53 protein-coding genes, 1 other RNA gene and 1 riboswitch (1 of these 55 running past the window's edge) are annotated in these 57,671 nt (G+C 59.7%); of the genes, 11 read left to right on the forward strand and 43 right to left on the reverse strand.

What is annotated here, in order from left to right; translation table 11 throughout:
* Nucleotides 1-91 precede the first annotated feature (91 nt).
* The gene (locus DW151_RS07190) at nt 92-1,396 is read right to left on the reverse strand and encodes an MFS transporter (protein WP_118328456.1); all 1,305 of its coding nucleotides are present in this window, start codon (nt 1,394-1,396) and stop codon (nt 92-94) included.
* Nucleotides 1,397-1,538: 142 nt separating this feature from the next.
* The gene (locus DW151_RS07195) at nt 1,539-2,822 is read right to left on the reverse strand and encodes an O-acetylhomoserine aminocarboxypropyltransferase/cysteine synthase family protein (protein WP_117629414.1); all 1,284 of its coding nucleotides are present in this window, start codon (nt 2,820-2,822) and stop codon (nt 1,539-1,541) included.
* Between the two features lie 233 nt (nt 2,823-3,055).
* Here DW151_RS07195 and DW151_RS07200 point away from each other — a divergent pair, with 233 nt between their 5' ends.
* Nucleotides 3,056-3,502 carry a C-GCAxxG-C-C family protein gene (locus DW151_RS07200; protein ID WP_117635734.1) on the forward strand — a complete coding sequence of 149 codons (447 nt, stop codon included), beginning with the start codon at nt 3,056-3,058 and terminating at the stop codon, nt 3,500-3,502.
* Between the two features lie 67 nt (nt 3,503-3,569).
* On the opposite strand, the gene DW151_RS07205 is transcribed toward DW151_RS07200, so the two are convergent.
* The 3 genes from DW151_RS07205 to rpsA form a co-directional block, all read right to left on the reverse strand.
* Nucleotides 3,570-4,208 carry a YigZ family protein gene (locus tag DW151_RS07205; protein ID WP_199579916.1) on the reverse strand — a complete coding sequence of 213 codons (639 nt, stop codon included), beginning with the start codon at nt 4,206-4,208 and terminating at the stop codon, nt 3,570-3,572.
* A gap of 213 nt (nt 4,209-4,421) precedes the next feature.
* Nucleotides 4,422-4,783: RNase P RNA component class A (gene rnpB / locus DW151_RS07210), an RNA gene on the reverse strand.
* A gap of 340 nt (nt 4,784-5,123) precedes the next feature.
* Complete coding sequence (gene rpsA / locus DW151_RS07215) at nt 5,124-6,290, reverse strand: 30S ribosomal protein S1 (protein ID WP_022095232.1); 1,167 nt, start codon at nt 6,288-6,290, stop codon at nt 5,124-5,126.
* A 315-nt stretch (nt 6,291-6,605) separates the two neighbouring features.
* Between rpsA and DW151_RS07220 the strand changes: the two genes are divergently transcribed.
* Nucleotides 6,606-7,364 carry an HAD family hydrolase gene (locus DW151_RS07220; RefSeq protein ID WP_118335148.1) on the forward strand — a complete coding sequence of 253 codons (759 nt, stop codon included), beginning with the start codon at nt 6,606-6,608 and terminating at the stop codon, nt 7,362-7,364.
* 189 nt (nt 7,365-7,553) lie between these two features.
* Here the strand turns inward: DW151_RS07220 and DW151_RS07225 are convergent, their stop codons facing one another.
* Nucleotides 7,554-8,873 (reverse strand): serine dehydratase subunit alpha family protein, encoded by a 1,320-nt coding sequence (locus DW151_RS07225; RefSeq protein WP_118335150.1) that lies wholly within the window; start codon nt 8,871-8,873, stop codon nt 7,554-7,556.
* 271 nt (nt 8,874-9,144) lie between these two features.
* Here DW151_RS07225 and rpiB point away from each other — a divergent pair, with 271 nt between their 5' ends.
* Complete coding sequence (rpiB, locus tag DW151_RS07230; protein WP_035138007.1) at nt 9,145-9,612, forward strand: ribose 5-phosphate isomerase B; 468 nt, start codon at nt 9,145-9,147, stop codon at nt 9,610-9,612.
* Nucleotides 9,613-9,792: 180 nt separating this feature from the next.
* Here the strand turns inward: rpiB and ndk are convergent, their stop codons facing one another.
* From ndk to DW151_RS07245, 4 genes are all read right to left on the reverse strand, one after another.
* On the reverse strand, nt 9,793-10,197 hold the full coding sequence (gene ndk, locus DW151_RS07235; protein WP_055251725.1) for a nucleoside-diphosphate kinase: 405 nt from the start codon (nt 10,195-10,197) through the stop codon (nt 9,793-9,795).
* A 377-nt stretch (nt 10,198-10,574) separates the two neighbouring features.
* A complete protein-coding gene (argH, locus tag DW151_RS07240; RefSeq protein ID WP_118335152.1) occupies nt 10,575-12,005 on the reverse strand; it encodes an argininosuccinate lyase in 1,431 nt (476 codons plus the stop codon).
* Between the two features lie 118 nt (nt 12,006-12,123).
* A complete protein-coding gene (locus DW151_RS10590) occupies nt 12,124-12,294 on the reverse strand; it encodes a hypothetical protein (RefSeq protein WP_156058436.1) in 171 nt (56 codons plus the stop codon).
* Between the two features lie 233 nt (nt 12,295-12,527).
* Nucleotides 12,528-13,754: an argininosuccinate synthase gene (locus tag DW151_RS07245; protein WP_055251721.1), complete on the reverse strand. Its 1,227-nt coding sequence runs from the start codon at nt 13,752-13,754 to the stop codon at nt 12,528-12,530.
* A 554-nt stretch (nt 13,755-14,308) separates the two neighbouring features.
* Here DW151_RS07245 and DW151_RS07250 point away from each other — a divergent pair.
* Nucleotides 14,309-15,136 (forward strand): Cof-type HAD-IIB family hydrolase, encoded by an 828-nt coding sequence (locus tag DW151_RS07250; RefSeq protein WP_118335154.1) that lies wholly within the window; start codon nt 14,309-14,311, stop codon nt 15,134-15,136.
* Between the two features lie 269 nt (nt 15,137-15,405).
* Here the strand turns inward: DW151_RS07250 and polA are convergent, their stop codons facing one another.
* On the reverse strand, nt 15,406-18,150 hold the full coding sequence (gene polA / locus DW151_RS07255; RefSeq protein ID WP_118335156.1) for a DNA polymerase I: 2,745 nt from the start codon (nt 18,148-18,150) through the stop codon (nt 15,406-15,408).
* A 166-nt stretch (nt 18,151-18,316) separates the two neighbouring features.
* On the opposite strand from polA, the gene DW151_RS07260 reads away from it, so the two are divergent.
* The gene (locus tag DW151_RS07260) at nt 18,317-19,714 is read left to right on the forward strand and encodes an aminopeptidase (RefSeq protein ID WP_118335158.1); all 1,398 of its coding nucleotides are present in this window, start codon (nt 18,317-18,319) and stop codon (nt 19,712-19,714) included.
* A gap of 103 nt (nt 19,715-19,817) precedes the next feature.
* The gene (locus DW151_RS07265) at nt 19,818-20,627 is read left to right on the forward strand and encodes a YaaA family protein (RefSeq protein WP_117647252.1); all 810 of its coding nucleotides are present in this window, start codon (nt 19,818-19,820) and stop codon (nt 20,625-20,627) included.
* 40 nt (nt 20,628-20,667) lie between these two features.
* On the opposite strand, the gene DW151_RS07270 is transcribed toward DW151_RS07265, so the two are convergent.
* A complete protein-coding gene (locus DW151_RS07270) occupies nt 20,668-21,183 on the reverse strand; it encodes a hypothetical protein (RefSeq protein ID WP_118335160.1) in 516 nt (171 codons plus the stop codon).
* Nucleotides 21,184-21,246: 63 nt separating this feature from the next.
* A riboswitch (TPP riboswitch) is annotated at nt 21,247-21,362 on the forward strand.
* Between DW151_RS07270 and thiC the strand changes: the two genes are divergently transcribed.
* Both thiC and thiD read left to right on the forward strand, forming a co-directional pair.
* The gene (gene thiC / locus DW151_RS07275) at nt 21,355-22,689 is read left to right on the forward strand and encodes a phosphomethylpyrimidine synthase ThiC (protein ID WP_118335162.1); all 1,335 of its coding nucleotides are present in this window, start codon (nt 21,355-21,357) and stop codon (nt 22,687-22,689) included. (Overlaps the previous riboswitch by 8 nt.)
* A gap of 178 nt (nt 22,690-22,867) precedes the next feature.
* Nucleotides 22,868-23,698, forward strand: a complete 831-nt coding sequence (gene thiD, locus DW151_RS07280; RefSeq protein ID WP_118335164.1) for a bifunctional hydroxymethylpyrimidine kinase/phosphomethylpyrimidine kinase — start codon at nt 22,868-22,870, stop codon at nt 23,696-23,698.
* Nucleotides 23,699-23,950: 252 nt separating this feature from the next.
* Here thiD and DW151_RS07285 read toward each other — a convergent pair whose 3' ends face one another.
* The 4 genes from DW151_RS07285 to DW151_RS07300 all read right to left on the reverse strand — a co-directional run bounded on the left by DW151_RS07285 (nt 23,951) and on the right by DW151_RS07300 (nt 27,084).
* Nucleotides 23,951-24,610 (reverse strand): SGNH/GDSL hydrolase family protein, encoded by a 660-nt coding sequence (locus tag DW151_RS07285; protein WP_118335166.1) that lies wholly within the window; start codon nt 24,608-24,610, stop codon nt 23,951-23,953.
* 78 nt (nt 24,611-24,688) lie between these two features.
* Nucleotides 24,689-25,828: a TIGR02452 family protein gene (locus tag DW151_RS07290; RefSeq protein ID WP_118335168.1), complete on the reverse strand. Its 1,140-nt coding sequence runs from the start codon at nt 25,826-25,828 to the stop codon at nt 24,689-24,691.
* 141 nt (nt 25,829-25,969) lie between these two features.
* Nucleotides 25,970-26,665 carry a Bax inhibitor-1 family protein gene (locus DW151_RS07295; protein ID WP_118335170.1) on the reverse strand — a complete coding sequence of 232 codons (696 nt, stop codon included), beginning with the start codon at nt 26,663-26,665 and terminating at the stop codon, nt 25,970-25,972.
* 80 nt (nt 26,666-26,745) lie between these two features.
* Complete coding sequence (locus DW151_RS07300) at nt 26,746-27,084, reverse strand: hypothetical protein (RefSeq protein WP_118335172.1); 339 nt, start codon at nt 27,082-27,084, stop codon at nt 26,746-26,748.
* A gap of 250 nt (nt 27,085-27,334) precedes the next feature.
* Between DW151_RS07300 and DW151_RS07305 the strand changes: the two genes are divergently transcribed.
* The 3 genes from DW151_RS07305 (at nt 27,335) to DW151_RS07315 (ending at nt 29,889) form a co-directional block, all read left to right on the forward strand.
* Entirely contained in the window at nt 27,335-28,384 is a 1,050-nt protein-coding gene (locus tag DW151_RS07305) for an inorganic phosphate transporter (RefSeq protein ID WP_055251696.1), read from the forward strand.
* 67 nt (nt 28,385-28,451) lie between these two features.
* The gene (locus DW151_RS07310; RefSeq protein ID WP_055251695.1) at nt 28,452-29,075 is read left to right on the forward strand and encodes a DUF47 domain-containing protein; all 624 of its coding nucleotides are present in this window, start codon (nt 28,452-28,454) and stop codon (nt 29,073-29,075) included.
* Nucleotides 29,076-29,358: 283 nt separating this feature from the next.
* On the forward strand, nt 29,359-29,889 hold the full coding sequence (locus DW151_RS07315; protein ID WP_089571592.1) for a nitroreductase family protein: 531 nt from the start codon (nt 29,359-29,361) through the stop codon (nt 29,887-29,889).
* 165 nt (nt 29,890-30,054) lie between these two features.
* Here DW151_RS07315 and DW151_RS07320 read toward each other — a convergent pair whose 3' ends face one another.
* The 27 genes from DW151_RS07320 to DW151_RS07450 form a co-directional block, all read right to left on the reverse strand.
* The gene (locus DW151_RS07320; RefSeq protein ID WP_006234242.1) at nt 30,055-30,729 is read right to left on the reverse strand and encodes a DivIVA domain-containing protein; all 675 of its coding nucleotides are present in this window, start codon (nt 30,727-30,729) and stop codon (nt 30,055-30,057) included.
* Between the two features lie 60 nt (nt 30,730-30,789).
* Nucleotides 30,790-31,077 carry a YggT family protein gene (locus DW151_RS07325; protein WP_040358293.1) on the reverse strand — a complete coding sequence of 96 codons (288 nt, stop codon included), beginning with the start codon at nt 31,075-31,077 and terminating at the stop codon, nt 30,790-30,792.
* A 15-nt stretch (nt 31,078-31,092) separates the two neighbouring features.
* The gene (locus DW151_RS07330) at nt 31,093-31,815 is read right to left on the reverse strand and encodes a cell division protein SepF (RefSeq protein WP_089571591.1); all 723 of its coding nucleotides are present in this window, start codon (nt 31,813-31,815) and stop codon (nt 31,093-31,095) included.
* 60 nt (nt 31,816-31,875) lie between these two features.
* Nucleotides 31,876-32,613, reverse strand: a complete 738-nt coding sequence (locus tag DW151_RS07335) for a YggS family pyridoxal phosphate-dependent enzyme (RefSeq protein WP_117584221.1) — start codon at nt 32,611-32,613, stop codon at nt 31,876-31,878.
* 119 nt (nt 32,614-32,732) lie between these two features.
* Nucleotides 32,733-33,590, reverse strand: a complete 858-nt coding sequence (locus DW151_RS07340; RefSeq protein ID WP_118335173.1) for a PhoU domain-containing protein — start codon at nt 33,588-33,590, stop codon at nt 32,733-32,735.
* Nucleotides 33,591-33,682: 92 nt separating this feature from the next.
* Nucleotides 33,683-34,486: a phosphate ABC transporter ATP-binding protein PstB gene (gene pstB, locus DW151_RS07345; protein ID WP_089571588.1), complete on the reverse strand. Its 804-nt coding sequence runs from the start codon at nt 34,484-34,486 to the stop codon at nt 33,683-33,685.
* 12 nt (nt 34,487-34,498) lie between these two features.
* Nucleotides 34,499-35,404: a phosphate ABC transporter permease PstA gene (gene pstA, locus DW151_RS07350; RefSeq protein WP_118335175.1), complete on the reverse strand. Its 906-nt coding sequence runs from the start codon at nt 35,402-35,404 to the stop codon at nt 34,499-34,501.
* Between the two features lie 3 nt (nt 35,405-35,407).
* Nucleotides 35,408-36,334 (reverse strand): phosphate ABC transporter permease subunit PstC, encoded by a 927-nt coding sequence (pstC, locus tag DW151_RS07355; RefSeq protein WP_117564650.1) that lies wholly within the window; start codon nt 36,332-36,334, stop codon nt 35,408-35,410.
* Between the two features lies 1 nt (nt 36,335).
* Nucleotides 36,336-37,172: a phosphate ABC transporter substrate-binding protein gene (locus DW151_RS07360; protein WP_117564651.1), complete on the reverse strand. Its 837-nt coding sequence runs from the start codon at nt 37,170-37,172 to the stop codon at nt 36,336-36,338.
* Entirely contained in the window at nt 37,169-37,969 is an 801-nt protein-coding gene (locus DW151_RS07365; RefSeq protein ID WP_089571585.1) for a polyphenol oxidase family protein, read from the reverse strand. The genes DW151_RS07360 and DW151_RS07365 overlap by 4 nt, the downstream gene beginning before the upstream one ends.
* Before the next feature lie 210 nt (nt 37,970-38,179).
* Complete coding sequence (gene ftsZ, locus DW151_RS07370; RefSeq protein WP_055251674.1) at nt 38,180-39,334, reverse strand: cell division protein FtsZ; 1,155 nt, start codon at nt 39,332-39,334, stop codon at nt 38,180-38,182.
* 199 nt (nt 39,335-39,533) lie between these two features.
* Nucleotides 39,534-40,322: a cell division protein FtsQ/DivIB gene (locus DW151_RS07375; protein ID WP_231501570.1), complete on the reverse strand. Its 789-nt coding sequence runs from the start codon at nt 40,320-40,322 to the stop codon at nt 39,534-39,536.
* A 424-nt stretch (nt 40,323-40,746) separates the two neighbouring features.
* Nucleotides 40,747-41,658 (reverse strand): UDP-N-acetylmuramate dehydrogenase, encoded by a 912-nt coding sequence (gene murB, locus DW151_RS07380; RefSeq protein ID WP_117757004.1) that lies wholly within the window; start codon nt 41,656-41,658, stop codon nt 40,747-40,749.
* Nucleotides 41,659-41,663: 5 nt separating this feature from the next.
* On the reverse strand, nt 41,664-43,082 hold the full coding sequence (gene murC / locus DW151_RS07385) for a UDP-N-acetylmuramate--L-alanine ligase (RefSeq protein WP_117798217.1): 1,419 nt from the start codon (nt 43,080-43,082) through the stop codon (nt 41,664-41,666).
* Nucleotides 43,083-43,179: 97 nt separating this feature from the next.
* Complete coding sequence (murG, locus tag DW151_RS07390; RefSeq protein ID WP_118335177.1) at nt 43,180-44,295, reverse strand: undecaprenyldiphospho-muramoylpentapeptide beta-N-acetylglucosaminyltransferase; 1,116 nt, start codon at nt 44,293-44,295, stop codon at nt 43,180-43,182.
* Entirely contained in the window at nt 44,285-45,778 is a 1,494-nt protein-coding gene (gene ftsW, locus DW151_RS07395) for a putative lipid II flippase FtsW (protein ID WP_117640325.1), read from the reverse strand. The genes murG and ftsW overlap by 11 nt, the downstream gene beginning before the upstream one ends.
* Before the next feature lie 36 nt (nt 45,779-45,814).
* Nucleotides 45,815-47,221, reverse strand: a complete 1,407-nt coding sequence (murD, locus tag DW151_RS07400; protein ID WP_118335179.1) for a UDP-N-acetylmuramoyl-L-alanine--D-glutamate ligase — start codon at nt 47,219-47,221, stop codon at nt 45,815-45,817.
* Nucleotides 47,222-47,230: 9 nt separating this feature from the next.
* On the reverse strand, nt 47,231-48,250 hold the full coding sequence (gene mraY / locus DW151_RS07405; protein WP_089571579.1) for a phospho-N-acetylmuramoyl-pentapeptide-transferase: 1,020 nt from the start codon (nt 48,248-48,250) through the stop codon (nt 47,231-47,233).
* Between the two features lie 3 nt (nt 48,251-48,253).
* Entirely contained in the window at nt 48,254-49,678 is a 1,425-nt protein-coding gene (gene murF, locus DW151_RS07410) for a UDP-N-acetylmuramoyl-tripeptide--D-alanyl-D-alanine ligase (RefSeq protein ID WP_117757000.1), read from the reverse strand.
* Between the two features lie 127 nt (nt 49,679-49,805).
* A complete protein-coding gene (locus tag DW151_RS07415) occupies nt 49,806-51,506 on the reverse strand; it encodes a peptidoglycan D,D-transpeptidase FtsI family protein (RefSeq protein WP_370448024.1) in 1,701 nt (566 codons plus the stop codon).
* A 182-nt stretch (nt 51,507-51,688) separates the two neighbouring features.
* The gene (locus tag DW151_RS07420; RefSeq protein ID WP_022094483.1) at nt 51,689-52,159 is read right to left on the reverse strand and encodes a hypothetical protein; all 471 of its coding nucleotides are present in this window, start codon (nt 52,157-52,159) and stop codon (nt 51,689-51,691) included.
* A gap of 90 nt (nt 52,160-52,249) precedes the next feature.
* Complete coding sequence (gene rsmH, locus DW151_RS07425; protein ID WP_006234266.1) at nt 52,250-53,215, reverse strand: 16S rRNA (cytosine(1402)-N(4))-methyltransferase RsmH; 966 nt, start codon at nt 53,213-53,215, stop codon at nt 52,250-52,252.
* Between the two features lie 20 nt (nt 53,216-53,235).
* A complete protein-coding gene (locus DW151_RS07430; RefSeq protein WP_006234269.1) occupies nt 53,236-53,670 on the reverse strand; it encodes a division/cell wall cluster transcriptional repressor MraZ in 435 nt (144 codons plus the stop codon).
* A gap of 462 nt (nt 53,671-54,132) precedes the next feature.
* The gene (gene xerD / locus DW151_RS07435; protein ID WP_199579918.1) at nt 54,133-55,074 is read right to left on the reverse strand and encodes a site-specific tyrosine recombinase XerD; all 942 of its coding nucleotides are present in this window, start codon (nt 55,072-55,074) and stop codon (nt 54,133-54,135) included.
* A 2-nt stretch (nt 55,075-55,076) separates the two neighbouring features.
* Nucleotides 55,077-56,738 (reverse strand): CTP synthase, encoded by a 1,662-nt coding sequence (locus DW151_RS07440; protein WP_006234274.1) that lies wholly within the window; start codon nt 56,736-56,738, stop codon nt 55,077-55,079.
* Nucleotides 56,739-56,916: 178 nt separating this feature from the next.
* Nucleotides 56,917-57,255, reverse strand: a complete 339-nt coding sequence (locus DW151_RS07445; protein ID WP_117655154.1) for a hypothetical protein — start codon at nt 57,253-57,255, stop codon at nt 56,917-56,919.
* Nucleotides 57,256-57,511: 256 nt separating this feature from the next.
* Nucleotides 57,512-57,671, reverse strand: the 3' portion of a protein-coding gene (locus DW151_RS07450; RefSeq protein ID WP_117564670.1) for a DUF1846 domain-containing protein. The gene runs 1,322 nt beyond the window's last position; 160 of the gene's 1,482 nt are visible here — the last part of the coding sequence; its start codon lies beyond the right edge, outside the window; its stop codon occupies nt 57,512-57,514.

The following is a 57,671-nucleotide window of genomic DNA, read 5'->3' on the forward strand; positions in this document are numbered from 1 at the left end:
CCAAACCGGACCTGATGGTCCAACTTTTTGTCCGCAGTCCCACCAGTCTTTTTGGGACGGCGCGAATCGTGGCAGACAGCCTCCCAACACGCTAATGGCGGGCGCACATCTTCACCAAACGCACCATGGCGAGCGCAAAGCCCACAGCGGCCACAGCCATGAGCACGTAGAACACCGAGCGAAAGCCGAATAAGAACACATCCGGACGGCCTGCAACGAAACTGGTCACGGCCTCGCCCATCGCCACACTCATCTGCCCATACAGGATATTCGACGCCACCGTAATACCGAGTGCCATGCCGGCGTAGCGCGCCAAACTGCCCAAGCTGCCAGCAAAACCGAGCGCTTCGCGCGGAGCCGAGCCCATGTACAGGGAGTTATTGGGGCTCTGGAAAATCGACGTGCCGCACGACATAAACGCGACGCAGCACACGATCACGGGGATGGAAGAGTGCTCGTCGAGCGTACTTACCGCAAAGAGACCGCACACGTACACACCCAGGCCGACCGCCGTGGGACCCTCGCAGCCAACACGGTCCGAAACCGTACCCGAAAGCGGCCCGATAAAGGCATTTACCATCGGCAGCGCCAAAAAGAGCAGTCCGGAAATATCGGAGCTAAAGCCATGAGCATCCTGGAAATAGAACGGCAGCACAAACTCAGATGCACCGATGCCGATAAACACAATAAGCATGCATGCCAAGTTAATCGTAAAAGCCGAACTCGCAAAGCAGCGACGCGCGGCCTCCGCCAGCGACATGGGGCGCTCACCGGCCTCCGGCTTAACATGCGGCAGCGTGTAAAGCCCCACGATAAACGAGATGACGCCAATGGGCAGGTTGATGAGGAAGATGCTCTCCCAGGGAAAGCTTGCCACCAGCATGCCGCCCAGCACGGGGCCACACATCATGCCGAGGGCCACGAAAGTCGCGAGGATACCCATGGCACGACCGCGCTCGCGCGCCGGAAACGACTCGGTGATGATACCCATGTTGTTAGCCATGGCCGCCGCGCAACCGACTCCCTGAACAATACGTGCCAGGATAAGAACCTCGAGCGAGGCCGAAAGGCCGCACAGCAGCGAGCCGACCGTAAAGACGATGACGCCCAGTTGGAATACGCCCACCTTGCCGCGCACGTCGCCCAGACGGCCAAACGGCAGCATAGCCACGCATGTCGCAAGCAGATACACCGAGCTCACCAGCTGGATGCGGTCGAGGCCCACGCCCAGCTCCTTTTGCATCACCGGCAGTGCCACGGTCACGACGGTCGAATCCAGACACGCCATAAACGTCATGATGAGCACGGTAAACAGAATCGCCCATTTGTTCTTGCCATGGGTGTCGCCCTCTAGGGCAATGTGCTCGCGGCGCAGCTGCTCTGCGGTTTTCTCCATATCCATCCTTTCGAGTGGCCCAACACAAAAACGGGGCCCCAATCGCCTGCAAACAGCCGCGATTGGGGTCCCGCCTACGGAATCGGAACGTAAAGGTCGCCGAAGCCCTCTGTCGGCATCGGCGACTTATGCGAACGCTAGCCTAGCACTGCTCGAGAGCCTGCTCAAGGTCGGCAATCAGGTCGGCCGTGTCCTCGAGGCCGCACGACAGGCGCACCATGTCGGCGGAGATGCCACAGGCGATGAGCTCCTCATCGTTCATCTGGCGATGCGTGGCGTTAGCGGGATGCAGGCAGCAGGTGCGAGCATCGGCCACATGCGTGGCGATCTGGGCGAGTTTAAGGCTCTTCATAAAGGTCTCGGCCGCCGCGCGACCACCGTTAAAGCCAAAGCTCACGACGCCGCAGGTACCGTTGGGCATGTACTTCTGAGCCAGGTCATAGTACTTATCGCCCTCCAGGCCCGGATAGCTCACAAAGCGCACCTTGGGATGGCTCTGCAGGAACTTAGCAACGGCCAGGCCGTTCTCACAATGACGCGGCATACGCACATGCAGGCTCTCGAGCGAGCTATTCAGGAAAAACGCCGCCTGCGGGTTCTGCATGGGGCCGAGGTCGCGCATAAGCTGCGCGGTGGCCTTGGTAATGAAGGCACCCTCGCGACCGAACTTCTCGGCATAGGTCACGCCGTGGTAGCTCTCGTCGGGTGTGGTGAGACCCGGGAACTTGTCTGCATGGGCCATCCAGTCAAACTGGCCGTGGTCAACGATCACGCCGCCCAAGTAGGCAGCATGTCCATCCATGTACTTGGTGGTGGAGTGCGTAACGATGTCGGCGCCCCACTCAAAGGGACGGCACATCACGGGCGTCGGGAAGGTGTTGTCGACCATCAGCGGCACGCCGTGGTCATGTGCGGCCTTGGCAAAGCGCTCAATATCGAGAACGGCAAGGGCGGGGTTGGCGATCGTCTCGCCAAAGACGAGCTTGGTATTGGGCTCAAACGCTGCCTCGAGCTCCTCATCGGTGCAGTCGGGGGCGACGAACGTGCAGGTCACGCCCATGCGGCCCATGGTGTGGGCGAGCAGGTTATACGTACCGCCGTAAATGGCAGAGCTCGCGACCACATGATCGCCGGCACCGGCCACGTTAAAGATCGCGAGGAAGTTCGCAGCCATGCCCGAGCTCGTGAGCATCGCGGCGGTGCCTCCCTCCATCTCGCAGATCTTGGCGGCAACGAGATCGCACGTGGGGTTCTGCAAACGGCTGTAGAAGTAGCCCGACTCCTCTAGGTCAAACAGCTTGCCCATGTGCTCGGACGTGTCGTACTTCCACGTGGTGGACTGGTAGATGGGCACCTGGCGCGGCTCCGCATCGCCCGGATGATAGCCGCCCTGAACGCACGTGGTACCGATAGTCTGCTCGCACATATCCAACTCCCTTACTTGGGTTTTGTTTTATTCGGTTCACAATACCGCTACCCCGCACCCCTCTCAACCCATCCCGCCGATAGGTTATGGGACAAATTAATCAGGTTTATTTGTCCCAAATCTTAAGAAAGTGTTCGATGGCGAAAAACAATGAGATATGCACTGCGGTCTCGATAAGCGAATGCGCCAGCAAGGGTACCATAGGCGGGTACACCGCAATCAAGGAGACACCGATGAAGCAGATTGATACCACTCAGCTCAACACTGCCACCTGCCAGGCTCAGGCTGCCGAATACCACGCCCGCGGCTTTAACTGCGCGCAGGCCGTCGCCTGCACGCTCGCGCCCGCCGTCGGGCTCGACCCCCAGGTCGCCTTTACCCTCACCGAGGGCTTTGGCGCCGGCATGGGCGGCATGACCGAAACTTGCGGTGCCATCTCGGGCGCCGTGGCCATCATGGGCTTTGTAATGAGCGATGGCATGGAAAACCCCAAGACCAAGGGCCAGACCTACAAACTGTCGCGCGAGATTGCCAAGCGCTTTGGCGAGAAGAACACGACGACCGTCTGCGGCACGCTCAAGGGCATCGGATCGGACAAGGGTCCGCTCCGCAGCTGCCCCGGTTGCATCGACGATGCCGTCGAAATCGCCTGTGATGTACTAAAGCAGCTCGCCGAGTAAACGGCAGCGACATAAAACGACGGTCGGTGTGCTTGGGATCCGTCCAAAAGCACGCCGACCGTCGCCGTTAGAACTCGGCAAATTCGGGAGTGCTGACCTCAATCTCCTCGCGCCCCGCCATAAGCTCGCGCATCTTGGCACAAAACGGCTCCTGCTCCCCCGCCTTAAACACCAAGTGAAGTGTCACGGCATCCGCGTAATCGGTATCCGAAACCTTGGCACCCGAATCCTGCGCCAAACGAAGCACCTGCTCATACTGTGGATAGGCCACATGCACGTCAACCGGCACGACACTCGTCATCTCAACGATCTGCCCAGCCTCCTGAGCCGCGGCCACCGCCGCCTGTGTCGCCGCCGTATAGGCTCGTACCAGACCACCGGGCCCCAACAACGTGCCGCCAAAATAACGCGTCACAACACAGCATACGTTTTTAAGTCCCGCACCACGCAGCACCTCGAGCGTCGGCATACCACTCGTGCGGCTCGGCTCACCATCATCGCTCTGGCGCTCGCGTCCATCGACCAAAATCCACGCGGGAACATTGTGTCGAGCGTCGTAATGACGCTTGCGAACCATCTCGATAAAGGCATTCGCCTCATCCTCGGACTCAATATGGACCAGCTGGGCAATAAACCGACTCTTGCGGTCCACAAACTCACCCGAAACCTCAATATTCGATTGCAGAGTAAAATAGCTGTCCAACAAAGCCCCTCAACAAAATAAAGCGCAGCAACAAACAGCCTCAATAATACGATAACCCTAGTAAAAAGAATGACAACGCCGATGATTCCGTCAACGAAAGCGAGAACCCGTCAGCGCGAGCAAGGTGCCTTGAAAGCCGAGGGCATTGACCTTATGGTCATGCCCGAAGGCTTGAAAGGCAGATTGCCGCGCTGACGGGTTCGCAGCGTCAACAAAGTGCCGAGTGGGCCGATAAGCCGGGTTCTGTCGTGAACGGTCATTTATCTTGTCTGCACGTTACCGTGCAGCTCCACGCACGCTACCCGAACGCGGACCGGGCCGGCCCATAGCGTTCCTATTCGCGCTTGCTCCGGATGGGGCTTGCCAAGCCGCCATGTTGCCACGACGCTGGTGGTCTCTTACACCACCGTTTCAGCTTTTCCCTTTACGCCTTGCGGCGCAGGTGGGAGTCTTCTTTTCTGCGGCGCTTTCCGTCGGATCACTCCGCCCGGCCGTTAGCCGGCATCCCGCCCTCTGGAGCCCGGACTTTCCTCACGCGTACTGCAAGCAGCACATCGCGCGACCGTCTGGCCCACTCAGCAGTGCAAGAGTGTAGCACACCGTTACCGCAGGCAATGGCACAACGCAAACGCTCGACACGATAAACCAAGAACCGCCATGCGCTACAATGGTCCTGTCGATGGGCAACGTCGTCAGTCGAGACGCGACCGCGCTCCGCACCCCTCCGTCTACTCGGTGTGTTCCCGCCTCCTCCCCGAGGCGGGATGTCGGCTTTTTTTCATGCACCGACAATCCAATAGCCTGTGGACAGCCCGGCAGCATTGCGCGCGGACGACATCGCGCACCTCAGCAGCAAATGCAAAAAGGGACCCGTCCATTACGGACGGATCCCTTAAAACAAGTGATCGTCAAACCGATTTACTCGGCGTCGGTCTCCTCGTCCTTCTTCTCGGAAGGCAGCGGGGTAACCTCGATCTCGACGCCCAGAGTCTCAGCAGCAGACTTCATGGACAAGGAGATGCGACGACGGTCGAGGTCGATCTCCATGACCTTGACCTGAACCTTGTCGCCCACGTGGGTAACCTGAGAAGGCTGGTCGACGTGCTTGTTGGCCATCTCGGAGATGTGCACCAGGCCCTCGATGCCCTCGCCCAGGTCGACGAAAGCGCCGAACGGGACAAGCTTGGTCACAGTGCCCTCGACGATAGCGCCGACGGGGTACTTCTTGACCAGTGCGCGCCACGGATCCTCGGTGGTCTGCTTGAGACCCAGGGAGATGCGCTCGCGGTTGAGATCGACGTCGAGAACCTCGACCTCGACCTCCTGGCCGACCTTGACAACCTCGGAAGGATGGTTGACGTGGTTCCAGGAGAGCTCGGAGATGTGGATGAGGCCGTCGATACCGCCGAGGTCGACGAAGGCGCCGAAGTCGACGATGGAGGAAACGGTGCCCTGGAGACGCATGCCAGACTTGAGCTTGGACAGGATCTCGGAGCGCTCGGCCTTACGGGACTCCTCGAGCACGACGCGACGGGAGAGGACGACGTTGTTGCGGTTGCGGTCCATCTCGATGACGCGGGCCTCGATGCGGGTGCCCATGTAAGAGGTGAGGTCCTTGACGCGACGAAGGTCGACGAGGGAAGCGGGCAGGAAGCCACGCAGGCCGATGTCGAGGATCAGGCCGCCCTTGACAACCTCGATAACCTCGCCCTCGACGTTCTCGCCGGAGTTGAACTTCTCCTCGATGCGGTTCCAAGCACGCTCGTACTCGGCACGCTTCTTGGACAGGACCAGACGACCGTCCTTGTCCTCCTTCTGGAGAACCAGAGCCTCGATGGGATCACCGAGTGCAACGATGTCTGCAGGATTAGCGTCCTTGCGGATGGACAGCTCGCGGACCGGGATAACGCCCTCGGACTTGAATCCGATGTCAACGAGCACCTCGTCATGCTCGATCTTAACGACAGTGCCGTTAACGAGATCGCCCTCATCAAAGTCGGTAATCGTACCGTCGATGAGGTTGTTCATCTCCTCCTCGTTGACATCGTCAAGAGAGAAAATGGACGAGTTCTGAATCTCACTCAAAGGTGGACCCCTTTCGAACTACGGGGCCCCGATTGCTAGGACCTACAGAAGGGTGCGACAAGCACACAACGTTTAGGAACACTCGGGAGCCGACAGATACTAATGTGACGCTTATGCAATCACGTTCGTATAGGTTACGGGGAAATGAGTTCGATTTCAAGCGTGAACTGCGATTTTTTACTCGTGTGGAGACTTTTTCGTAATCTTATGAACACACGTCTCCGCAACTTGACGATAACCAGCCAGGCATTCGGCTTTGGGGTAAAGTATCCGGAGCCAACGATTCTAGATCGATTTTTCGAGAAAGGTGCCCGCGTGCTCAAAGCAGTCGTTTTCGATATGGACGAGACGCTTCTCAGCATCAACCTCAACGCGTTCATCCTTCGCTATTTTAAGGATGTCTCTTCGATGCTCGCGGATATCGGCCGCCGCAGCCGCGGTGGCACGATGGCACGTCTCGGCACGATCCTGGTCGACCTCAACGCCAATCGCCGCAGCGGCACGGACAACCGCACCAATCTTGAGTTTTACCAAGAAGAGGTCGAGCGCCGATGCGGTATCCGTCTCTCCGATCCCATCATCTACGAGGCGTTTACCTACTATGACCGCGAAGTTCTTCCGTACAAGAACGACGATGTCATTAACGCCCACGCCATGCCGGGCGCGCACGCCGCGCTCCAGGCCGTACAGGACGCTGGACTGCGTTGCGCGCTCTTTACCAACCCCAGCTTTCCCCAGGGGGCCATCGAGTGCCGCATGGGCTGGGGCGACCTGGCTGACGCCCCCTTTGAGCTCGTCACGCACATGGGAAACGCCACCCGATGCAAGCCCGATGCCACCTACTATCTAGAGCAGCTTCAGGTGATGGGGCTCGAGCCGCACGAGGTCCTTATGGTGGGCAACGATCCCAAACGCGACTTCCCGTCCCCCGATTGCGGCATCCAAACCGCCTATGTTGGCCAGGGAAAACCCGGCCGAGCCACCTGGCACGGAACCATGGAAGACTTCGCCCGCGACTTCAGCGCCGTAGTCGAAGCCTTCTACGAACACCAAGTAGCCGACGAACTGTCGTAAGGCCCCAAGCCTAAAAGACAATAACGCCGCAGGTTGAGCATAAGTCAGCGAAAACGCCCCTAAGCGAGCAATGTGCCTTGAAAGAGGAGGGCATAGGCCTTCTGGCCATGCCCGACGATTGAAAGGCAGATTGCCGCTTAGGGACGTTTGCAGCGTCGGCTAGCTACGCGGTTTGGTAAAACTGCGTAGCTAGCAAACCCGTGTTTTGCCGATCATAATGTTGAGGATCTCGACGTCGGTATCCTTCATGCCCACGCGGCCCACATAGCCCATGCTGGCGATTGTCTGCTCGACGGTATCCTGGATCAGACCCTCGCCGGCACGGAAGCCACGGCCCTGCATGGCCATATCGTGGCCCAAAATCGCCGCATCGACGGCAGCGGAAATCTTGGCGGCACAGCTTGCCTTGGCGCCATCGCACACGATGCCGCCAACGTTGCCGAGCGTGTTCGAGACCGTCGCGCCAATCTGCTCGCGCGTACCACCGCACAGCCAGGTAATCGCAGCGCCGGCGCCGCACGCGGCACAAATAGCACCGCAAAACGCCGAGAGCGCACCAATATAGCTCTTGATATGCACAGCGATAAGATCGGACAGCATCACGGCGCGCACCAGGCGATCGTGGTCGCAGCGCAGATACTCGGCATACTCCATAACGGGCAGCGCGCAGGTAATGCCCTGATTGCCCGAGCCGCACACAATGGCGACCGGCAGCGCGCAGCCGTTCATGCGGGCGTCGGACCCGGCGGCTGCACGGGCGCGGGCACGGCAGGCGACGTCATCGGCACGTGCACCCAGCAGCGTACGGCCCACCTCGGCGCCCCAAGCGTGCGCCAGGCCCTCGGCACTGATTGCGCCATTCAGCTCAATCTGACGCTCAACGGCAGCGCGGGCGCCCTCAATGTCACCGTCCTCGATAAAGTCGATGATGGAATCAATGGACATGGGCGTATCGGCGTTATCTGCCGCACGCTCGGCCACCACGCGCTCGGCGCAGGCGGCGCACTCCCCCGCCGACTTGCCGCATACCGGAATACCATCGAGCGTATGGCACGTGACATTAGTGTGGTGATCGGTAATCTCGACGACCGCGGTATGGCCCCCGGCCGTCGCAGTCACCTTGATGTAGAGGTTGGGCACACCCTCGACAAGCGACACATCGCAGTAGCCGGCGTCGGCGAGGAGCTCGGCCACACGAGCGCGGTCTTCATCGTTAACGCTCTCGAGCACCTCAAGCGCGCTCTTGGCGTCACCGCCCACGGCACCCAGCACGGCTGCAGCTTCAATACCGTGCATACCGCCCGAGTTGGGCACGGTCACGCTCTTAACGTTCTTGATGATGTTGCCCGAGCAGGCAACGTCCATATGATCGGGTTCGCAACCGAGCGTCTGGCTCGCCAACGCCGCTGCATAGGCAACGGCAATAGGCTCGGTGCAGCCGAGCGCACAGACAAGCTCGCGGTTCAAAACATCGCAAAACGCGGCATAACGAAGGGAATCGGTAGGCATAGGTATCTCCTGCTTGCATAACGGGCTGGTCTCTCAAAAATAATTAGCTCTTCTATTTGATAACAATGCATCAAAAACCGCAACCATGGTTCCGGCGGACGGCGCTCAAGCACAAACTGGCGGCATTCATTCATGAAAAGCGGGTCTTGTTGCCTGTTAAAGCGTTTGATCAAAAAACGCCCGAGTGTTTACGCAAAAGTCGCGCTATCATGCAGTCGAACGCGGTAAAACCTTTAGCAATTCCGCCGCACGGACCAGAGAGGAACCACTCATGAAGATTGGTATCGGTAACGACCACGCCGCCGTCGAGCTCAAGAACATCATTTCCGAGCACCTGAAGGAGCGCGGATGCGAGGTCGTGAACTTTGGCACCGACACCTCCGAGAGCTTTGATTACCCCATCGCCGGCTACAAGGTGGGCAAGGCAGTTGCCAACGGCGACGTCGACCTGGGCATCCTGATCTGCGGCACCGGCGTCGGAATCAGCCTGGCCGCCAACAAGGTCGAGGGCGTTCGTGCCGTCGTGTGCTCCGAGCCCTTCAGCGCCAAGCTCTCGCGCATGCACAACAACACCAACGTGCTCGCCTTTGGCGCCCGCGTCGTGGGCTCCGAGCTCGCCAAGATGATCGTCGACGAGTGGCTCGACGCCGAGTTTGAGGGCGGCCGTCACGAGCGTCGCGTTAACCTCCTCAACGAGATCGACCACACGCGCGGCCTTAAGATCGTCGACGAGGCCTAAAGATTCACAAAGCCATACGACGCTAACGCCAGCCCCCGCCCGGAAGAAACATCCGGACGGGGGCTCTTTAGTAGATTTGTGGGGGTTTACCAAAAGTCTACTGGAATAAAAAGGGCGCCGCGGATGAAGTTCCGCGGCGCCCAAGCCACACGCTAACAGCTTTAAGGAGTCAAAGCTGGTTTAGCCAAAAAAGCGCTTGATCTCGATCTCGGCGTTCTCCAGGCAGTCGGAGCCGTGGATCACGTTGGCGTTGACATCGACAGCAAAGTCGCCGCGAATGGTGCCGGGGGCAGCATCAAGCGGGTTGGTGGCGCCCATAAGGGTGCGCATCTTGGAGACAGCGGAGAGGCCGGAAACGACCATCTTGACGACCGGACCGCTCGTCATAAAGTCGCAGAGACCGCCAAAGAAGGGCTTGTCGGCCAGATGGGCGTAGTGCTCCTCGACGGTAGCGCGCTCGAGCGTGGTCATCTCCATGCGCTCGATAACAAGGCCGCTGCGCTCAATGCGAGCAACGATCTCGCCGATCTTGCGATCGCGCACGGCGTCGGGCTTAATCATGATGAAGGTCTTCTCGATAGCCATAAGGTAGCCTTTCAAGTAGGTTCGCGCGTGCCCAAGTCCCATTCCGGCACCCGCCTGGACTGCATCGTAACAGAGTTCTAGCTGCAGTTAAACAAAAAGCCGTTTATTGAAGCGTTATTATTTATTAAAGCGCTCCATATGTGTCACTTCTGTTTCGAAGCCCGACTAGAGTACCATCCGTCCCACTTTCAACTGCAACGAACAGAACGGGCGGTCGATTGTCGCCCGTGAACGCACCCCCTTCACAACCTGCGCAAATGTCCTACAGAAGTTCTCGACAAGCTCCTTCCTTCTCTATAACAAAACGGGTGCCCACCGTAGCGGGCACCCGTAAAGGCAAAATATGATGAACACACCAGACAGACGCATCCAATAAGCTAATTAGCTCCGTGGCCCATCTCGACGACCTTGGATAACGAGCCAAACACACCCTCATCGGCCGCGAGCTGCGCCTCGGCGCTTCCCAACTGCACGGCAACGGCAGCAGGGGCGGTACCACCCTCGGTCGTGCGCGCGGCGACAATCGACGGGATGTCGAGTGCCTCGGTAATGTCGTGCTCAAAGAGCGGACTTGCCTCCTGAAACACCTCAAACGGCAGGTCCTCAAGATTGCAGCCGCGCTTCTCACACATCAGGACAAGATGACCCACCACGGCATGTGCCTCGCGGAACGGCAGGCCGCGCTTTGCCAGGTAATCGGCAACATCAGTGGCTGCCAAGTGGCCCACACCACACTCGCGCGCCATGGCGTCCTCGTTGACAGTCCAGGTCGAGATCATGCCGGCCATAACCGACAGGCACTGCATGAGCGTATGGGCGGTATCGAGCGCACCCTCCTTGTCCTCCTGCAAGTCCTTGTTATAAGCAAGCGGCAGGCCCTTCATGGTCACGAGCAGCTGCACCAGGTTGCCGTACACGCGACCGCTCTTGCCGCGGATAAGCTCAGCAAAGTCGGGGTTCTTCTTCTGCGGCATGATAGACGAGCCGGTGGAATACGAGTCGGAAAGCGTGATAAAGCCGAATTCGGAGCTCGACCACAGCACGATCTCCTCGGAAAGACGCGACAGGTGCATGGCCATGACGGAGCCGGCGTAATGCAGATCGAGCAGGAAATCACGGTCGGAAACCGCATCGAGCGAGTTGGGAATCACACCCGCAAAGCCAAGCTCGGCAGCCGTCATCTGACGATCGAGCGGATAGCTCGTACCGGCAAGCGCGGCGGCACCCAGCGGGCAGTTGTCAGCGGCATCAAAGGCGGCCTTCAGTCGTGTAAAGTCGCGCGCGAACATCCAGGAATACGCCAGCAGATGATGCGACAGCAGCACGGGCTGAGCATGCTGCATGTGCGTGTAGCCCGGCAGAATCACCTTGTCATACTTCTTAGCGGCATCCAGCAGCACATGACGAAGCGAAAGATTGGCCTCCATGAGCTCCTTGGCGAGCGCCTTGACGCCCAGGCGCGTATCGGTCGCAACCTGGTCGTTGCGCGAACGCCCGGTATGCAAGCGCTTACCGGCCTCGCCGATGCGGCGCGTCAGCTCGCTCTCGATGGACATATGAATGTCCTCATCGTTGATATCGAAGGTGAAGTTGCCGGCATCGATATCCTGTTCGATTCCGGTCAGGCCCTCGGCAATCGCCTGCTCGTCCTCGGCACTGATGATGCCCTGGGCCGCCAGCATCTTGGCATGCGCCTTAGAACCGGCGATATCCTGCTTATAGAGATGTTTGTCGACAGGCAGCGACGCGCCAAACTCCTGCGTGACCTCGGCCACTCCCGCCTCAAAACGACCGCCCCAAAGAGCCATGGAACCGTCCCCTTTCTCCAAATACCAAAACAAGCGCCCAAAGCAATGAGCCATGTCGCTAAAGCGATTTCTCAACCGCTAGTTTTGCATATTCCCCACCATGTGCGAGGCCATATAGCTAATTTGCAAAGAAGTGACGCGCCATGCACTTGGCGCCCAACGTCTCCCTCCGGATGTTGCCTTGCGAACCATCAATCCAGGCCTTCAGGCTCATAGGAACATCCTCGACCTTTGCAGCATCGAACTCGGGCGCGAGGGCAAGCAAGGCATGCGCGATAGCGTTGAACATAATGGATACTCCTCATATATATAGGCACAGAGCCGCCAAATTGATAGAAGGAGCCCCGCCGGACAACCCCGGCGGGGCTCGGACTCAGCCGTAGACGCGGCATCATTTATGCGGGCGGAACGTAGGGGCCACCGATGTTAAGAAGTGTCAGCAAGCATAACGAAAGGTAGGGACCCCGTGCGCCCGTTATGTATCACGCGGATGGGCCGCGCGGATACCAAGGGAAGGAGGCGCTAGGCCTGGGCGGCAGCGGAGCTGGGACCCTGGACCTTTGCCCACGTCTTGAGCGACAGCGTATCGATCTCGATAAAGCCGGCGCTGGCCTTCTCGTCAAACGTGGTGTCGCGGTCGTAGGTAGCCAGACCGTAGTCATACAGGCTAAACGGGCTCTTGCGACCGACGACATGGCAGTTGCCCTTAAAGAACTTCAGACGGACGGTACCGGTCACGAACTTCTGGGTATCGGCCATAAAGGCATCGAGCGCGTTCTTGAGCGGGCTGTACCACTGGCCGTTGTACACGGCGGTGGCCCAATCCTGCTCGAGCTTAATCTTGGTCTTGAGCAGGTCGCCCTCGACGCAAATGTCCTCAAGTGCCTTGTGGGCGGTGATGAGCGTCAGGGCGCCGGGAACCTCATAGCACTCACGGCTCTTGAGGCCCACCAGACGATCCTCGACCAGGTCGAGACGGCCAAAGCCGTTGTCACCAGAGATCTTGTTGAGGGCGATGACGATCTCGGAGAGCTTCATCTTCTTGCCGTCGACGGCGACGGGCTTGCCGGCCTCAAACTCAATCTCGGTATACGTCGGGGTGTCGGGCGCGTCCTCGGGGTTCTTGGTCATAACCCAGGCGTCATCGAGCGGCTCGTTCCAGGGATCCTCCAGGTGACCGCACTCAATGGCGCGACCCCACAGGTTGTCGTCGATGGAGTAGGGGTTGTCGTTGGCGCCCTCGGGAACCGGCACGTTGTGGGCGTGAGCATAGGCAACCTCATCGGGACGGCACTTCAGATCCCACTCGCGAACCGGGGCGATAACCTTAAGCTCGGGGTCGAGGGCCTTGACGGCAGCCTCAAAACGAACCTGGTCGTTACCCTTGCCGGTGCAGCCGTGGGCGACGTAGGTCGCGCCAAACTCGTGAGCGACCTCGACAAGCTTCTTGGCGAGCAGCGGGCGAGACAGCGCGGAGAGCAGCGGGTACTTGTTCTCGTACATGGAGTTTGCGGCGATGGCCTTAGTCAGGAACTCATCGGAGAACTCGTCGCGCAGGTCGAGCACCTGGCAATCGAGAACGCCCAGGTCAAGCGCCTTCTGCTTCTTGGCATCCAAGCCGGTCTCCTCCTGGCCCACGTTGCCGCAGACGCAAACGACATCGAGATTCTTCTCGTCCTGGAGCCACTTGACACATACGGATGTATCAAGACCACCGGAATATGCGAGAACGACTTTTTCCTTGCTCATGGCTGTTTCCTTTCGCCCTTGGTAGCTAGTTAGAACATCGGTCAGTTGCAAGTCATTTCGAGGTCAAAAAACCGTACAATACCAGGTTAAATAGCAAAAAGCAGCACAGCATGCCCTAGAAACATGCAGCAATGTCGTGCTAAAACCCAACGACCTCAAAATGACTCTGTTGGGGCATTTAGCCCCATGCGGACAGAGACGATTGTTATCGTCGTCGGGAAATTGCGCGCTGGCGTCGGATGGCATTGTCTGCAGTAGTGATAATCTTTACGAACTGCATCTGCCTCTCCTTTCACCTATCGCCGGGCGCAATTCTAATATCGTAAACGGTACCTTTTCCTCGGTAAGCGGTTGTTTTTCCGTCTCCGTTTTCGATGGTCGCTATATTACGCTAAAGTGCCTGCTGTACAAGCGACAAATTCAAATTTCTGAAAAGTTTTTTCATTACTTTGTGAATGATGATGCAAATATGCGCCAATCCTGCGAAAATACGCCCGACTATCAAGTAGAGGGTCAATCACCCGAAACATTCTGGAAACCGAAAGGCGCGTTTTATGCAGACTTACGAATCAGACGCCAACATCGGCAACATTAAGATTCTCGCTGTCGATATGGACAAGACGTTACTGACCGACGAGCGCGTGCTGCCTCAGGGCCTCGACGAGCGCCTGGACAAGCTCGCCGAGGCTGGCATCGTGTTCTGCCCCGCCAGCGGACGCCCCGCCCCCAAACTCGAGGAGATGTTTGAGAACATCAAGAGCCGCATCGCTTTTTGCCCCGATAACGGCGCGTGCGTTATCTACCGCGGCAACTATATCTATAAGAGCACTATCGACGTGGCGCTGTATCAGCAGGTCTTGAGCCGCGCCTCGGAGGATTCGCGCGCTGTCCCCGTCCTGTGCTGCTTCGACGAGTTCTATGTACTTGCCCGCGATCATCAATACCACGACGAGATCAGCGTCTACTACAACACGATCAACTACGTCGATAGCTTTGAGGGCATTGACATCGAGTCTAACAAGATTTCGATCTTCTTCCCCGCCTACGATGCCGAGCCAGCGTTTCGCGAGGACTACAGCCCGGCATTCTCGGACCGACTCTATGTCACCAATGCTGGCCGCGAGTGGATCGACTTTATGAACCTGGGCGTCGACAAGGGGTCGGGCGTAGCACATCTCTGCGAGCGCCTGGGCATCGATATCGCCGACGCCGCTGCCGTGGGCGATACGTACAACGACATCCCCATGCTGGAGCGCGTCGGGCATAGCTTTATCGTGGACAATGCCGAGGAGCACATGAACGCGCATGCCAAATGGCGCATTCCGAGCAACAACGACGGGGGCGTACTGACGCTCATCGACGCCATCCTGGCGGCTCGTTAAACTCGCCGCCATGCCCGGCGCCGGCCGTTTGATTTTTGCTCGGTCAGGTCCTGGGCTCGCTCGAAGAGCACATTTAGTGCTCTTCGGCTCGTGCGGAATCTACAAAAATCAAACGGCCGGCGCCGGGCATGGCTACGTATTCGTTCATGTCGCCTAGATGACGTCTTGAGTGTCTAGATACTTAGCTGAATATATTTGGATGAAGGGGGCTCCTTGTTGGTAAGGAGCCCCCTTCTGGTTTTGGTTACTTTGGAGTTGTCGATACGTCTTTATTTGGCGTCGGCCCAGGTTATGCCGGTGCTGGCTTCGGCGATCAACGGTACGCGGAGGTCTACGACGTGTTCCATGACGTCGCGGACCATGGTGGTTAGGCGCTCGACTTCGTTGACGGGGCACTCAAAGTCCAGTTCGTCGTGTACCTGCAGAATCATGTGGGCAGCAAAGCCCTCTTCTTCCAGGCGGCGGCTTACGCGGGCCATGGCGATCTTGATGATGTCGGCGGCGGTGCCCTGCATGGGGTGGTTCATGGCCGTGCGCTCGCCAAAGCCGCGGAGCTGCGGATTTTTGGCCTTAAGCTCCGGGATATGGCGGCGGCGGCCGTACATGGTCTCAGCGTAGCCCGTCTGCTTGGCACGTGCCACCACGTTGTCGAGGAACGTACGCACACCCGGGTAGGCCTCGTAGTAGCGGTCGATCATGTCGCGTGCCTCGGCCATCGAGATATGCAGCGACTGCGATAGGCCGTAAGCCTGCTGACCATACACGATGCCAAAGTTCACGGCCTTGGCGCGGCTGCGCAGGTCGGGCGTCACCTCGGACACCGGCACGCCAAACACGCGCGCGGCCGTCTCGGCATGGAAGTCCTCGCCCTCGTTAAAGGCGCGCACCAGATGCTCGTCACCCGAGAGATGCGCCAGCAGACGCAGCTCGATCTGCGAGTAGTCCACCGCCAAAAAGACGCTTCCCTCGCCTGCCGAAAACGCCGTCTTGACAGTACGGCCCAGCTCCGAGCGCGTCGGAATGTTCTGCAGGTTCGGGTCGCTCGAGGACAGACGTCCCGTTGCGGTAATGGTTTGGTTGTACGTGGTGTGCACGCGGCCGTCACCGCGGCGCAGCGGGCCCAACGTGTCCAGATAGGTTGACTTAATCTTGGACTTCTCGCGCCAGTCCAAGATCAGACGAACAATCTCGTGGTCACGGGCAAGATCGCTCAGCACCTTGGCATTGGTCGAATAGTAGCCGCGCTTGGTCTTTTTGAGGCCCTTGGTCGGAAGGCCCATCACATCAAAGAGCACATGCGAAAGTTGCATGGGGCTGCCGATGTTAAAGGTCTCGTCGCCGGCCAGGTCGCGAATACTGCGCTCAACCTCGGAAATCTGGGTCGCCAGGCCCTCGGACAGACTGTGCAGGCGGTCGGGGTCCACAAGCATGCCCGCGCGCTCCATCTTGGCAAGCACCGGCACGAGCGGCATCTCGATGCCATCGAACACGTTGGCGGCATTCTCACGGGCCATGAACTCGCGCAACGGCGCCACGAGCGTCAGCGTCAGGGCCGCAGTACGGGCGGCAGGCGCCGGAGCGTCCTCGCCGGCACCCTCCGCGCCGCGCGCCGCAGGCAGCGCCATCTGCAGATACGTATCGGAAAGATATGCCTCATCGAACTCGGAGCGGTCGGAATCCAACAGGTAGGCGGCAACCACGGTGTCGAAGATGCGCGTGGAATCGACTGCCAGCGGATCCATGAGCTCGGGCTCGGAAGAATCGATGGGCGAAAGCTCATGCAGCAGCGCCTTCATATCCGGGCTCGCCACACGGCCCTCCATAAACAGACGCGCGAGCACGCCGGCAATCACGCCGTGGACGAAGTTGAAGCCCTCAACCTCAGCCGCCGCACCGCTGTCGCCCTCCTCGAGCGCAAACAGGCCCTTGGACGTCGCCAACCACAACGTGCGCGTCAGTCCAAAGAGCGCGCCCTCTTCCTTGTCGTCGTCCACCACGGCGGCGACCCACTCGCCGGCTTCAATCGCGCGGGAGACCTCAGCTGCAACGGCACCAAGCGCGTCAGCATCGCCGGCGGCTGCGCGCAAAACGGCGGGAATCTCAAACGTGCTGGCAGCTGCCCCGCCCTCGCCGCCGATCAGCGCCAAGAAACGGTTCTGCATGGCCGTAATACCAAGCGTACCCAGCGCCGCGGAAACCTCATCGGCAGAAAACGCCGGGAAGGACGTCGCCTCAAAATCGAGCTCAACGGGCGCATCGGTGCGGATGGTCGCCACCTTACGGCTCAGCAGCGCGTCGTCGATGTGTGCGCGCAGGTTTTCTCCCATCTTGCCCTTGACCTCGTCAGCATGCGCGATGACCTCGTCAAGGCTGCCGTACTGCGCGATGAGCGCACTCGCCTTTTTGGGGCCGATGCCCGGTACGCCGGGAATGTTGTCCGACGTATCGCCCTTCAGACCGTAAAAATCGGGCACGAGCACCGGCGTGATGCCGTGATACAGGTCGTCCACGCTCTCGGGCGTCATGATCGCCACGTCGGACAGGCCCTTGCGAGTCGAGACCACGTTGACGTGCTCGGTCACGAGCTGATACATGTCGCGGTCGCCGGTCACCAGCAGCATGTCGCAGCCGGCCTCCTCGCCCAGGCGTGCCATGGTTCCCAGGATATCGTCGCCTTCCCAGCCCTCGGACTGCAAAATGGGCACGTTGAGCGCGGCGAGCAGCTCCTTGATCATGGGGAACTGCGCGTGCAGGTCGGGGTCCATGGGCGGGCGCTGCGCCTTGTACTGCGGCAGCATCTCCATACGCACGCGCGGCTTGCCCTTGTCAAACGCCACGACAACGCCGTCGGGATTAAAGGCATCGATCATCTTGAGGAACATGTTCAGAAAACCAAAGATCGCGTTGGTGGGGCGACCGTCCGGCGCGTTCATGGTCGGCGGCACGGCGTGGAAGGCGCGATGCATGAGCGAGTTGCCGTCGATGACGGCAAAGGTACGGCGCTTTTCAGACATATTGAATACCTCGCTTTGGGCTGGGCACGGTTTGCTCACACCAGTTTACACGCTCCCCGCCCCGCGGCCACCGCACATCAGGCTTCCCTGCCGCCGCGGGCCCGCGCGTGATACGATGGCTCACGGTACATCAACCAGCACGATCGATCCGAAAGGAGCCTGCGTCATGGAGCGTCCCAGCGCATGGAAAAAGTACACGCCACAGCAGATCGAGGAGCTCGAGGAGCTTTGCCGCGGCTATAAGCAGTTTTTGAGTGAGAAGAAGACCGAGCGCCTGTGCGTCAAGGCCGGTATCAAGATGGCCGAGGAGGCGGGCTACGTCAATCTGGAGACCGTGATCGCCGAGGGCCGCGCGCTCAAGGCCGGCGACAAGGTGTACGCCGCCAACCACGGCAAGGACCTCATGCTCGTCAACCTGGGCACCGCCCCGCTCGAGCAGGGCTTTAACATCCTGGGCGCCCACGTGGACTCGCCGCGCCTGGACCTCAAGCAGAACCCCGCCTTCGAGGCCGGCGACATGGCTTATCTCGACACGCACTACTATGGCGGCGTCAAGAGCTACCACTGGGTCGCTTCCCCGCTCGCACTCGTGGGCGTCATCTGCAAAAAGGACGGCACCACCGTCGACATCAACATCGGTGACAAGGCCGACGACCCGGTCTTTACCATCTCCGACCTGCTGATCCACCTCTCGAGCGAGCAGATGGCCAAGCCCGCCAAGGACGCCGTCGACGCCGAGATCCTCGACGTGATCGTGGGCGGCCGCCCCGTCAAGTTTGACGAGGACGACAAGGACGCTCCCAAGGAGCCCGTCAAGCAGATGTTCCTGGATATCCTCAAGGAGCAGTACGACGTCGAGGAGGAGGACTTCCTCTCCGCCGAGATCGAGGTCGTGCCCGCCGGCCCCGCCCGTGACATGGGCCTCGACCGCTCCATGATTCTGGGCTATGGCCACGACGACCGTGTCTGCGCCTATCCGTCCATGCTCGCCCAGATCAACGTCGCCAACGTGGAGCGCACGAGCATCACACTCATCGTCGACAAGGAGGAGATCGGTTCCGTAGGTGCCACCGGCATGACGAGCCGCTTCTTCGAGAACACCGTCGCCGAGATCATGACGCTCGCCGGCGAGGATAGCCCGCTGGCCCTGCGCCGCGCGCTCGCCCGCAGCCGCATGCTCTCCTCCGACGTGTCCGCCGGCTTCGACCCGGGCTACGCCGGCAAGTTCGAAACCAAGAACGCAGCCTTCATGGGTCGCGGCCTGTGCTTTAACAAGTACACGGGCAGCCGCGGCAAGGGCGGCTCTAACGATGCCGACGCCGAGTATGTGGCCCTCATCCGCGACATCATGGACGAGGCCGGCGTGGACTTCCAGACCTGCGAGCTTGGTCGCGTCAACGCGGGCGGCGGCGGCACCATCGCATACATCATGGCTAAGTACGGCATGAACGTCATCGACTCTGGCGTTGCCGTCCTGTCCATGCACGCCCTGTGGGAGGTCGCTAACAAGGCCGATATCTACGAGGCCTATCGCGGCTACAAGGCCTTCATCGAGCGCGCGTAACCAACCCTTCATCAGTTGCGGTGAAATACAGACTAAACTGGCCCATAAACGGCCAAAACAGACCGTATTCCACCGCAACTTCCTTTTTGGCAGAGGAGAGTCCATGCTGCAGGTCGTCATTTCGCCCGCCAAGCAGATGCGCGCGGCCCAAGATGCTTTTGAAGTCCTGGGCATTCCACCCTTTGCGCGCGAGACGGCTCGCCTCCACCGCGCACTGCTAGATATCGAGCGGAATGAAGGCAGCGACAGCCTGCAGGCGCTATGGAACGTGAGTGACAAACTGCTGGGGCCTTGCCTCAACACCCTGCATGAGTTCGGGCCCATCCTGAAAAACGGCGATCTCGACAATCCCGCACTCGCCTGTCACCTCTCCCCTGCCGTCATGTCCTACCACGGCATTCAATACCAGAGCATGGCGCCCGAGGTGATGGATTCCGCGCAGCTCGCATGGCTGCAAAGCCACCTGTGGATCCTCTCTGGCCTCTACGGGTGCGTTCGCCCCTTTCATGCCGTCGAACCATATCGGCTGGAGATGGGCGCGAAGCTCGCCGTTGACGATGCCCGAGACCTCTATGCGTTTTGGAGCGACAAGCTCGCGCGGGCTATCGCCCCGGCAGGCTCAAACACCACGATCGTCAACCTCGCCAGCGTAGAGTACGCCAAAGCCGTTCTGCCCCATCTCGCGGGCGACGCCACGGTCGTCACGTGCCTCTTTGGCGAAGGCATCCGCAACGGCAAGCCCATCCAGCGCTCGACCGCCAGCAAAAAGGCACGTGGTTCCATGGTGCGCTGGATGGCAGAAAACAAGCTCGAGGATGTAAGCGGGCTCACCGCGTTTGACGTTGGTTATCGTCACTTTCCCGAGCTTTCAAATAAGAACACTTTGGTCTTCCTGAACGAACAGACCTTGTAGGACCACCGCTACTTTTGAATGTGCTGCCTAGGCACGGCGTCTATTCCGCCAAGCCGTCGGCTTTGGCAACTTCGTTTGTCGAGCCATCTTGGTAGGTAATCTTAACGTGCTCTACCTCGGACACCGCAACACCCGATGGGGGCTCCAAGCGCCATTCCGTCAGCGCGATATCCATAGTCGTAGGCACGTCGCCCTGATTCTTGAGCTTCACCGTCAGCGTTTTGAGCGCCGCATCATACGTCACGCGTTCGATTTCCTCACCAGGAATAGACCCACCGCTCAGCTGAAGCTGGACAAATCCATCGCGCGGATACCAATAGTCGCCCGGCGCGGCCACCGTGTTACCACCAGCGACCTTCACCGCCATGATCGGCAGGGCATCGTCGGCCTCGAACTCCCATGCAGCGCCGCCGTGACCGCCAAACGTCCAGATACAAAAGGCAATCACCAGCACGGCAAGCACCGCAAAACCAATCGCGACAAGGCCATGGTGCGCACGGCTTTCCTCGGCCGATACATCCCATTGCGTCTCTCGATATAGATGCTTGTCTTCCATGTTCGCCTCCCCACAGGCACGCTCGTTAGGCCAATCGTACCCATTCGAGCTATACTTGAGCCCATTACATAAACGGGGAGCTTGCAGGACAAGACGGCAGGCTGAGACTGGGCGCGCCCGCCCTGACCCGCAAACCTGATATGGGTAATGCCAACGAAGGGAGCCGTGCCAATGAGCACACAGACCGAGCCCAAGCTCGTCACGCAAATCGACTTCGCCCGCGCCGGGCAGATCACGCCGCAGATGAAGGAAGTCGCCGAGCGCGAGCATCGCGACCCCGAGTACATCCGCGAGCGCGTGGCCGACGGCCGCATCGCCATTCCCGCCAACATCGTGCACATCAAAAAAGGCATGCGCGCCTTTGGTGTCGGCGAGGGCCTGTCTACTAAGGTCAACGTCAACCTGGGCATCTCGGGCGATAAAGCCGATGCCGCCGAGGAATGGAAGAAGGTCAAGATCGCCGAGGACTTTGGCGCCGACGCCATCATGGACCTTTCCAACTCGGGCAAGACGCGCCAGTTCCGCCAGCAGCTCATCGACGAGACGCCGCTCATGGTGGGCACCGTCCCCATGTACGACGCCATCGGCTACATGGAAAAGCCGCTGGTCAAGCTTACCAAGGATGACCTGTTCGAGGTCGTGCGCGCGCACGCCGAGGACGGCGTGGACTTTATGACCATCCACTGCGGCATCAACAAGTCGGTCACCAAGACCTTTAAGGAGACCGGCCGCTTGATGAACATCGTGAGCCGCGGCGGCTCGCTGCTGTTTGGCTGGATGGAGGTCACCGGCAACGAAAACCCCTTCTACGAGTACTTTGACGAGCTGCTCGAGATTTGCCACGAGTACGACGTGACGATTTCGCTCGGCGACTCCTGCCGCCCGGGCTGCCTCTACGACTCCAACGACGCCACCGAGACCGCCGAGATGATCGAGCTGGGCAAGCTGTGCAAGCGCGCTTGGGCCGCCGGCGTCCAAGTCATGGTCGAGGGCCCGGGTCACATGGCGCTCGACGAGATCGCCGCCAACATGAAACTGCAGAAGCGCCTGTGCCACAACGCCCCGTTCTATGTGCTCGGGCCGCTGGTGACCGATATCGGCGTGGGTTACGACCACATCACCGCCGCCATCGGCGGCGCTATCTCCGCCAGCTCCGGCGCCGACTTCCTGTGCTACGTGACGCCGGCCGAGCACTTGTGCCTGCCCAACGCCCAAGACGTGCTCGATGGCCTCATGGCCACCAAGATCGCCGCGCACGCCGCCGATATCGCCAAGAAGGTGCCGCACGCCCGCTACATGGACGACAAGATGGGCCAGGCACGCCGCAAGCTCGACTGGGACTCCATGTGGAAGTGCGCGCTCGACCCGGTCACCGGCAAGAAGCGCTACGAGGAGTCCCCCGCCGCCACCGAGGGCACCTGCACCATGTGTGGCAAGATGTGCGCCGTCCGCACCGTCAACAAGGTGTTCGAGGGTACGACGATCGATCTCGGCATGGAGGACTAACTCGTCACCGGAGCCACAATCAGTAACATGGTGTTCGTCAATTGTTGACGTGTGAACATTTGCTTACATTTGCGTAAAGATTACATCGCCCGCCCGGGTTCGACATAGAGTCGGCCCGGGCATCTTTATAATGCTGGCTTAAAGACCCATTTGATTCCGACCGAACAAGGGAGCAAACATGGATCGCAGTAAGGTACCTGCCGTTCTATCCATCGCAGGATCCGATTCCAGCGGTGGCGCCGGCATTCAGGCCGACATCAAGACCATCACAGCGCACCGCCTGTATGCCGAGACAGCCATCACGGCCATCACAGCGCAAAACACACTGGGCGTCACCGCCGTGCAGGATATCTCGCCAGATATCGTAGCCGCGCAAATTGACGCCGTCTTTGACGATATCCGCCCCAGCGCCGTCAAGATTGGCATGGTCTCCTCTGCCGAGATTATCGAAGTCATCGCAAACCGCTTGAGCGCTTGGAACGCAACGAACGTGGTCGTCGACCCCGTCATGGTCGCCACCTCGGGCGCGCGCTTGATTGCCGAGGATGCCTCCGAGGCACTCACCCGCCGCCTGTTCCCGTTGGCAACGGTCATCACGCCCAACATTCCCGAGGCCATGACGCTGCTCGACTACGAGGTCGATTCCGAGCGCACGCAACAAAATGCCGCTATGCTCCTCACCCGCCGCTTTGGCTGCGCAGCCTTGGTTAAGGGCGGTCATTTTGTCAACGAGGCCAACGACGTACTGGCCGAGCCTGCGCCCCTCGATGACGAGGGCAACCACCTGGGCGATCCGCTCACTACGTGGTTTCGCCACAAGCGCATCGAGACCGACAACACGCACGGCACCGGCTGCACACTCTCGTCCGCCATCGCCTGCGCGCTGGCCCAGGGCATGGATCTCGCCGATGCCGTCAATGCGGGCAAGGCATACCTGACAGGCGCTCTGGCCGCCGGCCTGAACATGGGCAAAGGCTCCGGCCCCGTCAACCACATGTGGCAGTATTAAGATTCGCAGCCCAAAACCGCCGCAAAGGGGACAGGCACCTTTGCGGTGGCTCCCACAAACATCTCGATCTGTAACAGTAACTCGGCAAAATCGACCCTAGATGTTACAGATCAAGACAAACAATCGATATCGACCTAAATAATCTTAATCTGTAACATCTAGCCCGTTTTCGGCCTTGGAACTGTTACAGATCAAGACAAACAAACGAAACAAGCCCCCGCAAGGGGAACTCTGTGGTGGTTTGGGGCCGTGCTACTCACCGAGCATCTCTTTGAGCTTGGCTGCCACGGCATGTCCCAAGCTCTCGTGGCTTTCGGGCATCATATGCAGATAGTCGATATCGCCCGGCTCGGCAAACTCGGCGGCATTCAAAAAGTCGCAGCCAAACTGCTCGGCCACGTGCGCATAGTACTCGCCAAAAAGCTCAGATGCCTCAACGGAATGCTCGTCAAAGTCGGTCATATACACATCGGCGATCTGCGGCTTGATCTTGATAGGAGCCATCAGCAGGATGCGCGGGCAAGGCGCAGCGTCGGTCCACGGAAACGCGCGGACGGCGCGAATCAGCGCCATGGCGCCACGGGCGATATCGGAAGCTGTCACGTTAAAGACCGTCTTACAGTCGTTGGTGCCCAGCATGATCACAATGGCGTCCAGCGGCTTATGGGCCTCGAGCAGCATCGGAAGCGCGCGAATACCGTTGAGGTTAGTGTCCAGATGGCACATGTCGTCGCGCACCGTCGTGCGACCATTTAGACCTTCCTCAATCACATGCCAGCCCTCACCCAGGTCACGCTGCACCACGCCGCACCAGCGCACATCCTGCGCATAGCGCACTGCGGTACCGTCGCGCATACCCGCCGGATCATAGCCATAGGTGTTGCTGTCACCAAAGCACAGAACGTTTTTCATCTTGAGCTCCTCATTCAGTAAAAAGCCGACGGGGGCAACCCCTCCCGTCGGCTTGGCATATCACATCGCGCGCACCGCTTACAGGTACTTGCGCCAGTCATCCTCGTCCTCATCATCCTCGACTGCTGTCTGGGCCTGCTCGGCGGCGCGAGCGGCTGCGGCGCGGGCGGCAACCTGGGCATAGGACTCCTCGTTGCGCTCGGGGAAGTTTGCCAGCACGTGCTCGAACTTGGCAAAGTCCTCATCCCAGCGCGTAGAGGGCACGGCAAAGAAGACCTGCTTGACCTTGAAGTCGCCCGACGCGAGCTCCTTGCGGAAGAGCTCGGCCACGGCCTCGGCATCAAAGCCGTTGTTCTCGCAGCCCCAAGCACCCAGCACGAGCTTCTCGCGACCAAGCTCATCGCAGATGGCAAGGACAAAGCGGATGCGGTCGCGCAGGGCATCCAGCAGAGCATCGTCGCTCACGCGATACTCCTGGCGGGCGCGCCTAACGTTGGGCGCGGCGGCCACGATCACGTCGGCGTATGCATGCACGTGGTTGCGGTCGAAGCGCACCGCAGGCACCACCAGCGCACGGTTGCGGTAGAGCTCGCAGTTGATGTTGCGGCGACGGTTCTCGCCGTACCACTTACGCTGCTTATCGAGAACGTTGTACAGATACGAATCGGCGCACAGCGTGGCCTCCTGGCCCAGATAACCCTGAATATATCCACCGCCCGGATTGGTAAACGAGGCAAAGGCGAGCACGGCCATGTCGCAGAACTGCGCATAGCCGCGACCGTTATCGAGGATTGCCTGCGTGGCGGAGGCATCAAGCACAGTGACCTCGGGCAGGACCGGAGCGGGCTCCTCAGCAGCAGGCGCGGACTCGACTTCGTCGGTCTCCTCTGCGGGCGCAGGTTCAGCCGCAACCTCAGCCTCGGCGGACGCAACCTCAGCCTCGGCGGACGCAACCTCAGCGGACTCAGACTCCTCGGCAACCGGCTCCTCGGCAGCCGCTGCCTTCTGGGCCGTGGCCTTCATCGCCGCGACAAAGCCGGCAGGCATACCGTCGAATTCGCGAACGCCGGCAAGCGAGCGCTCGATATCCTTGGCACACGCCTCGGACACAGTTGCCACGTGACGCTCGGCGGCCTTGGCGCGGGCCTCGCGCTTGGGGTTGGGCTGTCCCGCGCGGTTGGGCCTGCGGTTACGGTTCCTGTTGTCGACGTCTGCCATAAGTGGTCACCTTTCCTGTCGCTGCCGCTATCGGCTTTTTCCCATCCATGATACCCCGCCGCGCACAAAAAAGACGGCCCCGCAGGACCGCCTTTCGCATCGTTTTACCGCGTCCGACAAGAAACGCTGCAATCCCCCGCGCTAGTCGCGACGACCGAGGATGTTCAGGATGCGCAGGAACACGTTGATAATGTCCACGAACAGGTTGGACGCCATGAGCACCGCATTGGGCAGCGTGGGTGGCACCGTCGTGGCAACATAGGTGTCGTAACCAATAAAGCCGGCGAACACCACGATCACGATCAGGTCGGTGATGGTCTGCGAGACGCCCATGAACATCAGCACGATCTCAACCAGAATAGTGGCGAGCAGAATGCCAAAACCGATGCCATATACGCGCTGGAAAAACTTGGGGAACGTCACGCCCAAGGCGCCAAAGACAAAGGTGATGGCGGCCGTGGCGATAAAGGCAGTGTTGATGGTGGGCAGGTCGTAGTTGGCAAGGCCAAACGACGCGGTCAGGCCAAAGGTACTCGCAAAGATTACGTAGCCCACAAGGGACAGGCCCACGGACTGCTTGCTGGCGGCAGCTGACATCATGACGATGCCGACAATGGTCAGGATAAACGAGCCAAAAACCAGCGGCAGGGCGGCCCCGCTCATCATCATGCGCGCAAACGACATGGTGCTCGTAAAGTAAGCACCGGCGCCCATGGCGCAAAAGCCCAAAAAGATGAGAGCAGACATGACAAGGTTGTACGCGCGCGGCGACATCTCCTTGGCACGGCTTGCGCCGGTCTCGATGGGGCCATTCTGATAGCCCTGGATATCGTTCATAATTTCGTCCTTTCAAAAAGCACCACGACGGCGCCGTAGCTGACAAGTTTCCTGCCATTGTACCCGAACGCCACGCGTTCTTACCTGCGGCGCTCGCTCTCGAGTGTTCGGTCGAACGCCCACACCCACCAACGCATCAGATGAGTCTGCGAGCCATCCGGTCGCTCGCGTGCCTGTTCTTCCAGATACAGTTCGGTCGCATGTCCGCCAAAACGAACCTTATACGTTGCCGTACGAATGCCGTGAACCGTCAGGCCAAACCCAGTGGTCGAGACAATCTCGTCAATCGTAAAGCAACGACCGTCGACCCAGCAGACGGTGACCGGCACGACCTGTCCGCCCGCGAGGATGCGAGCCACGACGTCCACATACTGCTTGTGCACGCGCCGAGTTTTGCCATCTGTCTGTCGATATTCCATGTCTCCTATTATCGAACGCATGTTTGCATATTGTAAAGCGAACAGACTGTGGTTTTGGGGTGTTGGGGCGCGCGCACGTGTCCTCATGGTGTGTTAGCAAAAAGAACACCCACGGTCAACAGGGCTAATATTCATTTTTAGTGCCAAAAAATTCACTGCTCCCATCAGAACTCGGTAAAGAAACCCGCAGGAGGTGATACGATTTATCATGTTTCTGTAACGTGCCTGCAAACTTCGAGAAAGCCCATATATGGACGTAACGTTCTCAACCTTCCTCGGCCAACTTGTGTCGAACCCAGTCCTTGCCGTCACCGTGATCCTCGCGCTCGGCGCCATCTTCGTCAATGGATGGACCGACGCACCCAACGCCATCGCGACCTGCGTCACTACGCGTTGCATGCCCGCCCGCGCCGCTATTCTCATGAGTGCCGCATTCAACTTCCTTGGCGTGCTCATCATGACGCACTTTAACGCGAGCGTCGCCAACACCATCTCCCATATTGTCGACTTTGGCGGAAACAGCACCATGGCGCTCGCCTGTCTGTGCGCGGCGCTGTTCTCCATCGTCGTCTACGGCGCCACAGCGTCGCGTTTTGGCATCCCCACCTCGCAAAGCCACAGCCTTATCGCCGGCCTGACCGGTGCCGCCATCGCCCTCGGCGGTGCGAGCAGCGTCAACGTCCACGAGTGGATGAAGGTCATCTACGGCCTGGCGCTCTCCATCGGTCTGGGCTTTGTCATGGGCTGGGTCCTGTGCAAGCTCGTCTCGATTCTTTTCGCCGCCGCCAACAGGCGACGTGCCAATGTCTTCTTTAAATACGCTCAGATCGCGAGCGCTGCGGCCATGAGCTTTATGCACGGCGCGCAGGATGGACAGAAGTTCATCGGCGTGCTCTTTTTAGGCGTGGCCTTTGCCAGCGGCCAGACGAGCGTCGGCGATGCCGGCATCCCCATCTGGATTATGCTGCTATGCTCGGCCACCATGGGCATCGGCACCAGCGTGGGCGGCGAGCGCATCATCAAGTCCGTTGGCCAGAGCATGGTCAAGCTCGAAAAGTACCAGGGCTTCTCCGCCGACCTGGCGGGCGCCGCGAACCTGCTGCTTGCCACCCTTACCGGCATCCCCGTGTCCTCCACGCACATCAAGACCTGCGCCATCATGGGCGTCGGTGCCGTCAAACGCCTCTCGGCCATCAACTTCGGCGTCGTCAAGGACATGATGTTCACCTGGTTCTTCACCTTCCCCGCCTGCGGACTCATCAGCTTTGTCATGGCCAAGCTGTTCATGATGTTCATCTAGTCAAACCGAACGTCCATCCGGACCGTAACACCTCGCCCACCCGTCTTCGCCTCGAAAGGACCCACTCATGGCAAAGAAACCCGATTCGTTCTACTTTGACAACTACGTCGCCTGCGCCGACCTCGCCGTCCAGGCCGCCGAGCTGCTTACCAAGATTTTCGAGAACTTCGATCCCGCAAAGATTCACGATATGCTCGACAAGATGCATGCGATCGAGCATGCGGCCGACAAGAAGCACCATGAGCTTGAGGACGCCCTGCTCACCGCCTTTATCACCCCGCTTGAGCGCGAGGATCTGGACCTGATGAGCTGCTCGCTCGACACCGTGCTCGACCGCATCGAGGGCGTCGTGCAGCGCGTCTACTTCACCAACATCCAGAGCATCCATCCCGATGCCATCGTGATCGCCCACAAGGTGACCGACGCCTGCCGCGCCATGAAAGACCTGATGGTCGAGCTGCCTAACTACCGCAAGTCCAAAACGCTGCGCGAGCTCGTCATCCAGATCAACACCATCGAGTCCGAGGCCGACGAGCTCTATATCAACGCCATGCGTAACCTGCACGTTAACGGCAAGGACCCGCTCGAGGTCATCGCTTGGCGTGACGTGTACGCCTTCCTGGAGTACTGCGCCGACTGCTGCGAGAATGTGGCCGATGTCGTGGATTCGATTGTCATGAAGAACAGTTAATTGGGGGTACGTGTCCCGGCGGCGAAGGGCCGGCCACGGTTTGCTTTCTCACTCCGGCTGCTTTGCAGAGTCGTTCGAAAGTAAACCGTGGCCGGCCCTTCGCCTTACGTACCACCATTGGGAACTTTGGCTGATAGTTGTAGCGCGATGGGGGTTTGGCTGAAGGGACCTTTGGTATCCGTTCGGACACTTTGGCCCTTGATGAGCGTTTGGCTGATTGCTGCTTTGGGTACTCTTTGGGTTACTTTTGGTTTGTTTGATTTTTAATTTTAGGAGGGCTTGTATGTCTTATTTGGATCTGGCTCGTGGTCGGTATTCTTGTCGTTCTTTTGAGGACCGTCCTGTTGAGCAGTCGGTAGTGGATGCCATTGTTGAGGCGGGGCGGATTGCTCCTTCTGCTTGTAATAATCATCCAGCCCGTGTGATGGTGCTGGATACGCCTGAGCTGTTGGAGAAGGCTGCTGCTTGTCAGCCTCGGTTTGCTCGTGATGGGTCTATCTTTGGAGCTCCGCTTGTCTTCCTTATTTGCAGCGTTACCGATGATGCTTGGGTGCGCCCGTATGACCAGATGAATTCCAGTGAAATCGATACGTCCATCGTGTGCGACCAGATGATGATGGAGGCCACCGAGCAGGGCCTGGGAACGTGCTGGGTATGCCATTTTAAGCCTGAGGTGGCACAGGAGCAGTTCAATCTGCCCAAGGGCGTCTATCCCTATCACATGCTCGTCTGTGGCTATCCCGCCGACCACATCGCCGATCCCGAGCATCGCGAGGCCCGCACTATTCCCCTCTCCAACTTCCTCCTCAAGTAGTTTTTAGACATACCTTAAAATCTACCTTTTACCACGCGCCCTTCGCCGAGTTCTGTCCTATCGCATGCAGAGCTCGGCGTTTTGTTTCCCAACCCGTATACAGCCACAAAAAAGGAGCCCGCAGGTGCGAGCTCCTCTTAAGGACACTAGATTGTAGCTCTGATGCTAGTCCAGGTCGTCGGCGGCAAAGTTGTCGATCGGGGCGAAGGGATCGGCCACGGGGACAACCGGGTCAGCGACGGGCAGCGGCTCGGCGGGAACAGTCACCGCAGGAGAAGCGGCAGAACCGACCGGCGTGGAGGCCATGAGGTCGGCCGGGAAGGAGTTCTGGGCATCGTCCATGAAGTGCTGGATGAGCTTGAGGTACTCGGCCTTGAACTCCTCGCGGGAAGCCTTGAGACGATCGATTTCCTCGAGCTCGGCCTGCTTCTCGGTCAGAGCCTGGCGGATAACCTCGCGTGCCTTAGCGTCAGCCTCGTTGCGGATACGCTCAGCGTTCTCGTTGGCATCGTTGACGATGGTCTCAGCGGTCTGCTGGGCAGCGATCAGGGCAGCGGAAATCTGGCGCTCCTGAGCGGAGAAGTCAGGGGCGGGAGCAGCCACGGGGGCGGCAGGAACGGCTTGGGCGGTGGCATCCTGAGCCTGGGCAAGCTGAGCCTGCGCATCGGCAAGCTGCTGCTCGGTAGCAGTCAGGCGACCCTTAAGGTCGACGATCTTAGCGAGCATAGCGTCAACCTCGGAGGACAGCGTCTCCAAGAAGACGTCGACCTCGGCGGGATCGTAGCCACGCTTGGCCTCAGAGAAAGTCTGAGCCTGGATGTCTGCAGGGGTAATAGCCATAACAAGTCTCCTTTTTCATCGCCTCGGCGTACACGCCCGACGTAAGTTACTAAGTCAGTTCTATACGAGTATACCTATAAGAAGCTGCAGAACCAGCCTCTGCACCAACTGCAACGCAATAATCGCAACGACCGGCGAAAAATCGATACCGCCCATCGGCGGGATGAAACGACGGAACAGGTTGAGCCACGGACCGCACACGCTATCGAGCACCGCAGCAATATCCTGAAGCAAACCACCCTGCTTCATGGGAATCCACGTCATAAAGCAGTAGACGACAATGAGCGTGGAATAGAAGTTGAACAGCGTGTTGACCAGCTGGACGATAGTGTAGATGTTGATGGGAATCTCCTCGTCTTGTCTTTACTTAAGGTAGCCGTCGGCACGAAGCTTCTTGAGATCGGAATCTTTGACCTCGCAACCGGCGGGCAGCACCATGAACACGCGGTCGCCTACCTCCTTGACCGTGGCGCCCAGACCGCAGGCAAAGCCGTAAGAGAAGTCCAAGACGCGCTTGGCAACTTCGGTGCGTACGCCCACAAAAATCAGTGCGACAGGCTGCTTGGTGCGAACGCGGCGCACCACGGTCTCCACGTCGTCATAGCTCTCGGGGCGCAGGACATAGGCCGGCAGTTGCGGCGTGGCGTTGATGATATTGCTCGCATAGGCCGAGGCATCGCTCGGTGCAGGCGCGGGTGCAGCGGCGGCACGGGCGCGGGTGTTCTCGGCGTAGCTCGACGGCGTGTCATAGGCACCAGGACGATAACCGCTCGCAACACTGTCCTGCGAGCGCGAAGGCGGGTTATACGTCGTGGCATGGCGGGAGTCATCGCCGACCAGCTGACCGGAGCGCGTATACACGGCAACCGACTCAGCTTCACCGCGGCGCGTCTGACCAAGCAGGCCGTTGCTCGGCTCGTCTTGGGTGTAGAAGCCCTCGCCCGAAGCACCGCCGTAGCCGTTGCCCTGATAACTATCGTCATAGCCGTCATCGTAGCCGTAGTCGTCGTCCTGGCCATAACCCTGGTCGTAACCCTGCTGGCCGCCCAGGTGCATCTTATTTTTAATCTCGTCAAGGAAGCCCATGGTTGTGTCCTCTCGCGGTTTAGTGCAGGCGCCCCGATAATCAGTGCGCACTTCAGAGCCTTATTTTACTGCAAACTCCGGGCTAAATACTACCCTGCCCAGGCGAACGAGCGTAGAGCCCTCCTCAAGGGCAGGCTCAAAGTCCTCGCTCATGCCGCAGGAAAGCTCAGGCAGGTTCAAATCGGGATGCGCCGCCTCCAGCTCATCCCTCAGCTCACGAAGCCCCGCAAAGGTGCGGCGTGCCACGTCCTTATTCCCCCGGGGCGCCATAGTCATAAGCCCCTGCACGCAAATTCCCTCAAGTTCCGCAAGCTCACCCGCGGCGGCGCGAATCTCATCGGGCGAAAAGCCTCCCTTCGACTCCTCACCACTCACATTGACCTCAATGAGCACACGCTGGGGGCCGGCGAGCTCGCCTGCCTCAATCTTGCGGACAGCACGGCTCGAGATCGCCTGCGCCAGATGCAGCGAACCCACCGAGTGAATCAGCTCGGCTGAGCCCAGCACCGCATTGATCTTATTGGTCTGCAGGTTGCCGATCATATCGAAGCGCACCTCGGGCAGCTCCGGATGCTCCGCCAGACCCGTGAGCTTGCGAACCAGCTCCTGCGGGCGGTTCTCGGCAAAATGGCGATACCCCGCCTGGATGGCGGCAACGGTCTCATCGACACCAACGGTCTTGGACACGGCAATGAGGCTCGCGGCGTCGTGGGGACGGCCTGCGCGATCGAGCGCCGCATAAAAACGTTCCAGAATCTGCTCGCGGCGAGCGCGCATCAAGTCCAAATAGTTATCCATTGCCAATCGCCTCCGCTGACAGCCAAACAAGTAGTCCCATGCTAACGCAAGAGCGCGGCCCCGCATGTGCAAGGCCGCGCTCACTTAGGTATTTACAATCTTTCGACGAACGGGGCTACTTACTCCTCGTCGTCCTCGCCATCGTCCTCGTCCTCAAGATGATCGAGCAGGTAGCGAAGACCCTCGCTGACCTCGTTGGCGGGCACCTTGGCAACGTAGCGCGCGTCGACGGCGGGCCTCATGATAACACCCTCGCCCGAAGGCACGCGCATGCTCTCGAGCTCGTCCTCATCAGTGCGGGCGATATCGCCGGCGTTCATACGCTGACCAGTCAACAGGAAGGTCAGACGGCAAGCGGCATCGATGGAAATGGAAGCGATGCGATCGAGGTAGCGCGAAACCATGATGGCGCGGCGCAGGTCGTCATAGTTGCTGTCGTCGTCCATAAAGTCGCCCGTATCCATACGGCTAAAGGTGCGGAAGAACTTCTCGTAGGCGGCGTGCACTGGCTCGTCCTCGACGGCCAGGTTGCAGATGATGGACATGTCATTGGTGACGAGCGCAGAAAGCGAAGAGCCCAGCACCTGGTAAACAGCTTCGGCCTCGGCCTCAACCGTACCGACGAGCTCCTGGGGCAGCGAGATGTCGGCCTTGATCATATGACGCGTGGCACGGCAGATCTGACGGACCTTATCGGTCATGCGCTGCAGGTTAAAGTCGACGTAGATGATCGTCTGAAGCAGGCGGAAGTCGGAGGCGACCGGTGACTGCGTGGCGATCAGGTTGTAGCAGACGGCCTCCAGGTTGGCGCAGCGCGCGTCAATCGAAAGCGTACGTTTCTTGGTCTTGGTGGCGAGCTTGCGGTCGTCGGTCACATAGGCCTTCACGGCATCGTGGAGAGCCAGATCGACGGCCTCATAGATGCTCAGCATCTCGTGACGGGCCTCGACGAGCTGACGGGAAAACAGTTTGCGCATGGTTCACTCCAATCAGTTGGGTGCGGTCATGCAGCCCGCACAGTGAATACGCACCGGACCAGGTCCGATCGGCTTGGGACTAGTCGCACCGATCAGCCAAAGCGGCCGGTGATATAGTCTTCCGTCCGCGAGTCCACCGGGCTGGTGAAGATCGCGTCGGTTTGACCATACTCGATGAGCGTGGCGGGCTCGCCGGCAACTTCCTGCAAGAAGAATGCGGTGTAGTCGCTGATACGAGCTGCCTGCTGCATTGAATGCGTGACGATGATGATCGTCATCTCGGGCGCCAGCTCGGCCATCAGATCCTCGACCTTAGAGACGGACGTGGGGTCGATGGCGGAGCAGGGCTCGTCCATCAGAAGGACATCGGGTTGCACCGCAAGCACGCGCGCGATGCACAGACGCTGCTGCTGACCGCCCGAGAGCGCCAAACCATCCTTGTTGAGCTGATTGGATACCTCTTTCCAGAGGTTGGCGCGCTTGAGCGATTCTTCCACGATGTCATCGAGGTCGCTTTTGCTAGTCACGCCCTGCAGACGAGGGCCAAAGGCGACATTCTCGTAGATGGATTTGGGAAACGGGTTGGGCTGCTGAAAAATCATGCCCACGCGGCGACGGAGGTCGACCGGGTCGACGCCCTCGGCATAGATATCGTTGCCGTCGAGCGTCATGGTGCCCTCGACGCGCGTACCCTCGATAAGATCATTCATGCGGTTGATGCAGCGCAAAAACGTCGACTTACCGCAGCCCGAAGGGCCAATGAAGGAGGTGATGGCGTTTTTAGCGATGTTGAGGTCGAGCCCCGTCAGCGCATGAAAGTCACCGTACCAAAAGTTGAAATCCTTGGCCGTAATGGCCGCTTGCTCCAGCGTGGGAGCGGACTGATAAACGGACATGGGACTCCTTAACTAGCGACGCTTGCGCGACAGGAAGCGCGCAAACAGGTTGAAGGCCAGAATGATCACCATCAGCAAGAGCGCGGTGCCGTAGGCTGCGTTCATGTTGATGCCGTCGTTGGCAAGCAGGTACAGGTGAACGGTCATGGGGCGGCCGGAATCGAGCGGCGAGATAGGTAGATTGATGGCCTGGCCCATGGTGTAGAGCACCACGGCGGTCTCGCCAATGGCACGGCCGATGGCAAGGACAATGCCCGTGGCAATACGGCCAAAGGCAGAAGGAAGCACAATCTTGGAGACAACCTGCCACTTGGTGGCGCCCAGGCCGTACGCGCCCCAACGGATATAGCGCGGGACGGCGCGAATGGCCTCTTCGGTGGTGCGCATGACGATGGGAAGCATCAAGAGCGCGAGCGCCAGAGCGGCCGAGACCATCGAAAGGCCCAGGCCCATGGCCTCGACAAACAAGGCGTAGCCAAACAGGCCCATAACGATGGAGGGCACCGAGGCCAAAGCGTCAGCAGCGTAGCGAATGAGCTCGACGATCTTGCCCTGCTTGGCGTACTCGGCCAGATAGACGGCTGCCAGCACAGCGATCGGCGTGCAGATAAGCATGGCGAGCGCCGTCACATAGACGGTCGAGACGATCGTGGGCCAAATACCGCCCTCGGCGTTGACGCCCTGGGGCCAACCGAAGATAAAGTCGAGCGAGATGTGTGGCAGGCCGTTGATGACCACGTAGGCGATGATAGCGACCAGCACCAGCGTGGTGATGTATGCCGCGGCACGGAACACGCCAAGCAAGATCTTGTTGGACAGGTCCTTGTTGATGCGGCCCTTCTTGCCGTGGGAAAGGGCACGCTTGATGCGCTCGCGCGACGAGGTCGTATCGACCGTCGTGTCAACGGAATCGGACATAGCCTACCCCCTCTTCTTCTTGGAAACCAGGCGGACGATGCCCACCAGCGTGGCGGAAATGATAAACAGGACCACGCCCATGCCGAACAGCGCCGAGCGATGCAGACCCGAGGAATAGCTCATGTCGAGCGCAATCTGGCTCGTGAGCGTCGAGATGGGGCTCGCAATGCTGTCGGGAATAACCGGGGCGTTACCCACGACCATGAGCACGGCCATGGTCTCGCCGATGGCACGGCCCATACCCAGCACGATGGCATCCACGATACCCAGCTTGGCGGCAGGTAACACGACCTTATAGATAGTCTGCCACTTGGTGGCGCCCATGGCATACGATGCCTCGCGAATGCCCATGGGAATGGAATTGAGAGCATCGATGGTAAGCGTCGTGATGGTGGGCACGATCATAATGGCGAGCACGAACCACGCCGTCAGCGCGCCAAAACCAAGACCGCCGGTCAGTTGTGCGATAAACGGGCGGATGATGATCATGCCAAAGAAGCCATAGATGATAGAAGGGATGCCGGCCAACAGGTCAACGGCAGGGCTGATGAGCTTGCGCACGCGCTTGCTGGCGATCTCGACCAGATACACGGCCGTGCCCACGCCTAGGGGCACACCCATGGCGAGCGCGCCGACGGTCACCAGACCCGAGCCGGCAAGCAGCGACACGATGCCGTAGTGACCCTCAGAGGGCGCCCACGTAAAGCTAAAGAAGTCCGCCAGACCGATGTCGGTAAAGACGGGCAGCGCCGAGTACGTGGTAAAGACAAAAATCAGGATGACGGTAACAACCGCCAAGAACGCGCAGGCAAAGAAGATCCACTGCAGCGCCTTCTCCTTGATATAGGTGCTGCGCGATACGAGCGCCAGCTCGCGCTTCTTGGGCGCCTGACCATTCTGCTCAGTCTGGGAGTTTTCCTGTGCTTCCATGCTATTCACTCCCCTTCTCGTCGTTGGTGACGGGGATAAAGCCCGCCTCGCGAATCTGCTTGTCCATCTTTTCGGACGTCACATAGTCGATGTAATCCTGCGCCTGCTGCGAAGGCGCACCCTTCACAAAGAAGTAAAGGTCGCGTGAGATGGGATAGCCGCCGCTCGCGACCGTCTTCTCGGACGCCTCAACATGATTGACCGAGACGGCCTTGACCGAGGTCTTGGCGTTGAGGCTATCGACGAAGCCCAGCGAAATGTAGCCAATGGCACCGTGCGAACGAGATACCACGTCGCGCACCTGGCCCGTGCCCGAAAGAACGGCCGAGCGGCGATCGAACGGGGTGCCGTCCATCACGATGGTGCGGAATGCTTCACGCGTGCCGGATGCCTCGTCTCGGTTGATGACCTGAATCTTCAGGTCCTCGCCACCGACCTCTTTCCAATTAGTAATCTTGCCGGCATAGATATCGCGGAGCTGCTCGGTCGAGAGGTTATCGACCGGGTTATCGTCGTTCACGATGACCGCGATACCGTCGTGGGCAATGACGATGGGAGTCAGGCCCAGATCCTGTTCGTCGGCATTGAGTCCACGGGAGGAGCTGGCGATATCGGCCGTGCCAGCGCTGACGGCTTCGATGCCAGCGGAAGAGCCCAAACCGGAAACGAGCACGTCGATGCCGGTCTCCTCCTTAAAGCCCTCTGCCGCAATTTCGGCGATAGGAAGGCAGGTCGTGGAGCCGGCCACGGTAATGGAAGAGGTAGAAGATCCCGAAGAACAGGCGCACAGCGTAAGCGTAAGCACAGCGGCGCTCAGGACCGATACGATCTTTCTCATAGCATCACGCCGATCGCAGCATGGCGCCCACAGGTGCCGTCCTCGTTACGGTAGGAATAAAAGCGGTCGTTCTGGCGCACAGTCGAAAGCTGGGTATCCACGATATTATCCGCGTCCACACCGGCATCTACCAGCGCCTCACAAATGGCAGCGGAAAGATCGAGCATGCGAGAGGCACTCGCATCGATGCAAGAGAACTCGACGGCAAAGCGATCCATGAGTTCCTGGGATACCTCATATTCGTCAGCCAAGATATGGGGGCCGATATAGGCGGAAACGTCGCTCGCATCGCAGCCGGCAGCATCGCAAAGCGCCTGGCACGCCTTGGCAGAAATACGTGCAATCGTGCCCTTCCAACCGGAGTGCACCACGGCAAACCCGCCGGGGGCCACCAGCACCACGGGAACGCAGTCGGCAAAGCAGAGCAGCACGGGCACGTCATGGGCCGTACAGACGATGGCATCGCAGCCCTCAGCAATCTGCTCGCGAACAGCCTCAAGATCGTCGGCGCCGTTCGAAGTCACCGTAACGATATGGTCACCATGTACCTGATTGGGCACGAGCAGATTATGCTCGCACTCAGTGGCACCCATAGCTTCGAGCGCTCGACGACGATTTTCTTGAACAGCAAAGGGGTCATCGCCTACATGCGAGCCCAGGTTGAGCGAGGAGTACGCATCTTCAGAAACGCCACCGGTGCGCTCGGTAAAGGCAAAGCGGACATCGGATGTCGCGCCCTCCACCAACGTAACTCCATCATGGTCGACACGCGAAACGTTGTCCGCACGTGCTGCCATACTAAAGCCTCCTAATAACACAAGTACCGCGGCGTCGCCGCGCAGTCCGCGTTTATACGGCTGTCATACTTCCTTAAAAGGATACCCGCAGCGGTAGGGACCAAACGTAAAGGGAACGTAAGGAGATTGGAGGCTTTCGTTTACAAACGAGAAACAAAACGGGGTGCATCCAAATGGACACACCCCGTGCAGGTCGTTGAGAAAAACGAACTAGAAGCTACCGCGCTTCAGGAAGTCGGGAAGCTCGAACTGGTCGTTGCCAAAGTTGGGCAGCTCGGTACCACCGACGTTGCGGGTCGGAGCGGCCTGAGCCGGGCTGGCAGCCGGGGCGGTGCGCTGCGGCTCAGCGGAGGCAGCGGCCTTGCTCTGAGACTGCTGAGCAGCAAAGAGCTCATCCTGACGGTTGACGTTGGAATCGGAGAAGCCCGTAGCGATGACGGTGATACGCACCTGATCGCCCAGGGACTCGTCGACAACGGTACCGAAGATGATGTTGGCCTCAGGGTCGACGGCGTTGGCGACAACGTCGGCGGCGTCGCTGATCTCCTGGATGCCCAGGTCCTTGGAACCAGCGATGGAGAGCAGCACGCGCGTGGCACCATCGATGGAGCTCTCGAGCAGCGGGCTGGAGATGGCCTGCTGGGCAGCGTCGACGGCACGTGTATCCCCAGAAGAGGTACCGATACCCATCATGGCGGTACCGGCCTGCTTCATGATGGTCTTAACATCGGCGAAGTCCAGGTTGATGATACCGGGGACGGTGATGAGGTCGGTGATGCCCTGGGTGCCCTGGGAAAGGACGCCATCGGCAATCGCGAAGGCCTCGAGCATGGTGGTCTTCTTCTCGGCGATGTCGAGCAGCTTATCGTTAGGGATGACGATCATGGTGTCGACGCAATCGGAGAGGGTCTTGATGCCCTCCTCGGCGCTCTTCTTACGCTTGCGGCCCTCGAAGGTGAAGGGCTTGGTCACGACGGCGACGGTCAGTGCGCCGACCTCGTTCATCGCGATATCGGCAACGATGGGAGCAGCGCCGGTACCGGTGCCACCGCCCTCACCGCAGGTGATAAACACCATGTCAGCGCCAGCGAGCGCCTCGGCAATGTCGTCGCGGGACTCATCGGCAGCCTTGCGGCCAACCTCGGGGTTGGCGCCGGCGCCCAAGCCGCGGGTAAGGTCGGTGCCGATGTGCACCTTGATATCGGCATCAGAGATCGCGAGTGCCTGAGCATCGGTGTTGATGGCAACAAACTCGACGCCGCGGATGCCCTCTTCGATCATTCGATTGACCGCGTTGGTACCGCCGCCGCCGACGCCGACCACCTTAATGACGGCAAGGTAGTTGTTGATCTCTGTCTCGTGCATGTCGGTCCTCCGAACAAAGGTTATAGCCATAGCATGGGTCGACCCCTGCGCACATTAACCTTCAGGTTGAAAGTAAATGCAAAGGTAAACCGTATTATGTTTGCACATTATGAACGTATCAGTCAAATAATTGACCGTGAAAACCAAACAAACCAGATAAACGGCGTGGTATGGCCCCTCAACAAAGCATCAACCAGCGCTACGAGGTCGGAGCATTCCTAAATGTGTAGTTGCCCGGAGAGCGCACATTGATATACGTTACGCCCTCTACCTGCGAAAGCAACTTGGTGACTACGCGTTCCTTCTTGGCGATATCGTCCGAATCGCCCAGCGACACCTCAATGCCGTTATTGAGGTTTGCCGAGATGGCTTCGACCGAAGGCGTGGAAATATCCTTGACTTGTCCCAAGAACTCGCTCGAAAAACCACGCACATAATCCAGGCCGGCCTTAACGGCTTTGGAGTTAACCGCCTGGCCGGAAACCGGAGCGACATCCGCCGAGACATCAGTCAACAACACCGCGCCATAATGCTTGGCGAGCGCCAGCGCGGCATCGATTCCGGTCAAGGTATTTGAGCCCTGCCCTGTCGTGATGACGTTGCCCTGGTCGTCCACTTCGACCGACGTCGACAGCGGGGCGATCCAGGTGTCATCGTCTCCGATAGCCCAGGCAAGGTCGTCGGAGCTGATATACGCAATGGCGATAACTTTACGCTCCGTCGGCGTGATGATAAGCGTATGGGGAAACTGGCGCTGGACATCCACGCCCGAAACCCACGGGTTCTGCTTGAGATCCTCGGTAATCTGGTCGGGATCGACGTTAAAAAGCGACGTTCCCTCGGGCAAGTCGATCAGCTGGATAGCATCGTGCTTCGTCACATGCTCGCTGCCTTGAATCTGAATATCAGTGGCAGTAAACAGTCCAGAGTTGATCACCACGATGGCAACGACGACGAGCACGGCCAAGACGGCCAGAACGCCGCCCACGATTTTGCCTTTGCCTGTAACGACAGAAGCGGCGTCTGATGTTTTATTTGCCATCGCTCCAAGTGAAGATAACGGGTTGAAACCTTTTTTACTCGAAGGCTTCTTGGCGGTAGCCGGCACCGATGTCAGCGAGCGCGGTTTCGATGCGCCCAGCGTGCGACCTGGACGCGCCGCTTTAGTTCCCGTCGAGGGCTTGGGAGCTGCCATGGGACGGGCAGGCTTGGCGCCCATAACAGGCTTTGACGTCACCGAGGGACGCGAGGACTTTTTTGCGGCCGGACGATTACCGAGCTGCGAGCCGACGACCGGACGACTGGTCTGTCGAGCATGCCCGACAGACTTAGAGTGCGCGACGGTATTGCGTTGAGGTTTGGCAGGCGCGCCGGAACGCCCTCCGGCGCGGCGGAAGGTGGGTTTCGATGCTCTAGAAGCCGAGGAATTTAACTTCCGGTCTGAGCTCGATGCCATACGCCTCCCTCACCTTTCCGTGCACATGTCTAATAACCGCGGCAACGTCATCGGCCGAGGCAGTTCCGTTATTAACGATAAAATTAGCGTGAACGGGCGAAACTTCCGCGCCGCCAATCGAAAAACCCTTTAATCCACAATCCTCGATAAGCTTGCCCACACTCGCATCGGGCGGGTTGCGAAAGACAGACCCGCAGGATGCGCGACCCATGGGCTGCGTACGCTTGCGCCTTGTAAGGTACCGCTCCATGCGCTCGCGAATGTCGGCCTTGGGCGCCGGTTTAAGCTTGAGCACGCACTCGAGGATGATCTCATTGCGGGGAAGGCTACATTCGCGGTAGCCCCAAGTGATCTCGGACCCCGCATAATGCTTGATACCGGATGCCGGGTCAAACGTTACGACATCCTCAACCAGCGAGCCAATCCACTCGGTCCGTGTGCCGGCATTCATAGATATCGCACCGCCGACCGAACCAGGAATGCCAACGGCAAACTCAAGGCCCGAGAGGCTACGCGACAGGGCATCGTTGACCAGGCGCGCAAACATCACGCCCGCACCGACCGTCAGCATACAACCGTCATCGGCAACAACCGTGCGCTGAAACTCACGTCCGAGCGAAATGACGGCACCGCGATAACCGCCATCGGCAACCAGCAGATTGGAGCCCTTGCCGATGATGACCCACGGCACCTGCTCGCGATCGAGCACCGCCACGGCGCGGCGGAGGGCATGATAGCTATGGCACGTCACAAAGAGGTCGGCCTTGCCGCCGATACGATAGCTCGTATGACGCGCAAGGCGCTCGTCCTCGATCACATCCGTGTCGATCATGCCCGAGAGCGCCATGACGGCGTTAAACAGACCCATTAGACTTAAGCGTCTTTCTTGGCAGTCAGATACTCGATAAACTCGGGACCGACGGTCGTAACGTCGCCGGCACCCATGGTGAGCAGCAGGTCGCCCTCGCCCACCATCTGCTCGAGCTCCTGATTGAGCTCAAGACGGCTGGAGCAGTACACGACCTCCTTGCCAGGATGCTTGGCGCGCACGGTATCGGCGAGCATCTTAGAGGTGACACCCGGAATGGGCATCTCGCCAGCCGAGAACACATCAATCAGCAGCAGTTTATCGGCATTGGCAAATGCATCGGCAAAGTCGTCGCACAGGGCCTGCAGGCGCGAATAGCGGTGCGGCTGGAACACGACATCGACGTGCTTGTAGCCCAGCGAGGAAGCGGCAGCAAGCGTCGCCTTGATCTCGGTGGGGTGATGGCCGTAATCATCGACCACGGTGATGCCATCGATATCGCCCACGTGGGTAAAGCGACGGCGGACGCCCTCAAAGCTCGAGAGCGCCTTGGCGGCGGCGTCGATGTCAAGGCCCAGGACATGGGCGACGGTGAGCACCGCCGTGGCGTTGAGCATGTTGTGGCGACCGGGGTTGCTCTTGATCTCCACAGCGTGCTCAGTGCCGTCCTCAAAGCGAACGATAAAGTCACTCTGGATGCCCTTGACATCCGGGTGCACGCAGACGATGTCGTTGCTCTCGGCAAAGCCGTAGGAAAGCACGTGACGGCCCGTCGACTTGGCGAGCTCGACCAGATGCGGGTCCTCGCCGCAGACGATGACGGTGCCGTCCTCGCCCACCAGGCTCATGAATTTGGCGAAAGTTGCCTCGATCTCCTCGATACCCGAGTAGTGGTCGAGGTGGTCGGCCTCGACGTTGGTCACAATGACCACGTTGGGGTTCAGGAACAGGAAGGAGCTGTCGGACTCGTCGGCCTCGGCGACAAAGTAGTCGCCCGAGCCGTTCTTGCCGTTCGTGTCATAGCCCTCGACGATGCCGCCGATCAAGAAGCTCGGATCCAGACCCATGCGGTCGAGCATGGTGGCGCACATCGAAGACGTGGTGGTCTTGCCATGCGTGCCGGCAACAGCGACGGTGGTGTAGCCGTGGCCCAAAGCAGAGAGCATCTTGGCACGGGGCCACACGGGAATACCCAGCTCGCGAGCGCGCACGAGTTCAGCGTTGGACTCCGGAATAGCGGTGGACACAACAACCACGTCGGGCTTGACCTCGTCGATCGTGGCGGCCTCATGGCCCACATGCACCTTCACACCAGCGCGGGTAAGCTGGCGGATATAACGTGACGTCTTAAGGTCGGAGCCGGTAACGGCATAACCGCGCTCGTGCAGAACGAGGGCGATGCCGCTCATGCCGGCGCCGCCGATACCGATAAAGTGGGCGCTCTTAAACTCGGGCGCGGAGGTTGCAGTCTGGGAATCAGCCATGTGCTCGTGTACTCCTTGCGTAAACACTGCCTGTAACCCGTTAACTGTACCGCACCTACCGCATCAGCGCGAGGGCGACCGACGATATCCCGTCTAACTAACGCAAACTCTCTACCGCATCCGCCAGAAGAGCGGCGGCCCTATCCTGAGCCAGACCACGCGCCGCCTGACGCATGGCGTCGCGTGCCGCCGCGTCATCGACCAGGTGCAGCAGCTCATCGGCAAAGGCAGAACCGTCGATATCGGCATCGGCGCAGAGCACGCCGGCCCCGGCGTCGACCAGATAACGGGCATTGGTGGTTTGGTGGTCGGCCGTCGCATGCGGGTACGGCACGAGCACCGAAGGCACGGCGAGCGCAGCGATCTCGGCCACGCTCGATGCGCCCGAACGCGATAGCACCAAATCGGCAGCAGCCAGCATGTCGCCCATGTTGTCGATGTAAGGCTGGACGCGGTAACGCTTCGCCTCCTCGGGCGTCAGCGCCAAAGCGCGCTCGGTCTCCTCAAAGCCGTCGGCACCCGTCGAATGCAACACATAGAGTTTCTTGCGCGAAAGCAGCTCGTTTTTGAGCGAAGCCACGCGCTCGTTGAGGTGCTGGGCGCCAAGTGAACCGCCAAAGACGAGCAGCAGCGTAGCGTCCTCGGGAACGCCAAGTGCCTTGCGGCCGCGAGCGCGATCGCCCTCGATCACCGAGCGACGTACGGGGTTGCCGGTCATGAGCACGTGGTCAGGGTCACCTTCGCGCTCAAAGACCGAACGCGCTGCCGGCACCGAGATGCACACGCGGGCGGCGTGGGAGTTCATCATCTTGTTGGCCAGGCCCGGAACAGAGTTCTGCTCATGCAACAGATACGGAACGCCTGCGCCCTTGCACCACCCCAGCAACGGAACCTCGACATAGGCACCAAAACCGATGGCGGCATCGGGCTTGCCGACCTTTGAGAAATGACTGGCGAGCGCACGCTTGGCCTTGTTGACACGCCACAGCGAGGTCAGCGCCGTCCAAGGACGGGAGCGGTCGAAGCCCGTAACCGTAATGGGCACAAAATCAAACCCAGCCTCGGGGACCAGACGACCCTCGAGCTTGCGCGACTGGCCCACGAACACAACGTGGTGGCCACGGTCACGCAGCTCTTCGGCCAAGGCGAGCGCGGGGTTGATATGCCCTGCCGTGCCGCCGGCTGCAATAGCAACGGTCATCTTATCGGTCATGGTAGTCCCTTCGTACACGCGGTCCCTGGTCGTCGGTGCGCAAACGCGCCGACGGGTCCGAGTTCAAATCGATTCGATTATATCCGCCGCCCGCATTGCGAGGAGTTGGGCGCTGCGGACGACCTTGCGGCGCCGTTCGCTGACGCGGACGGGCTGCCGGCTCGGTCGCAGAGCCATCCAGAACGGTAAAGCCGTTACGCGAAGACCGCTCGCCGCGCACGTGGGGCACGCCGGCGGTACTCTCATCCATAACGGCAAAGCTCTCGCGGCGACGGTCGTACTCATCGCGACGGGCGCTCTCGTACGAAACGCGTAGGATCAGACCGGCAAGCATAAGCGACACAATAATCGACGAACCGCCATAGCTAATAAACGGCAACGGTTTGCCCGTCATGGGAAACACGTTGAGGATGCCCAGCGCATTGATCAAAAACTGCACCGCGAGAATGACCGCAGAGCCAGACGCCATGAGCGCGCCCCGACGATCGGTCGCCTGCTCGGCAATGCGAAACGCCGAGTAGATCAGCATCGCAAACACCAAGAAGAACAGGACGGTTCCGACAAAACCGACTTCCTCGCCAATGATGGCCAGGATGTAGTCATTGTGCGCCTCGGGCAGATACGAGTACTTCATGGTTGAGTTGCCGATGCCACGGCCGAACAGACCGCCCGAGGCAAAGGCCATGATGGCAAGCGTGGCCTGATAGCCGTCACCATACTCGTCGGCCCAAGGGTTCAAGGCAACCTGAATACGCACCATACGGTATGGCTCTGCGACAAGCGCAATCACGATCACGAGAATGCCGAAGATTAGCACGCCGATGATAAATCTGGGGTCGAGACCCGCAAACAACGCCATGCACATGAGGGTCAACAGGATGATCAGGACGGTACCGAAATCGGGCTGGATAAAGATCAGAAAGAGCGAAATGCCCAGGTAGATGCCCATCTTGCGAAGGAATTCGTTGATGTTGCCACCGGGCGAAAAGAAGCGATCGAGCATGATGGCCGAATACGCAATGGCAAATGGCTTTAAAAACTCGGAAGGCTGGAACTGAATGCCGGCGATGTTGAGCCAGCGCGTGGCGCCACGGCTGCCGCTGCCCACCAAGAACACCAGAAACAGTAGCCCTATCATGCCTATGAGGAAGATCCTGAGCACATCCTCCCCAAACCAGCTGTCCGGCAAAACGCGCACGATGGCAATCAGCGCCAGAACACCGACCACGGCAAACGCAGCCTGTCGACCCAGAAAAAACGTCGCTGAGCCATTCTCGTGCAGCGCCTCGACCGAAGACGCCGAGTACACCATCAGCAGGCCAAAACACACCAAGATAAACAGACAGGCCATGAATATCAGACGGGGGCGCATGATGCGGGCGGGAACGCCGGCAATATAGCGTTCGCTAAACGACCGCCCGCCGCGACCGGAACGCGGTGTGCTACGCCGCGAGGAAGCACGGTCCGAGTCGGGCCTCCTCATACCTTGTCGGGGGCTCTCCTCTCTCACCGGCAACCCCTATTCCATTTGCGATTTCGCTGCAGCGGCAAGCTGGGCCACATAGTCCTTAAACACGCGGCCGCGCTCCTCATAGCCCGAGAACTCATCGAACGAAGAGCAGGCAGGAGAAAGTAAGATCACGTCGCCACGGCTCGACAGCGAACGGGCAACGTCCACGGCATCGCGTAGGTCATCCGCCTGGGCGATATCCACATCGCCATCGACATCGGCCTCGTCCATAGCGGCGGTGAAGCGCTCGCGCGCATCGCCAAAGCAGACGACCGAGCGCACGTTATCCATAACAACGCGCGCGAAGTCCGTGAGCGGCGTGCCCTTATCGTGGCCGCCGAGCAGCAAGATCACGTCGTCATCGGGAAATGCCGTCAGTGCCTTCTCGACCGCGTCGGTGTTGGTCGCCTTGGAATCGTTGACGTAGCGCACTCCGTCAATCTCGCCGCACGGCTCCACGCGGTGCTCGAGCGGCTGGAACGAGGCCAGACCGCGGCAAATGCCCTCGGGATTGGCACCGACTGCCAGGGCAGCCGTGGCAGCGCACAGGGCATTGATAACATTGTGATGGCCCGAGATCTTGAGTTCGGACGTGGCGACAAGCTGAGTCTCGACGCCCTTCAGGCGCACGACCATTTTGCCGTCGCGCACAAAGGCGGCGTCTGCACCCTCGGGCTCGTCAAAAGCGACCTTGCAGATGCGGCGACCCGGCGTATAGATGTACTCATCGAACTCGTGAATGCCGGCGTCTTCGACGTCGACAACCACCAGATCGTCATCGACCATATTGTCAAACAGCTTGATCTTGGCAAGCGCATAGTTCTTATGGCTCTTATGCCAGCCCAAGTGGTCGGGAGTGATGTTGAGCAGCACCGCCACACGAGGGTGGAGCTCGGTGGTCGTAGCAATCTGATAGCTCGAGAGCTCAGCCACAAACCACTCGTTGCGGGCTCGGCCGTCAATCTCGTTGACCGGCGGCTCGCCGATGTTGCCGACAGCCACGCTGGCCTCGCCGGCAGCCTTGAGCAGATAATCGGTCAGCGACGTGGTGGTCGTCTTGCCGTTGGTGCCCGTGATGGCAATCCAGTTATCGGGCGACAGGCGATAGGCAAACTCTGGCTCACCCATAATCTGGGCGGCATGTTCGCGCCCGGCCTTAAAGAAGCCCGAGAACTCCGAGATGCCCGGGCACGTCACGCATGCGTCATAGGCGCCCTCGACCTGTTCGGTCCCATAGACAAACGACGCACCAGCAGCCTCGAGCGCACGCGTGGCGTCATTGGGCTCAGAGGTGCCGCCGCCATACACGGTAACGGCGCTTACGCGCTCGGGATGTGCCAGCGCCCAGCGGGCGACATCGAGACCGGATTTGCCCTGACCCAAAACGAGCAGGCTAAAGACATCAGCAAGAGGCATGAAAGACCACTATCCCAACTGGAAGAACAGAGCAAGGCCAACGGCACCAAATGCCGCAGCGATAATCCAAAAACGGATGACGACCTTGGTCTCGGCCCAGCCCTTCTTTTCGAAATGATGATGGATGGGCGCCATAAGGAAGACGCGCTTGTGCGTAAAATGGAAGTAGACAACCTGAATCATGACCGACAGGGTCTCAACGATAAACAGGCCGCCGATGATGAGGGAGACGACCTCGGTGTTGGTCATGATGGACGTGCAGGCAAACGCGGCGCCCAGAGCAAGCGAGCCGGTATCGCCCATAAAGATGCTCGCCGGATAGCAGTTGAACCACAGAAAGCCCAAGCAGGCACCGGCACACGCGGTACAGAAGATGGACAGGTTCACGTCTCCGTGCAAAAACGCCATGGCAGCCATGGCGAGCATGGCGATCATGGAGGTGCCGCCAGCAAGACCGTCAAGGCCATCGGTCAGGTTCACGGCATTAGAAAGACCGGCAATCATCAGCCAGCAAAAGACAATATAGAGCCACGGGAACGAATAGCCGCAGATGGTGGTCGAAAGCACGCCAAGGTCGATCGTCAACCCACCGGGAAAACGAATCTCGGGGGCGACGCCGCACCAGTTGACGGCAAGTACCGTAAAGGTGACACAGATAATGGTTAGGCCGATCATCTTGGCATGAGGCGTCAGACCGAGCGAGCGCCCATGCGTAACGGAGGTCAGGTCGTCGATCAGGCCCAGCACGCCGGTCGCCAGCGTGGCGAGCAGTACGAGTACGAGCTCGGTGGTGAGCTTGCCCATCAGCAGGCAGGTCAGCGAGATCGCGACGAGGATGACAACGCCACCCATGGTGGGCGTTCCCTGCTTAACCAAATGACGCTTGGGGCCGTCGGCACGAACCTGCTGGCCGATACCCTCGACCTTGAGCAGCTTGATCCACCACGGCATGAGCAGCAGCGCAATGGCTGCGGCGATGCCAAGCCCCAAAAAAGCCTGATACGTTGGATACGAGGGATTGCCGAACATGGGCTAGCACACACCTTCCACAAAGCGGTCGAGCTCAACAAAGCGGGAACCCTTGACCAGTACAACATCATGTTTTTCAAGCGCGCCGCCCATGCGGTCGAGCACCTGCTGATAATCGGAGAACACCTGGATGCGGTCCTCGTCCATGCCCATCATGCGTGCGGCATCGGCCATAAGCTGGGCCAGCTCACCACCCACGCACGCCAGCATGTCGAGCTTCTTGGCGGCGGCATAGGCGCCCACGAGCTCATGCATGCGAGGAGCCTCATCGCCCATCTCGCCCATCTCGCCCAGGATCGCCATGCGAGACCCCGTGCACGAAAGCGAGCACAGCAGATCGAGGCCAGCAGCCATGGATTCGGCACTGGCGTTATAGGAGTCATCGATGACGCGTGCACCGCTCTTGGCGCGCTTGATCTCCTGGCGGTGTCCGGTGATCGTGAGACCCCTAAAGGCAGCATCGATCTGCTCGGGCGTCACGCCCAGGCGATAGGCAACCGCGGCGGCCTTAACGGCATTAGGAACGGACTGCACGCCGGGGATGGCAAGCATGGTATCGATCGTCTCACCCTGGCCAAAATCGAGCGTAAAGACCGGACGGCCTTCGTCATCAACGCGAACGTCGCGGGCACGGACCTCATCATCGTCCGAGACGCCGGCCAGCATCACGTCGATACCAGCAGGTTGGGCGAACGTGTCGCGAATGAACGGCGTAAAGTCGTCCTCACCGCCCAAAACCAGCAGCGGCAAATAGTCGCCAGCGGCGCACATGCCCTGAACGATCTCGGCCTTAGCGCGGGCGATGTTCTCGCGGCTGCCCAAAATGCCGATATGAGAGGTGCCGATCTTGCTCACGATGGCAAGGTTGGGATTGGCAGACTGAGACAGGCGCTCGATCTCGTGGAAATGGTTCATGCCCATCTCGAGCACCAGGACCTCGGTATCGGCCGGAGCGGAAAGCACCGTGAGCGGCATGCCGATCAGGTTATTGAAATTGCCCTTGGTGGCCCAGACACGATAGCGCTTGGCGAGCACAGCGGCGAGCACGTCCTTGGTCGTCGTCTTGCCGATGGAACCGGTAATGCCAACGACCAGGCAGCCAAGCTCCAGGCGATACGCATGCGCCAAACGCAGCAGAAACTCCTCGGGATCATCGGTCAGCAAGATGGCACAGCCCTTGTCCTGCGCCAGCGAGACCAGCTCGGCCTCGGGCTCACGCGTCATCACGACGGCGCCGGCACCCGACTGGACGGCACGGGAAGCAAAATCATTGCCGTCGACGTTTTCACCGGGAAAGGCGACGAAAATCGTCCCTTCCTCGACCTGGCGCGAGTCGATAACGCACCCGCGGCATACCCGATCGGCTTCTCCCGTCACGGTTCGGGCCCCTGTTGCGGCCGCGAGGTTGTTGACGGCGATCTCTATCATTGCAGCTCCCCTGTAAACCTAATAATGCTATCGGCGTATTGTATCCCAGCGCCGCGTATGCGTGGTGCAGGGCATGTGAACACCCCTCATATGGGACAACAAACCACGCCCCAAAGATTGTAACCCCCTACTTCGTGTGCGGGATACCCAGCACGTCGAGCGCGTTGGCCATAATGAACTGGAACGGAACCGCAGCGGCATCTGAGCCGCTCGGCGTTCCGTCGAGCGTGATATAGCACAGCACCTTGGGCGATTGTGCCGGTGCAAAGCCCATAAAGGACGACATGTAGTTCTCCTTGAGGTAGCCGCCGTTCTCGTCGGCACGTTCGGCCGTACCGGTCTTACCCGCCACGTCATAGCCGTCAACCGCGCCGCCAACGCCCGTTCCCTCCGACACGACCGTCTGCATGCACGATGTCACCTGGGATGCGGAATCCTCCGAAATCGCGCGCTCGCCTTCGCCCCAGTCCTTCTCGTCACCTTTGCTGGACTTATAGAAGTGCGGGGTCATCATCACGCCGCCGTTGGCGATGCCGCCCACGGCACGTGCGATCTCAATCGGCGAGACAGACAGCGCCTGTCCAAAGCTCATCGAGCCCAGCGTGGCGCCGTCATACTGGTCACGCTCCTTGACGATGCCCAGGCTCTCGCCCGGAAAATCGACACCAGAGCTGTGACCGATGCCCCACTTGTCCACATAGGCGGCAAAGTCGTCGGCACCGATCTTGCGCCCCACCAGGACAAAGCCTACGTTGGACGAACGGCGCATCATCTCGCGCACATCCATGGTCATGGCATAGTCGCGCTTGTCGGCATCGGTGACGGTATCGTCGCCCACCTTGATGCTCGCCGGCACCTCAAACGACGTACTCGACCGCACGACACCCAAGTCGAAGCCGGCGCCCGCCACGAGCGTCTTAAAGACCGAGCCGGGCTCGTAGGCGTCGGTGACCAGGCGCAGGTTCATATCCTCGGTCTTGGCGTTTTCCAGATCGGTCTGGTCGTAAGTCGGGTACGAGCAAGCAGCGAGAATTTCACCGGTCGTGGGGTCGGTGACCAAAGCCGAGCCGTTCTTGGCCTTAGTCTTCTCGACAGCCTCTGCCAGGGCATCCTCGGCCGCACGCTGGATATTGACGTCGAGCGTCGTCACGATATCAACGCCGTCGACCGCAGCCACCTTTTTATAGGCACCGCCCGCGATATAGCTGCCGTCCCTCGCGCGTTCGCGTACGAGAGAACCGTTCGTACCGGTCAGAAGCTTGTTGTATTGCTTTTCGAGACCCGTCAAGCCGTCGTTGTCTACATTCACTACACCCAGCACCTGCGATGCCAGATTGCCGTATGGATATACGCGCTTCATAGCCTGCTCAAAAAGCACGCCGGGCAGGTTCTTCTTCTCCAGCGCCGCAGCATCGTCTTCGTCCACCTGGCGCTTGATATACACCCAGGTTCCATCGGACTCAACGAGCTTGCGGCAGGTCTTTTTATCGATTCCAGTTGCCTTGACCAGCGCCGACACCGTCTTGTCAACATCCTCGACAAGCTGCGGGTTCACGGCGATGTTGCGACATTCGACCGACGACGCCAGCACGTTACCGTTGCGGTCGTAGATGGTACCGCGTTTGGCATAGAGGGTCTGCGCAAGCAGTCGGCGCGCATCGGCACGCTCGCGCAGTTTATCGGCTTCGACAATTTGATAGTCGGCAAGGCGAAAGACGCCCAAGCCCAAGCCAAGCCCAATGAAGCCCATGACGGCTTTGCGGCGAGGCAGAGGCGTGCCTGTGAGCCATTCGGTCGACGAACTCTTGCGCGACCTGGTGTTATGCACTTGGGGGCCGCCCGAGCCGCAAAGTCGCGACGCCGGGTCGTTGCCACGGGACTGCCCGGCGTTGTAAGATTGCCGACCCGTTCCTTGATAACCAGAACGCCCCCGCGACGAGGGACGTCCAGAACCGCGGCCCCCATCGGAACCGCGGCGATAGTCATTTGTCATACTCAGCTACCGTCTTGCTACTGAGCGGTCGCGGTCGCGTTGGCGCCCGCGGCTGCATCCTGCGAAAAGTCAAGTGTAACGCTCTCGCTGGGCTCCACCATGCCGTAAGCGCCCGCAAGGTCGCGAATGCGCGTGTCGGCGCCATAGACCGAATGCATGACCTCCAGGTCGGAGCTCTCATCGGTCGCCTTTTCGAGCGTGTTGGTAAGCTCGGCGTTGCTGTTGAGCACCTGGGCCGTAACGCCGGCGAGCGCCACGCGGGCGACGCCGATCGTCATGAAGATGGCCGCAATGATGCAAAACGTTTTAAGAACGCTCATGAAAACCGGGCTTACCGCCTGGTTTGCCTGACGGCCCGCGCCCGTGTAGACATCAAAGCGCGGCGTGCGCTGCTCACGGGGAGCAACGGGGGCCTGCGGCGTCTCACGATAGGCGGGCATGGCGTTCATATCATAGGCGAGTGCTGCGCTTGAAGTGTTGTAGCCCATGATATGCCGCCTCCCATCCCGAGTACGTTGGTAGTGTGTTTAAGCTTCGTTTATGGTGCGAGCGGGAGGTCCAATATCGCGCGGTCGTGCCTACAGACGCTGCGCCACGCGGATTTTGGCTGATCTCGCCCGAGGGTTGCGCTCAACCTCATCAGGCTGGGCAACCAAGGGTTTGCGGGTGATGACCTTGAGTATCGGCACGTTGCCGCACACGCACACCGGAATCTCCGGCGGACACGTGCACCCCTGGCTCATCTCCTTAAAGTGGTTCTTTACGATACGGTCCTCGAGCGAGTGATACGAGATGACGCAGATACGTCCGCCCGGGTTGAGCCACCTGGTGGCGGCATCAAGCCCTCGTTCGAGCACATCGAGCTCGTGATTGACCTCGATGCGAATGGCCTGGAAACTTTTCTTGGCCGGGTGTCCGCCATGCCGACGAGCGGCAGCCGGGATACCCGCCTTGATGATCTCGACAAATTGGCCGGTGGTTTCGATCGGTTCTTGCTCGCGGCGGCGCACGATCTCGCGCGCGATCTGCGAGGCGAACTTCTCTTCGCCGTAGACGCGTAGAATCCGGGCGAGGTCGTGTTCGTTATAGGTGTTGATGACCTCAGCTGCGTTTAAGGTGTTATTACCCGGATCCATCCGCATGTCCAATGGGGCGTCCTCGTTATACGAAAAGCCCCTTCCAGGGATATCGAGTTGCGGTGACGAAACGCCCAAATCGAACAGGAAGCCATCGACCCCGGGCACCTCGGCCGAGCAAAGCAGCTCGTCCAAGTCGCCGAAGTTGCCCTTCAGCAGCTGGTGCGGAACGCCGGGAACCTCGCGGTCCAGACGGGCGCCAGCGGCCTCGAGGGCCATGTCGTCCTGGTCGACGCCGAGCAAAAGGCCCGTCTCCCCCACCTGCGCGGCCATCTTTACCGAATGGCCGGCACCGCCAAGGGTGCAATCGCAGACAACGGAGCCGCTCTTTAGCCGCAGCGACTCAAGCACTTCGCCGAGCATGACAGGTTCATGCCGATATTCTTGTGTCAAGATCCCACGCTCCATCCGTTACCCGTGCCTTGCCCTTACGAGAAGAAGAGGTCCAGCAGGGCCTCATCGTCATCGTCCTCATCGGCCGCGGCGCGATCCCAAACCTCAAGGTGGTCGTAGTTGCCCACAACCGTGACCTCGCGGTCGAGGTTCGCCTGCTTGCGGAGAGACTCGGAAAGACCGATACGACCGGCGCTGTCCACGTCCATCGACGTGGTGCGCTTGTTGATCGCCCTCATGAGCTTCTGGTCATTAATGTCACGCGGGTTAAAACCCTCGTGGCCCTCACGACCCGCGAAGAGTCCTTCGACCCACTTATCGAAGGCCTCGGCAGAGAACACGTACAGAGCATCGACATCCAGGGCTTTGAACACGCGAACGTGCTCTCCGAGCTCCTCGCGAAGGGGTGCAGGCAGGGACAGACGACCTTTTGCATCGAGATTGCGCTCGTATGCACCAGTCATTCCCATGTGCGCCCTCCCCTCGGTTACTCAGATGGCACGTACGCGGGGAACCACCCCGCCTGTCAACGTCATTAATAATATGGGGAACCGCCCCATTTTTCAACACCTTTCCCCACCCCTTCCCCCACCCCTCCCCACTATTCCACCCCCAATATGTTGTAAAACACCCCCGAGCATATGTTCGAAAACACAATATGTTGTGTTTGCAGCAAAGGCGGGATGCCACCTGTAGAGCCACGCCCGCGAACCTCAACCTTCAAGTTGACCTTGAGGCGATTTTTACGTCCCTTTACACGCCGTTCACATCGCCCCCAAACTCCCCCACCCACGGTACACACGGCCCACCGCCGCGTCGGTGTCTAGCGAAAAATGGGACGAGCCCCAGATTGCCCATGCGCGCAAAAGTGCGTCTCGGCAATCTGGGGCCCGTCCCCTTTAGTATTTATAAATATGCAGGTCAGCGAGGTGCTAGCGATGTGCTAGCGGATGCGCCGCCAGATAGACCTCGGTCAGTTGCGTTCGGTCGACATGCGTGTAGACCTGGGTGGTCGAAATATCGGCATGGCCCAAAATCTCCTGCAGCACACGCAGGTCGGCACCGCCCGCGAGCATGTGGGTGGCAAAGGAGTGGCGCAAGGTATGGGGATGGAGCCCCACCAGCCCCACCTGACGCCCATACCGCTCGCATATCGCATGCACGGCCTGGCGCGACAGGCGACGTCCGTTCTTATTTAAAAAGACCGCCGAGGTCTCGGTTCCGCGGGCATGGGCCGCCAAGCGAGAACGTCCCTCAGTTACATAAAGCGTCAGAGCTCGCGCCGCGCTTCCCACCAGTGGGGACAGGCGTTCCTTTGAGCCCTTACCGCGAACGAATACAAAGCCATCGTCAATATGGATATCGCCCACATCGAGCCCAACCAGCTCACTCACACGCAAACCGCATCCGTAGAGCACTTCCAAGATGGCATGGTCGCGCAGTCCCATCTCGCCCTCGGGAAAGTCTTGATCGAGCAGCGCCGAGACATCCTCCACCGATAGATACTCCGGCAAACGCTCAGCCTTTTTAGGCAGGCGCAACGCCGCCGTCGGGTTTTGGGCCACGGCCCCATCGCGCACCAAAAAGGCATGCAGGCCCTTCACGGCAGCAAGCGCGCGCTCCACCGAGGCGTCGGAATAGCCTCCGCCGCGGCGATCGGCGACAAAGCCCTCCACGACCTGACGGGTCACCTCTTCAAAAGACACAATACCCGCCCGCTCCAGATAGGCGCAGTACGTCGTCAGGTCACGACGATAGGCCACAATCGTGTTGCGCGCCAAGCCCCGCTCGACCGCGAGGTAATCGAGATACTCCCCCGCCGCCACGGCGAGCGACGAGGGAGTAGCTTCGGTATGTTCCTTATTCGCCGGCACCCTTAGTCCGTAGCGAGGTTCATGGGCGTCACTTGCAGACGGTCGACACCCTCGTGCTGGCCGATCGAAGCGCGCACGAACTCGCGGAACAGCGGCTGCGGGTTGGTCGGGCGGCTCTTGAACTCGGGGTGAGCCTGGGTTGCCACATACCACGGATGAACGTCGCGCGGCAGCTCGACCATCTCGACCAGGCGCTCGTCGGGCGACAAACCCGAGATAACCAAACCGGCGTCCTCGAGCTGGTCGCGGAAGGCGTTGTTGAACTCAAAGCGGTGACGGTGACGCTCGTAGACGAGTTCCTCGCCATATGCCTCACGAGCAAGAGTATCGGCGGCGAGCTTGCACGGATAGGCGCCCAGGCGCATGGTGCCGCCCTTCTCGGTCACGTCCTCCTGCGAGCTCATCAGATCGATGACGCTATACGGACCGTCCGGATCAAACTCGGAGGAGCTGGCACCAGCAAGGCCAACGACATTGCGGGCGAACTCGCACACGGCGACCTGCATACCCAGGCAAATGCCCAGATACGGAATCTTGTGCTCACGGGCAAACTCGGCCGCGAGGATCTTGCCCTCCAGGGCGCGCTTGCCAAAGCCGCCGGGGACCAGGATGCCCGAGGCGTCGCCCAGAACCTCGGAGACATTCTGCTCGTCGAGGCTCTCGCCGTCGACTAGCTGGACGTCCACATGGCGATCGTAGAAGACGCCCGCATGGTGCAGGGCCTCGATAACCGACAGGTACGCATCGGGCAGCTGCGTGTACTTACCCACGACGGCGATCTTCACCTTGTCGGCGTGATGGTTGGCGTGATTCTGTTTGCGCAGGAACTCGTTCCACTCGCTCATGTCGCGCTCACGCGGATCCAGACCCAGGCGCTCGCAAATGCGCAGGTCAAAGTCCTGCTCGGCAAGCAGCTGCGGAACATCGTAAATGCTCGCGCAGTCCTCGTTGGTAAAGACGCAATCGGTGTCGACGTCGCAGAAGCTTGCGATCTTTCCGCGGATAGCGTCATCGATATGGTGGTCGGAGCGCAGCACGATAATATCGGGCTGGATGCCAAAGCTGCGGAGCTCCTTGACGGAATGCTGCGTGGGCTTGGTCTTGACCTCGTGGGCGGCGGCGATATAGGGAACGAGCGACACGTGGATGTAGCAGACGTTCTCGGGGCCGGCCTCCTTGCGGTACTGACGAATGGCCTCGACAAACGGTTGGGACTCGATGTCGCCGATCGTGCCGCCCAGCTCGGTGATGACTACATCGGAGCCGGTCTGCTCCTCGATGCGGCGGAACTTATCCTTAATGGCATTGGTGACGTGAGGAATCACCTGCACGGTACCGCCCAAAAAGTCGCCGCGACGCTCGCGGGCGATTAGGCTTTTGTAGATGGCACCGGTCGTAAAGTTGGAATCGCGGGTCAGGTTCTCATCAATAAAGCGCTCGTAATGACCCAGGTCCAGGTCGGACTCGTAACCATCCTCGGTTACAAAGACCTCACCATGCTGGAACGGGCTCATGGTACCGGGGTCGACGTTCAGATACGGGTCGGCCTTCTGCATCGTTACTTTGTAGCCACGCGACTTGAGCAGACGGCCCAGCGAGGCCGCGGTGATACCCTTGCCCAGGGACGAAACCACGCCACCGGTTACGAACACATGCTTGGTCATATTGAGTTACCTGCGCTTCCCGTAGAAGTTGTTTATCCACATCTTACGGGTCTTCATTGTAATACTCGCGCCGCGGACCGTCCGCAATTTTTCTCGCGTGCGATTGCATTTCTTGATCTTGAAACAAAACGCCGCCCGGTTTCCCAGGCGGCGTCGCTATGGCAAGGGTTACATGCTGCTATCGATCAGCAACCTCGTCCTCAAGCATTTCTTGAACGAGCATGCCGGTACGGACGCCCTCAAGATACCACTCACCACGTTCGGTGAGGCAAATGCCATTTGCAAGCTGACCGCCGTCGTCGCTATAACGCGAGACGACATCAATCATACCTTCGGAATCCAAGCGATCGATTGCGGCGCGGGCACGATACGGCGAAACCCCCACGCGCTCGGCAAGCGTTTTGCGCGAGAAACCATACGGCCCGCCATTGTCTTCGGTTTGCTGGGCGATCTCCATCAACACCAGCACCTCGACACGCTTCATATCGTTGACACTCGCACGACCCTTGCCCGCCATAGCAGCCTCCTCAAACCGAGCACGAGCATCTAACGCGCCGTGCGCGACCGACACACCTCACGATGGCAGGTAATATCCATCATGCGGCATCCCGCTAAGGATGAAACAGTTATGGTTATTGTATACCGCTCAAATTGTTTCTAGGCAGGTAAACGGCTATTTTTCGCCGAAATAGGCGCTTTATTGATCAAAAAACCGTACCGGGCGCTAACCCGATACGGCCAAAATGCAATGCAATTACCGCGGTGCTTCAAACTTAGCGATGGAAGAAACCGCGGCGCTCAAACTTGGGCTCGCAGCACACGTTGATACCCAGTTTGCGCAGTACCGTCTCGTCCGTCGGCGAGATGATCACGCTAAAGAAGGCATCGCAACCGCGCAACTGCTCCAGGCCCAAAAGGACGCGAGCGGCCGTC

Source organism: Collinsella sp. AM13-34 (assembly GCF_003473055.1).
Classification (GTDB): domain Bacteria; phylum Actinomycetota; class Coriobacteriia; order Coriobacteriales; family Coriobacteriaceae; genus Collinsella.

Coding starts and splice junctions, on each gene's coding strand:
- DW151_RS07225 (WP_118335150.1), bottom strand. CDS start 8,873: ATGCCTACCGATTCCCTTCGTTATGCCGCGTTTTGCGATGTTTTGAAC.
- pstB (WP_089571588.1), bottom strand. CDS start 34,486: ATGTCCGTTTATCAGTCCGCTCCCACGCTGGAGCAAGCGGCCATTACG.
- DW151_RS07190 (WP_118328456.1), bottom strand. CDS start 1,396: ATGGAGAAAACCGCAGAGCAGCTGCGCCGCGAGCACATTGCCCTAGAG.
- murG (WP_118335177.1), bottom strand. CDS start 44,295: ATGACCGATAAGATGACCGTTGCTATTGCAGCCGGCGGCACGGCAGGG.
- ftsW (WP_117640325.1), bottom strand. CDS start 45,778: ATGAGGAGGCCCGACTCGGACCGTGCTTCCTCGCGGCGTAGCACACCG.
- DW151_RS07420 (WP_022094483.1), bottom strand. CDS start 52,159: ATGGGCTACAACACTTCAAGCGCAGCACTCGCCTATGATATGAACGCC.
- DW151_RS07295 (WP_118335170.1), bottom strand. CDS start 26,665: ATGAACGATATCCAGGGCTATCAGAATGGCCCCATCGAGACCGGCGCA.
- rpiB (WP_035138007.1), top strand. CDS start 9,145: ATGAAGATTGGTATCGGTAACGACCACGCCGCCGTCGAGCTCAAGAAC.
- DW151_RS07265 (WP_117647252.1), top strand. CDS start 19,818: ATGCTGCAGGTCGTCATTTCGCCCGCCAAGCAGATGCGCGCGGCCCAA.
- DW151_RS07365 (WP_089571585.1), bottom strand. CDS start 37,969: ATGGCAGCACGTGCGGACAACGTTTCGCGTGTCGACCATGATGGAGTT.
- DW151_RS10590 (WP_156058436.1), bottom strand. CDS start 12,294: ATGTTCAACGCTATCGCGCATGCCTTGCTTGCCCTCGCGCCCGAGTTC.
- DW151_RS07340 (WP_118335173.1), bottom strand. CDS start 33,590: ATGCGCAAACTGTTTTCCCGTCAGCTCGTCGAGGCCCGTCACGAGATG.
- pstC (WP_117564650.1), bottom strand. CDS start 36,334: ATGGAAGCACAGGAAAACTCCCAGACTGAGCAGAATGGTCAGGCGCCC.
- polA (WP_118335156.1), bottom strand. CDS start 18,150: ATGTCTGAAAAGCGCCGTACCTTTGCCGTCATCGACGGCAACTCGCTC.
- DW151_RS07285 (WP_118335166.1), bottom strand. CDS start 24,610: ATGAAAAACGTTCTGTGCTTTGGTGACAGCAACACCTATGGCTATGAT.
- rsmH (WP_006234266.1), bottom strand. CDS start 53,215: ATGGAGCGTGGGATCTTGACACAAGAATATCGGCATGAACCTGTCATG.
- thiC (WP_118335162.1), top strand. CDS start 21,355: ATGAGCACACAGACCGAGCCCAAGCTCGTCACGCAAATCGACTTCGCC.
- thiD (WP_118335164.1), top strand. CDS start 22,868: ATGGATCGCAGTAAGGTACCTGCCGTTCTATCCATCGCAGGATCCGAT.
- argH (WP_118335152.1), bottom strand. CDS start 12,005: ATGGCTCTTTGGGGCGGTCGTTTTGAGGCGGGAGTGGCCGAGGTCACG.
- DW151_RS07445 (WP_117655154.1), bottom strand. CDS start 57,255: ATGGCGGGCAAGGGTCGTGCGAGTGTCAACGATATGAAGCGTGTCGAG.
- DW151_RS07360 (WP_117564651.1), bottom strand. CDS start 37,172: ATGAGAAAGATCGTATCGGTCCTGAGCGCCGCTGTGCTTACGCTTACG.
- DW151_RS07290 (WP_118335168.1), bottom strand. CDS start 25,828: ATGGCAGACGTCGACAACAGGAACCGTAACCGCAGGCCCAACCGCGCG.
- murD (WP_118335179.1), bottom strand. CDS start 47,221: ATGCCTCTTGCTGATGTCTTTAGCCTGCTCGTTTTGGGTCAGGGCAAA.
- ndk (WP_055251725.1), bottom strand. CDS start 10,197: ATGGCTATCGAGAAGACCTTCATCATGATTAAGCCCGACGCCGTGCGC.
- DW151_RS07315 (WP_089571592.1), top strand. CDS start 29,359: ATGTCTTATTTGGATCTGGCTCGTGGTCGGTATTCTTGTCGTTCTTTT.
- DW151_RS07335 (WP_117584221.1), bottom strand. CDS start 32,613: ATGGATAACTATTTGGACTTGATGCGCGCTCGCCGCGAGCAGATTCTG.
- ftsZ (WP_055251674.1), bottom strand. CDS start 39,334: ATGCACGAGACAGAGATCAACAACTACCTTGCCGTCATTAAGGTGGTC.
- DW151_RS07300 (WP_118335172.1), bottom strand. CDS start 27,084: ATGGAATATCGACAGACAGATGGCAAAACTCGGCGCGTGCACAAGCAG.
- DW151_RS07245 (WP_055251721.1), bottom strand. CDS start 13,754: ATGAGCAAGGAAAAAGTCGTTCTCGCATATTCCGGTGGTCTTGATACA.
- DW151_RS07305 (WP_055251696.1), top strand. CDS start 27,335: ATGGACGTAACGTTCTCAACCTTCCTCGGCCAACTTGTGTCGAACCCA.
- DW151_RS07195 (WP_117629414.1), bottom strand. CDS start 2,822: ATGTGCGAGCAGACTATCGGTACCACGTGCGTTCAGGGCGGCTATCAT.
- murF (WP_117757000.1), bottom strand. CDS start 49,678: ATGATAGAGATCGCCGTCAACAACCTCGCGGCCGCAACAGGGGCCCGA.
- murB (WP_117757004.1), bottom strand. CDS start 41,658: ATGGGTCTGTTTAACGCCGTCATGGCGCTCTCGGGCATGATCGACACG.
- DW151_RS07330 (WP_089571591.1), bottom strand. CDS start 31,815: ATGGGCTTCCTTGACGAGATTAAAAATAAGATGCACCTGGGCGGCCAG.
- DW151_RS07250 (WP_118335154.1), top strand. CDS start 14,309: ATGCAGACTTACGAATCAGACGCCAACATCGGCAACATTAAGATTCTC.
- DW151_RS07260 (WP_118335158.1), top strand. CDS start 18,317: ATGGAGCGTCCCAGCGCATGGAAAAAGTACACGCCACAGCAGATCGAG.
- DW151_RS07430 (WP_006234269.1), bottom strand. CDS start 53,670: ATGGGAATGACTGGTGCATACGAGCGCAATCTCGATGCAAAAGGTCGT.
- DW151_RS07270 (WP_118335160.1), bottom strand. CDS start 21,183: ATGGAAGACAAGCATCTATATCGAGAGACGCAATGGGATGTATCGGCC.
- DW151_RS07320 (WP_006234242.1), bottom strand. CDS start 30,729: ATGGCTATTACCCCTGCAGACATCCAGGCTCAGACTTTCTCTGAGGCC.
- DW151_RS07200 (WP_117635734.1), top strand. CDS start 3,056: ATGAAGCAGATTGATACCACTCAGCTCAACACTGCCACCTGCCAGGCT.
- pstA (WP_118335175.1), bottom strand. CDS start 35,404: ATGTCCGATTCCGTTGACACGACGGTCGATACGACCTCGTCGCGCGAG.
- DW151_RS07440 (WP_006234274.1), bottom strand. CDS start 56,738: ATGACCAAGCATGTGTTCGTAACCGGTGGCGTGGTTTCGTCCCTGGGC.
- murC (WP_117798217.1), bottom strand. CDS start 43,082: ATGGCTGATTCCCAGACTGCAACCTCCGCGCCCGAGTTTAAGAGCGCC.
- DW151_RS07310 (WP_055251695.1), top strand. CDS start 28,452: ATGGCAAAGAAACCCGATTCGTTCTACTTTGACAACTACGTCGCCTGC.
- mraY (WP_089571579.1), bottom strand. CDS start 48,250: ATGTTCGGCAATCCCTCGTATCCAACGTATCAGGCTTTTTTGGGGCTT.